Genomic DNA, 57,535 nt, shown 5'->3' on the forward strand with positions numbered 1-57,535 from the left:
TAAGCATCATTGCCGGGTGATATGCAGGTCTGCCTGTATTAGAAGTGGTTTCTAAGATAACTTCGTTAGGAATAGAATCAACGAATTCACTGATAACACTGGCAATGTGATTTGCAGGGATAGAAAAATCTAAATTTAATGATAAAGTAGTTTGTCCTGTGATATAATTTTGATACATGTTTAAGCCCACTTTCTATTGTTTTTTTGTGGTGATTAAATAATATCAAGGAATGGGTTTAAAGTATACAAAAAGAGCGATGACTTCTTATGAAGTTCATCGCTTTTTTCATGGCCTGGAAATTAGTTTTTTCCCAGACACTTTTTCTACCTAAAATCAAGTATTATCAGTAATTTTCTTAATTAATTTATACTCTATTTAATTGGAATATTGGTACGAATAGAGTTAGATTAGTCAAAATAGAAAATATTGTAATATTAGAAAGTGACACAAATAAACCTATGAGTATTGTAGTTTCTTCATAGGTTGCTATACTAAAGATGATTATTTGATTTCAACTAAAGTTTTTGGTTTTGAGTGGCTATGTTGTAGTCATATAATTGATTATGTTTTATTAAAGCAAATAGCGTGCGTATTAGTTTATGCACGGATGCAATGGCAATCTTTTTGTAGCCTCGGCTATGAGAAGATTGCTTTTTCTTATCGTAATAATCAGTAATATGACAAGGACAAGTGGTTTTTACTGTCTCCATTTGAGTAATAACGCGATACAGTATCTTTCTGGCTATGTGATTACCATGTTTGGTAATACCCAGACGACTGTCTTTGTCACCAGATTGAGAACGGCCTGGATCAATACCAACAAAGGCATCAATTTGAGCTGAAGTATTGAAACGTCTTAAGTCCCCAAGTTCTGCGATTAATCTTAAGGCAGTAGTTCTAGCAATTCCAGGGATACTTAAATAAATCGTTAACGCACGTGCATTAACAACCTTAGTCAGCTTTTCCATATAATTAATAACCTGATCTCTTTCATTGCTTAAAGACAACAGATTAGAGATAGTGCGTTGAATAGCTCTCACTGTAATGCCATTTTTTCTATCGTAAGGATAAGCTTGTCTAGCGAAAGCATATAGTCTAGCAGTAAGATACTGTGCTCTTTGACGACCAATACCTGATATAGACAATAATCTTTGCTTGACTTGATCTTCATTCATATCCAGGACATATTGAGCATGCGGAAACAAGCTAACAATGGTCCAGTAAATTTTTCCAGAAGGGTTGGACAGTATGTGCTCTATTTGAGGAAAAGTTGATTGCAAGTTGCGGTGAAGTTGATTCTTATTAACGATCAAAGCTCTGGTAAGCTCTTCATAATAACGACTAGCTGCTTGAAGTTCGTGATATTCTCTAGATTGAGGAGCTTGAAGTTTTTGTGGTGAGCTAAATTGAATCAAGGCTAAATGATAAGCATCAAGCTTGTCAGTTTTATTATGTCTTAGATTGTTATCCATTAGCTTCTTAGCCTTCAGAGGATTAAGTTTTAAATATTTTATGTGGTAATCTTCTAAAAATGCCTGTAAGCTCAGTGAATATACACCGGTAGCTTCAAAAACCACTAAAGGAGTTATTAAGTATTGATTCAAATGATCTAGTAAATCTTGATAGCCAAATGAATCATTAGTGATAGTAAAAGTATTGCCTTGCTTAATACAATCAATGACTACACAGACAGTAGACGATCTACTGCTAACATCAATACCAAAGATAATATTTTGATTCATAATTCTAACCTCCGAGTGAAGATAAACAGCTTTATCAACCCTATTTGATTCCAATTTTTCTACCTAAAATCAAGTATTATCAGTAATTTTCTTAATTAATTTATATTCTATTACGCGTGGTGCTAGTTAAATCGTTCTAGACAATAAGCCAAATTATAAGCTAAAATTGCAATTTCCAACCGGCTTTGAAAGCCTATCAGACTACGTGCTCGATTGTTCTCGGCATTGTAATAGGTCAGAAGCGAAAAGTCGCTTTCAATTGTTCTGCGAATAGCCATCAATTGATGATCATTGTGCTTTTTAGCTCCTGTCATATTTTTACGATATGGTGTCCAAAGTTCGTAACCCATTTGTTTTAGCTGTTGATGCAGTTCTTTGCCTAAATAGCCTTCGTCGCCAAGAAGATAGTAATTAGATGGATGGGTATTTCCCATCAGTTCAACTGTCTCCCTGGCATCATGAACTGATGCCTTTGTTACGACATAATCAAGAATGTAACCGTCATCGCTAACAATGGCATGAACTTTGAAACCATAGAAGTAAATTTTCTTGGTGTCCTTATAACCAATGTTGGCATAACCGCGAAAAATTTTAGCACGATAGTTGCGAATTGGTTGGCAAACAGGTACCGGAAAGCTGTCAATGATCAAGAACTGTCCATTCAGGTCAACCTTTTTATTCATTTCTTGCCGTATCTGATAAATCAATTGCAATAGCTGACGTGAACGCCGATTAAAACGTGAGTGTGATAAACAATTGAAACATTCACAGAATCTTCTTTGTGATTCAATTCCTGTCTTAGCTTGCCAGATAAGTAAAGCCAAAATCAGACTGTCCGTAGTTTTAATTTGATCAATATTTCGCCGATGAGTAAACTCAGCCGGTGCATACAAACGATACCAGTGCCGACAAATTATCACTAAATCTTTAAAACTAACTTGTAAATGGTGGCTAAAACGCTTAAGCTTAAGGCAGTTCAATCAGATCAGACTCTTTTATTTTTGATACTACAACTTGAGTCTAGTCCGATTGGACTTTTTTATTAACTAAAACGATTTAACTAGCACCACGCGTATTCTATTTAATAAAAAGATGGTGCGAATAAAGCTGAAAAGATTAAATAAAAGTTTAGTGCATATTTATTAGGTAACACAAAGAAGCCTATGAATTCTTGTAGTTTTTTCATAGGTTGTTATACTGAAAGTGATTATTTGATTTCAACTAAAGTCTTTGATTCCTAGTGGCTACGTTGTAATCATATAATTGATTCTTTGTAACCAGTGCATACATGGTTCGAATTAGTTTATGTACTGATGCAATGGCAATCTTCTTGAAGCCGCGGCTTTGAGAAGATTTTTTTCTATCATAATAGTCAGTAATATGACAGGGCTGGGTAGTCTTTACTGATTCCATTTGACCGATACTTAAATACATGATCTTTCTGGCAATTGAATTGCCGTGTTTGGTAATACTTAAATGACTGTCTAATTCACCAGACTGATAGATGCCAGGATCAATGCCGATAAAAGCATCAATTTGGTTAGGACTGTCAAATCGTCTTAAATCACCTAATTCAGCCAATAATCTTAAGGCTGTTGTTTTGGCAATACCAGGAATGCTTTGATAAATGGTTAATATACGGGTATCAGCCTGATTTTTACTGGCTAATTTATACAGGTAGGCCAGTGCTTCCTTTTTCTCCTGATCAAGAGAAAAAAGACTGGCAATATTTCTTTGAATAGCACGGATAACAATACTATCCTTATTGTCATAGGCACAAGTTAATCGAGCCAAAGAGATTAAGCGTTGCGTAAGGTATTCGGCTTTTTTCTGGCTTAATCCCGATATAGTTTCTAATTCGCCCAAAATATGTTCCTTGTTACTATCTAAAACAGCTTGTGCATGCGGAAATAAGGCAACTACTGACCAATAAATTTTACCTGTAGGATGACACATGAGATTTTCAATTTGTGGGAAAGTTGTCTGCAGATTACGATGAAGCTGATTCTTGGCAACAACCATAGCTTTATTCAATTCTTCATAGTATCTGCTTGCATTTTGCATTTCATGGTATGCCCGAGACTGAGGCTTAAGTAGCTTCTGTGGAGCATTAAACTGTATCAGAGCTAGACGATAAGCGTCAACTTGATCGGTCTTATTATGACGAAGGTTATTATCCATCAGCTTTTTAGCTTTCAAAGGATTAAGCTTTAGATATTGAATATGCTTCTTCTCTAAAAAAGCCTGCAAGCTCAAAGAATATACTCCTGTTGATTCAAAGACTATCAAAGGAATGACAGAGTAAGACGTAATCTTTTATAAAGCTGCTGGAAGCCGACCATGTCATTGCTTATTTTAAATGTCTTACCCTGCCTAACTTTATCCATTAGAACGCAGACAGTAGAGTCTTACTGCTAACATCAATGCAACAATCACTTTACAATTTCCATGATTGAACCTCCAAAGTTTAAAGATAAATACCTTATCGAACTATTTAATTCTTATTTCTAAACCGGCATCAAGTGCTGCATACTTCGAAGAGACTTCTAAATAGTCGTAAAGCAGCCTGTTTCTAAACGACATTTTTGCCTTAATTAGATATGACTTTATGCTTATCTTCACTTTATTTTAGATAAAATAAAGTATTTGATTAAAGTTCCGTCGAACTTCAACCCATACTTAGGTTAGTATGTTTCTAAACACGGCATCCAAGTGCCTACAGACTTCGAAAAGACTTGTAAATAGGTGGTAAAGCAGTCCGTTTGTGTTACGACATCAAGTGTCTAAAAAACGCAAGACTTTGTTTGCTTTATCTTCACTTTTTATTCTAAACAAAATAAAAAGTGCCAGATCATGAATCCGTCGATTCATGATCCAACACTAGGTTAGTATGTTTATTTTCTATTGGTTCAAAACTGATTGAATCTTTGTAGTTAACATATCGATTGCTACGTCGTTTTCTCCACCTTCAGGAACAATGATGTCGGCGTAACGCTTAGTTGGTTCGATAAATTGGTTGTACATCGGCTTAACTGTGCCCAAGTATTGGTTGATAACTGAATCAAGTGAACGACCACGTTCCTTCATGTCACGTTCAAGACGACGGATAAAACGAATGTCGTCATCAGTATCAACGTAAACCTTGATATCCATTAAGTTACGGATGTCTTCGTTAAATAAAACCAAGATACCTTCTAGAATAATAATGTCGGCAGGTTCAACGTGAATGGTTTCATCGCTTCTTGTGTGAGCAGTGAAATCATAAGTTGGCATTTCAATTGGCTTTCTGTGCATCAATTGACTAAGTTGTGCCTCAAGTAATGGCATATCAAAAGCGTCAGGGTGATCGTAGTTGATCTTCATTCTTTCTTCCATTGATACGCCGGTGTTGTCCTTGTAGTATGAATCCTGCGTCATGATCATGATACGGTCATGGTCGGTATCATTAATGTTGTCTGCAATCTCGTGGGCAATGGTAGTTTTGCCACTTCCTGAACCACCAGCAATTCCGATAATAACGGGTTTTTCAAGTTTTCCCATGACAAACTCCTTTATTTTTCTATACATCATTAAATATTTTAAAGCATTTTCCGAATATTAACAGCAAAATTTTGCATTAAAAACGGATTCATTCTCAAATAAGCAAATATTGCTTGCTTTTTTGAGCAAAATACTGTTAAATACATATAAAGAAATTAAAAAGCTATGAAAAAGAAGAGTAGGTAATTCATTCTTCCAGTGAATTGGCGTTAGTGCGAAGCCAGTAGACCCTGAATTATTGAATAACACTTTTAGCAGCTCACCGAACTAACAATTCTTATAGTAGGTTGAGACGTCTCCGGTACGTTACCACGCCGGTAAAGCATGATTGTGCTTTATGAGGAGGTCTATTTTGATAGACAATTTGGGTGGTACCGCGGAAAGCTTTCGTCCCTATTGCAGGGAATGAGGGTTTTTTTTATACTCAAAAGAGCCATAGTCATTTCTTGGAACAAATTCGTAAAAAGCTAAATTGAGATTGCTTTCACTTGACAAACAGAAAGAAATATTGCCTAAAAGCGAATAAAAAAAGCAAATTTTACCGTAAATGTATCATTTTAGCTTGAATATAGGTTTAGTTTTGCCTTAAAAAAAGGTAGAATAAGATTATTACAAAAAATGGAGGAAGGATAGAAACCATGACAGCAATTATTGAATTTAAGCATGTTGAAAAATACTACGGAAAACTTCATGCATTGAAAGATATTAACTTGAAAATTGATGAAGGCCAAGTGGTTTCAATTATTGGTCCATCAGGCTCTGGTAAGAGTACTTTAATTAGAACAATGAACGGCTTAGAACCAATCAACAGTGGGCAACTTATTGTGACTGGTCATGACTTAGCCGATAAAAAGACAGACATTAACAAGATTCGTAAGAATGTCGGCATGGTGTTCCAACACTTCAATCTTTACAACAACCACACTGTGCTTGAAAATGTTATGCTCGCTCCTAAGATCGTTTTGAAGCGTCCTGACGGCGAAAACCGTAAGATCGCCATGCAATACCTTGAAAGAGTTGGTATGGCTGACAAGATCAATTCTTACCCACGTCAATTGTCAGGTGGTCAACAACAACGTGTTGCCATCGCTAGATCACTTGCCATGGACCCAAAGGTTATTTTGTTCGACGAACCAACTAGTGCCTTGGACCCAGAAATGATCGAAGATGTTCTTGAAGTTATGCGCTATGTTGCTGAACAAGGTATCACTATGGTTGTGGTTACTCACGAAATGGGCTTTGCTAGAAAAGTAAGTAATCGTTTGATCTTCTTTGATCAAGGTCACATTTTGGAAGACCGTGATCCAGGTGAATTCTTCGATCATCCAAATACTGAACGTGCACGTCAATTCTTAAGTAAGATTATTTCTAAAGACTAAGGTGGCGCGCCATGAAAAAATTAAGAAAATATCTTTTCTTACCTTTACTAGTGCTGCTGGCTTTCACTTTATCAGCCTGTGGCCATAAGGATCAGAATGTTTACCAAAAGGTAGAAGCAAATAAGCATATTGTTTGGGGCGTTAGAGCAGATACCAGATTGTTTGGTTTGACCAACGTTAAGACCGGTAAGATTGAAGGTTTTGAAATGGACCTGGCTAAGGCTATAACTAAGCAAATGTTAGGTAAAAAGGGTACTGCAAGTTTTGTTACTACTACTGCCAACACTAGAATTCCACTTCTTAAAAACGGTAACGTGGACGCGGTTTTAGCAACTATGACCATTACGCCAGAGCGTGCTAAACAAGTAACCTTCAGTAAGCCATACTTCCCAGCTGGTTCATCTTTGCTTGTACCCAACAATAGCAAAATTACCAACGTTAAAGATTTAAATAATAAAACTGTACTTGCCGTAAAAGGAACTACTGCAGTTGATGATGTGCATAAGTCAGCACCAAAGGCATGTGTGCTTCAATATGATGACTATGGTCAAGCGATGTCAGCACTTAAGGCTAACCAAGGTGTAGCTTTGACTACTGATAACGGTCTTCTTGCTGGTATCGCCCAAGAAAACAAGGGCTACAAGTTAGTCGGCGGTGTTTATAGTGATGCTCCTTATGGTATCGCTGTTGACAAGGGTCAAACCGACATGGCAAATCACATTGACAAGGCTCTTAAGCAGCTTCAAGCAAATGGTACTTACAACCGTTTGATCAAGAAGTGGTTCGCAGGAATTCCTGGTTTTAGTCTTAAGGGGGTATTGAAATAATGTGGCAAATTATTACCAATAACTGGGGCAGCTTTTTGACAGGTTTTTGGAACACTATTTTGTGTAGTGTTATCGCTCTAGTATTCAGTTTGATTTTGGGCGTGTTTTTCGCACTGCTTGAAGTAGCTCCGCCAAAGTTTGGTCGCGTGATCGCTAAGATTTATATCGCAATTTTCCGTAACATTCCATTGCTGGTTATCGTTATGATCTTCTACTTGATCGTTCCACGTTACATCGTTAAGTTGTCAGGTTTCCAAGCCGGAACAATCGGTTTAACGCTTTATACTTCAGCCTTTATCGCTGAAACGGTGCGTGCCGGTATTAACTCAATCGGTGAAGGTCAAATGGAAGGTGCTCGTTCAAACGGGATGACTTATACGCAAGCAATGCGTTACGTTATTTTGCCTCAAGCCATGAAGATCGTGATCCCACCACTTGGCAACCAGTTCGTTAACTTGGTTAAGAACTCTTCAGTTTTAGCCTTCGTTGCTGGTTTTGACTTGATGTATCAAGCACAGCTGATCGCATTTTCAACCTTCCAAACTATTGATACATATATTGTTGTAGGTCTTTTCTACTTGATCTTGACTTTGCCACTCAGCTACTACATGCGTCACCTAGAAAAGAAATTGGCTAAATAGGAAGGGGATAGAAAATGGAAACTTTTATTCATGCATATTCATGGGTCGATATCCGCTTCTTATTACAAGGTCTTTGGGTAACGATTTATGTATCACTTATTTCAATTGCGCTTAGTTTTGTAGTGGGTTTGATCTTAGGTTTGATCCGCTATATGAAGATTAAATATTTTTCAGCAATCGTCGGCTTTATCATCGATATTATCCGTAACTTACCATTGCTGCTTATCATCTTCTTTACCTACTTTGGTTTGCCACAATTAGGTATTGTCACAAATCCAACGTCGGCTTCGATTACGGCCTTGGTAATCTTCGAAGGTGCGATGTTAGCCGAAATCGTTCGTTCAGGTATTGGCTCAGTTTATCCAGGTCAAATGGAAGGTGCCCGTTCAAACGGTATGTCATACAGCCAAGCAATGTATCACGTTGTTATGCCACAAGCTTTGCACAACATGATTCCTGCACTTTTGTCACAGTTCGTATCACTAGTTAAGGATACTTCACTTGCAACGATCATCGTGTTGCCAGAACTTCTTTACCACGCACAAATCATCTACAGTCAAAACACGACTTACTTGATTCCGATGTACGTGATCATCGCTGTAATGTACTTCATCATCTGCTTCTGCTTATCACAAGTGGCCAACTACTTACAAAAGAAGTACAACAATTAGTGGTTATAATCTTATTCAAAAAAACTAACTCATGCTACTATGGTGGTAAGGGTTAGTTTTTTTAGTAGGAAAAATATTATGGGCGTAAATGAACGATTAACCGACCGTGAACGGGTTGAATTAACTAAAAAATCTTATGAACATTTGCAACTAGGCGATAATATTACGATTGGTCCGTATGATATTGGTACAGTTTGCCGGGTTGAACACGCTAAAGATGGGATGAGTGCGTTTGTGATTAGTAGTCCCAGTGAAATCACGATTTTGTTTAAGGGATCTTACGGTATTAAAAAAGGTACATCGCAGACTTGGCGTGATGAATGGTTTAAAACGAATATCCCTATTTTGAGGGCGATGCTATCACAGGAAAGACGCATTCCGAGTCAGTTAAAGACGGCAAGCACGTTTTTGAACCACGTGATTAATCAATTTAGAGGAAGCAGATTCTATATTTATGGGCATTCCTTGGGTTCAATTAATGCGCAGTTTGCTTTGGCTAATTGCAGTCATACGGAGGCGATAGCGGCAGCTTATTTGTATGAAGGTACCAATATTTGGTTGCTTCTTACACCAAAGGAGAGAAGACGTGTAGCACAGATGCGTGAGCGGATTTTTAACTACGTGGATATTTATGATCCGGTGACTTTGGGTATTACGGAAACGCACCATATGGTTGGTAAATTATGCTATGTCGATAGTGAGCCAATGCAGCCGATTAAGCAGCACATGTGGGGCGGATACCAGTTTAATCCAGATGGCAGCTTGAAGTTGCGTAAGATTGACCAGGCGTTTTTGGCAGAAAGCCGTAGTGAGCATAAGCTGCTTAGCCGGTCGGGTGAATTGACGGACTTTATCGAAAAGATCAGTTCTAGTGATGAGATTAAGAAAATGGCAACGGAGAAGATAGATGAGCTGACTAAGCGTTATCCAGATCATAAGAGTTTGGTGAAGTTGGCTGAACTATTTAAGAATGAATTGTTAAAGGATGAAGATAAGTGAAACTAGATGAATTAGCAGCAAAGCAAGTAATTAATGATGAAGTGATTGATCATTTCGATGAAGATTTTTATGGCGACTTCTATGATTTCTTTGTGAACTTTATGAAGTTTAAGGAATTGACGGGGCAAATGAAGAAGAACCCTGATGAGGCGGAGTTTGTCTTTTATTTGAAGAACGATGATGATCATTATGGCTATAAGTTGGTTTTTGATCATGATTTACGGTTTTTGCCCGAGGAGTCTGATATTAGTGCTGCAGTGCTTGGAGCAGAGTCGGTGGAAGATTTTGAGAAGAGTAGGGATGCAGTGATTGAGGAGTTTGCGCGGAAGTTTAGTGCGGAGAATCAGCATGATTTGATTCAGAATTTTAATGTGGAGATTGGTAAGCTCTTTGATCAGTATGATTTGGGTAAGGATAATACTTGCTATGTGTTGAGGTAGAAAATATTTCCCAGTAGTGGGAATTTTGCAGACTAAATTGGGATTTAATGGTTTAATTTAAAGTGGGCTTTGAGTGAATAATTCAGAGTCCGACATTCTGACCACATAAAAAAGGGCATCCCTTCTTTCCTTTGGGGGATGTCCTTTTAATTATCTAAATTAGTCTATCTTTATTGCTTCCAAGAAGCGTCAAGCTTGGCCTTACCAGCCTTAATATCACTGGTCCAGTTTTGACCCTTGCTTGCCTTAGCTAAGATATTTTGCATATTTACATTAACTTGGTCATATGCAGTAATTGAGTTCTTAGTTACAGGTAAGAAGTAAAGCTTCTTTGAAGTTTTAGACAAAATTGCAGGGATCTTGCTGTTCTTAGCTTGTTGGTAAGCTGAGTCGTTCAAAGCAGCAGTGTTAACTGGCATGTAACCAGTTTGCTTTGCCCAGTAAAGTTGTGATGACTTAGAAGTTAAAAACTTAAGGTACTTGAATGCGACAGCCTTTTGCATTGCGCTAGCCTTCTTGAACATGTAGATGTCAGTACCTTGTTGTACGTTCATTTGACTTGGACGAGCAGCTACACCGTAAACGTAGCCCTTCTTAAGTCCTTGCTTAAGGTAAGCTTCGTTAGCAGTAGAACCGATGAACATGGCAACTTGACCATTGTTGAATGGAGTTGACATGTACTTTTGTGTACCAGCTTGCATGAAGTAACCAGCCTTAACGCCATTTGCGTAGTAGTTGATAGCCTTGACAGAATCCTTAGCTGCAAAGTTCAAGTTCTTGTTGAAGTCCTTGCCGTAAGTTTCCTTCATTTGCATCATGTAGTAGTTGTTAAGTGCGTCGAAGCCCATACCGCGTACCTTGTGGTGACTCTTACGGTAAATTTCAGCAGATGCACTAGCAAGTTGACTCATGTTGCTTGGTACCTTTACGCCATATTTATCAAGCAAAGTCTTGTTGTAGAAAAGTACTTCAACAGACTTGTTAAATGGTACACCGTATTGAGTACCGCCAATGTTGGCACCATCCCAAAGTGCCTTCTTAATCCCACTGTTCTTGTATGAGCCCCAGCCGACTGACTTGTTGTTAACGTATGGAGTTAAGTTAACAAGCATGTTGTTCTTAGCCGCATTGTAAAGCCAACCTGGGTAAGCTTGCGTAATAGTTGGCAAGTCCTTTGGTGATTGTAAACCTGACACAAGCTTTGCTTGCAAGTCAGAGTAGTTACCACCTTGGCTTTGCAACTTAATGGTGATGTTAGGGTTCTTCTTTTCAAAGTCCTTAGTTAACTTTTTTAAAGCACTTTGTGAAGTACCAGTTAATGAATACCAGAAGTTAACAGTAGTCTTCTTGCTGATTTTAGTAGGGATCTTTGCAGAAGAACTTGAACTAGAATTATTATTGTTTGAACATGCACTAAGGCCAACTAGGCCAAGTGCTGCTGCACTTACGAGTGCGAGTTTTTTGTAGAATTTCATTCTCTTTTTGCCTCTCAATATTTCTTTTCTTCAAGTAGAAGTTTAACATAATTATACGTACTATTCATAGACAAATTTAATATAATGTTCTTAAATTGATAATAGAGAAAATAGATATCAAGATGAGATTTAGTAGTTGGTTTAGCAGGTGAGAATTATGGATAAAAACCCTTTAGTTTATGAATATTCAATCGGTAAGCGTAAGCCTTATGACTACGACTACGGCAATCGTCAAGGTAACCAAAGCGCTGGCTGTCCCTTCTGTGATGTACGTCATTTAGTTAATATTTTCGATAAAGATGGTGACAAGATCTGGCTGAAAAACAAGTACCCAACTTTGAAGGATACCGATCAAACAATTTTAATTGAATCAAGCGACCACCAAGGTGATATTTCAACTTATACGCGTGAAGACAATAAAGAATTGATGAAGTTTGCCTTGAAATGTTTCCAAAAGATGTACAATTCAGGCAGATACAAGAGTGTGTTATGGTACAAGAACTTCGGCCCCAAATCCGACGGTTCTTTGACTCACCCACACATGCAGATCGTTGGGCTTTACCACAAAGATGGTTATAATGACATTGAGCCTGATAACTTTAAAGGCTTTGAGGTGGGCAAGTCCGGTTCAGTTGAAATGAATTTATCCGCTTATCCTGTGCAAGGCTACCAAGAAGTGAACATTTTGACAAAGGACAACACTAACTTGGATACCTGGGCTGACTTGATTCAAAAGGGTACGCAATATGTTCGTTCAGTTTTGTCACACGGTGTGGATTCCTACAACTTGTTCTTCTACCCAATCAATGACGGCGAAGGTACCTGCTGCAAGATTATTCCTCGTTTCTATGCTTCACCATATTTTGTTGGCTACAAGATTTCGCAAGTCGACGATTCCGATACTTTAAAGTGGGAAGCCGAACGTCTCAAGGGCTTTGTAAACGGCGGTATTTTACATTAGGATTTCAAAAAACGCATTCGAAATACTGAATGCGTTTTTTTGTTATAATTAGAAAGGATTAAATACATTTCTAAGAAGGGATGCTCATGAAGAAGATTGTAGTTATTGGATCAAGCAATGTTGATACCACATTGCATGTAAAGGATTTCCCAAAACCTGGTGAAACGATTAATGCCACAGATGTTACTACTGCTGGTGGTGGTAAGGGTGCTAACCAAGCCATTGCTGCAGCTAAGAGTGGCGCAGAGACTTACTTTATTAACCGTGTAGGTGAAGACAGCGATGGTGGCTACATTACCCACCAATTGAAGAGCTACGGTGTCGACACTACTTATGTTCAAACCACGATGGGTGCCAAGACTGGCCATGCTTACATTACTTTAAATGAAGCTGGTCAAAACGATATTATTATCGACCACGGTGCCAACTATGAATTGACCGTTGAAGATCTTAAGGCCGCTAGCGATTTGATTAATAATTGGGACTGCATTATTGCTCAATTTGAAACGCCAATTGATGTTACTACTTCAGTTTTCAAGATGGCTAAAAATGCAGGCAAGGTTACTATTTTGAATCCTGCTCCTGCAATTGATAAGATTCCAGCAGACTTATTGAAATATACTGATATCATCATGCCTAATGAAACTGAAAGTGCTAAGATCACAGGTATTCCAATTAAAGATAATTCTACTTTGGCTACTAACGCTGAAAAATTGCACTTGCTTGGCGTAAAGAACGTCATTATTACTTATGGTGATAAAGGTGCATATATTTCTACACCAGATGTTGAAACATTAGTACCGGCTTACAAGGTAGATGCTACCGATACTACTGGTGCCGGTGACACCTTTATCGGTTACTTTGCAAGTAACTTGAATGCCGATATGTCTAACTTTGAAGAAGCTGCTAAGATTGCTAGCCGTGCTTCATCAATTGCTGTGCAACGTTTGGGTGCACAACCATCAATTCCTACTGAACAAGAAGTAAAGCAAGCAATGGAGGATGAGGAATAATGGATAAGACTGAGCAAGATCGTTTGAAAAAAGAAGTTGCCGAAAAAGCAGCCGACATGGTAAAGAGCGGGATGATCTTAGGTGTTGGTACTGGATCTACTGTCGCATTTTTCATTGATGCTTTGGGCAAACGCAAGGATGAAGATGGCTTAAAACTTAAGGCCATTGTTACTACCAGTAACAGAAGTAAGAAGCAACTTGAAGGCTTAGGCTTTAAAGTTAGTGAACTTGCGGACATCGATCAAGCCGATTTGACTGTTGATGGCTCAGACCGTGTTGCCGACAACCTTGATGGTATCAAGGGCGGTGGCGGTGCTTTAACCCTTGAAAAGAACGTTGCCATCAACTCAAAGAAGATCGTTTGGATCGTTGATGAATCTAAGTTGGTTCACCGTTTGAGCGGATTCCCTCTTCCTGTTGAAGTATTACCAATCTCTTGTGAGCAAAACTTCAGACGCTTTGAACAAGAAGGCTTGAAGCCACAATGGCGTATGGATGGTGACAAGCGTTACATCACTCACTATGGCAACTACATCATTGATTTAGCAGTTGATCCAATTCCTGCCCCTCATGGTTTAGCAGACTACCTTGATCATACTGTTGGTGTAGTTGAACATGGTTTGTTCCTTGATATGTGTGATGAAGTAATTATTGCTCACAGCGATGGTACGATCGAAGATAAGAAAAGATAAATACTAAATAATCTTGAATAAAGAAAAAGTGGTTTGGATCGAACCACTTTTTTTATTGGTCGTTTTCTTGTATCATTAAGTTACTTACAACGCTTAGAAAGGGCAATTTTTATGACCAAAAAACCTTTAATTATTAGTACCGATCCAGGAATCGATGACATCGTAGCTATGACCATCAGTCTTTTTGCAGACGAACTCGATGTCAGAATGATCGTTCCCACTTGGGGCAACGTGGCGCTTGAATACACTTTGCAAAATGCACTCGATTTAGAAAAATTCTTGCACACTAAGGTTCCTGTCGTTGTCGGTGCTAATCAACCACTTGTGGCACCAAAGATTAGTGCGGCATCAGTTCATGGGAAAACTGGAATTGCCGGTTACGAATTTGAAAAGGCAGATAGAAGTTTGATCAAGCCAGGTCTTGCCGCAACTTTAATGGCTGAGGAAATTAAGAATAGTCCAGAAAAGGTAACTTTGCTCGGCATTGGACCTTTGACTGATTTTGCTTTGCTTTTTAAGCAATACCCTGAAGTAAAGGACAACGTTGAGCAAATCGTGATCATGGGTGGAAACATTGGCCGTGGTAATCACAGTCCACTTGCTGAATACAATATTGCGGGTGATCCAGAAGCTGCACAAGTGGTATTCCACAGCGGTTTGCCAATTAAGGTTGCCCCACTTGAAATTGGTAACAAGGCGCACCTTTTGCCAGATCAAATGGCCAAGGTGAAGGAATGCGGTGAAGTTGGCGATATGCTTTACGCACTCTTTTCACACATTCATGAACCAGATGGCGATCCCCGCATCAAGATTTATGACCCAACTGCAGTGGGCATTTTGCTTCATCCCGAAATGTTTACGATGAAAAAAGCCAACGTTGAAATTGAACTTCGCGGCCAATTTACTTACGGAGCAAGTGTTATTAACTTTATGGATCAAGAGCATGCAAATGCGGAAATTGCAACTGATGTTGATTTAGAGAAATTTGCAAAATGGTTTATCGATAGTATTGAAAAAGCTGATCAAGGAAGAGAATAATGGCGAATTACGTTTATCGGACAATAATGCAGGATATAAAACAGAATATTTTAAATAATAAATATGATGGGATGCGGATTCCCGATGAGCGTAGTTTAGCAGAACGCTATGGCGTTAGTCGGTCATCGATGAAGCGAGCCTTGGAACTTTTGGCTCAACAAGGAATCGTCTTTAAAAAGCGAGGCAGTGGTACCTTTATCAATCCGCTTTATTTAAAGAACCAAGCGATGTTCCGTTATGATGGTTCGAACTTGGGGATCACTGACAGTTTTAAGGTGCCTGGTAAAAAGCAACAGATTAAGTTGCTCGATTTTCATGTGATTAACGCGACCAAAGAAATTGCGGAAGATCTGTTTATCAATGAAAATGACTTTGTGTATGAATTCAAGCGTCTGCGTCTTTTAGATGAGCAGCCATTTTTGATAGAAACTGGCTATTTGCCAATCAAGATTATGCCGGAGCTGAAGCCAGAGACTTTGCAAAGTTCACTTTTTAATTATTTGGAAGATGAGCAAAATAAAACTGTTACTAAGGCATTTTTGAATATCACGGTTGAACCATCAAGTAAGACAGACCAAGAACAATTGCGTTTGAAGGCCACAGAGCCGGTGGGTGTGATGGAAGGTATCTTCTTTTTAGATGATGGTACGCCATTTGAAGTTTCAAATATGCGTGTTCATTACCACTACATGAATTTCAATACTTTTGTAAATTTGGGTAAATAAAAAAGTTGAGCAAAATTGCTCAACTTTTTTTAGTTATTCAAGTAATTATCAAGCACTTCCAAAACACCATCATCGTTGTTAGAAGGAGCTTCATATTTAGCGATCTTCTTAATTTCCGGATCACCGTTTGCCATTGCGTAGCTGTATCCAGCAAGTTTAAGCATTTCTGTATCGTTCAAGCCATCACCAAAGGCAATCAATTCGCTTGGCTTAGCGCCAAAGTAGCGTAAGAAGTATTGCAATGCGCTACCTTTGTTTACGCTGTAAGGCACGATATCGAGCAAGCCGAAACCACTTGAAGTACAGTGGACTTTTTCTGCGTGGTGCTTGTTAAATTCTCTTTCAAGTTCTGCCGAGAAGTCTTTTTTATAGCTCAAAGTAATCTTGGTAACTTGACCATTAGGCGAAACGGTTGAAAGTAGGTCATTAACTTCAACACATTCTGGATAGTAGAAGCTCATTTTTTGCTTAAAGTCAGGGGATGCATTAACTGTTGTGTATGAATTATCAACACCAGTAACAATAACTGAACTTTCTGGATAATGTTCTTGGATGAAGTGAATTAAATCAACTGTTGTCTTATAAGTAAGCAGATGAGTGCTGATAATGTTGTTGTCTTGCAATAAAAGCGAGCCATTATCTGCGATCATGTCGATTCTAGTTAAAAAGCTTGCGAAATCTTCACGCAGTCTGGTATAAGGACGACCACTTGAAACGATAAAGTGGCCACCTTGATCTCTTAACTGGTTTAGAATGCGGTCAAATCTTTTGTGATCAAAAGTTTGATTATCGCGCATGAAAGTACCGTCCATATCGACAGCAACAACTTTGAAGGGAAGTTTATTCATATATATTCGTCCTTTGTAAAAAATCTATATCTTTTGAATCTTATTATAAAGCAAAACTTTAGCTAATTCGATTTAAAAATTAAGCGCTATCAATTTCTAAAAGAAAAAATCTCGAAATTCACATAAGAACCTCGAGATTTTTTAGTCTGCCCGATCGTTTATTGGGGGATTCATCTTTTTGATCTAGGGCAGAGCTGATTTCTATAAATCTTAAACGAATTGCTCGGCAGAATCAATCGGACTTAAATAAACGTAAGAAAGATTTACATATTTTGTAGATTCCGTTAATTTTTTCATGATTGCTTCTTGTTCGCTGCTTAAACGCAAGTGACGTGAAGCAACTCTGGCTTGAATGTACATCACTAATTTGCCGGTGTATTCAAGCGGGTGATCGTTTTCGTCGAATTTATTAATTACGAGACCGATTACGTCTCTGATTTGACGATAGCGATCAATATTCATTTCATTATAAATATTGCTGAAAAAACTGTTGTAAAATTTCTTGAGTTCTTGATAAATTTCTTTTGTGTTGGGTTGGCTTGATTTAAAGAGACTGAACATAATAATTACTCCTTTAATACTGGTATGATTTGCGTTCTTGAATTGAAATGCTGCTTAACTTCATCAGATAAAGGCGTGTCGGTAATTAAGACATCGACCTTATCTAATGGAATTGACATGTACGGAGAAGTAGAATGATTCGTGAATTTGTACTTTTCAGCCACCAAGACGATTTGTTTTGCTCGACTAGCTGTTGCACGTACAATTTCGGCATCCGCCATTGATGATGTATAAACGCCATCGGCGTCAACTTTAGAACCACCAATAAAAGCAGTGTTGAAACGAATTTTTCTAATTGTCTCAAGGGCAGCCTCTGAATAAATGTAGCGCTGTTGTTTATTAATCACGCCGCCCAGAAGTCTAACGGATGGAAATTCACTAGTCAGTAAACTCAAAGCATTATCGATTGAATTGGTTACTACTTGGATATCCATCCCGTTAAGCATGGGACAAAGCTGCTTGAGCGTGGTAGAAGGACCGATAAAATCACATTGACCAGGATGGATGAACCTTTTTGCCATCTTGGCCATTTTTAATTTCACGGGAGATTGAACTTGATTTCTAGCTAGAAAATCAGGTACGTCATTTTGACTAATTTCCATCATCCCACCGTGGATTCTGACTGCTTGACCTGTAGTGGCTAAGTGAATTACATCTCGGCGAGCCGTATCAAAAGATACACCGAACTTTTTAGCGATTTCTTTAGTTGATACTTGGTGTTCTTTTTTGAGCATCTTTTTTATTTGAACTAATCTTTCTTCTTGAATCATTTCGTATCTCCATAAAGTAAGTTAACATGACTGACTAAAATTGTAATTGTTTAATCAGCATTTTATATTTGTTTATCAGCGTTTGTCAGCATTCAATAGCTGAAACACTTATATTAAATGATGAAAATGCTGCTATTGCAAGCTTTATGGCGTATTGATTTAAATCTAAAGACTTATTTAAAATGGTGGGGTCCAATTTGTAAATTAGTTGATATTTATTAGAAAATTGGTATTATGGAGATATAAAGAAAAAGATCAATCAAGAGTAATTTAATGTGCTCAAAGGAGATAAAATGACAGTTAATTATGATTCAAAAGATTACTTAAAGAGCGTCGACGCATACTGGCGCGCTGCCAATTATTTATCAGTTGGACAATTATTCTTAATGAAGAATCCACTACTTAAGAAACCTTTGACAGCTGAAGATGTTAAGCCAAAGCCAATTGGTCACTGGGGTACCATTGCTCCACAAAACTTTATTTATGCTCACTTAAACCGTGTCCTTAAGAAATACAATTTGGACATGTTCTACATTGAAGGTTCAGGTCACGGTGGCCAAGTAATGGTTTCTAACTCATACCTTGATGGTTCATACACTGAACGCTATCCAGAAATTACCCAAGATGAAAAGGGTATGGCTAAGTTGTTCAAGCGTTTCAGTTTTCCAGGTGGTGTAGCTTCTCACGCTGCTCCTGAAACTCCAGGATCAATCCACGAAGGTGGGGAATTAGGTTACTCACTTTCACACGGTGTCGGTGCTATTTTAGATAACCCAGATGTCATTGCTGCCGTTGAAATCGGTGATGGTGAAGCTGAAACTGGCCCACTTGCAGCAAGTTGGTTCAGTGACAAGTTCATCAACCCAATTAAAGATGGTGCTGTTTTACCGATCCTTCAAATCAATGGCTTCAAGATTTCTAACCCAACTATCGTTTCACGCATGAGTGATGAAGAATTAACCGAATACTTCCATGGTATGGGTTGGGATCCACACTTTGTTTCAGTATTTAAGGGTGGCCGTTTCGATGGTGAAAAGGATCCAATGCAAGTCCACGAAGAAATGGCTAAGACCATGGACGAAGTAATCGAAGAAATCAAGGCCATTCAAAAGCATGCTCGTGAAAATAACGATGCAAGTTTGCCACACTGGCCATTGATCATCTTCCAATGCCCAAAGGGTTGGACTGGTCCAAAGAAGGATCTTGATGGTAACCCAATTGAAAACTCATTTAGAGCACACCAAATTCCAATTCCTGTCTCACAAGGTGATATGAAGCATGCCGACATGTTGACTGATTGGCTTGAAAGCTACAAGCCTGAAGAATTATTCAACGAAGATGGCTCACCTAAGGAAATTGTTACTGAAAACACTGCTGAAGGCGACCACCGTATGGCAATGAACCCAATCACTAATGGTGGTAAGGATCCTAAGCGTTTGAACTTGCCAGACTACCGCGACTTTGCTCTTAAGTTTGACAAGCCAGGTTCAATGGAAGCTCAAGACATGGTTGAATGGGCTAAATACTTAGATAAAGTTGCTAAGCTTAACCCAACCACTTTCCGCGGCTTTGGTCCTGATGAATCTAAGTCAAACCGTTTGTTCCAACTTTTGGATAATCAAAAGCGTCAATGGGAACCAGAAATCCACGAACCAAATGATGAAAACTTGGCTCCAAGTGGTCGTGTGATCGATTCACAATTATCAGAACACCAAGATGAAGGCTTCCTTGAAGGCTACGTATTAACTGGTCGTCATGGCTTCTTCGCAACTTACGAAGCATTTGGTCGTGTAGTAGACTCAATGCTTACACAACACATGAAGTGGCTTAGAAAAGCTAAGGAACAATACTGGCGTCATGATTACCCATCACTTAACTTTGTTGCTACCTCAACTGTGTTCCAACAAGACCACAACGGTTACACTCACCAAGATCCAGGTATTTTGACTCACTTATACGAAAAGAATCGTCCAGATTTGATTCATGAATACTTGCCATCAGATACTAACACTTTGCTTGCTGTTGGTGACAAGGCCTTTAAGGATCGTGAATGCATCAACGTTTTGGTAACTTCAAAGCAACCTCGTCCACAATGGTTCTCAATTGAAGAAGCTCAAAAGTTGGTTGACAAGGGCTTAGGCTACATTGACTGGGCTTCAACTGATAAGGGTGCAAAGCCAGATGTTGTCTTTGCTTCAACTGAAACTGAACCAACTATCGAAACTTTGGCAGCCATTGACATTTTGCACGACAAGTTCCCAGATCTTAAGATCCGTTACATCAACGTTGTCGACGTGATGAAGTTAATGTCATCAAAGGACAACAAGAATGCTATTTCTGATGAAGAATTTGACCGCTTATTCCCAAAGGATGTTCCAGTAATCTTTGCATGGCATGGCTACAAGAGCATGATGCAATCAATCTGGTTCGACCGTAAGCGTTACAACGTTCACATCCACTGCTACGAAGAAAATGGTGACATTACCACTCCATTTGACATGCGTGTCTTGAATCACCTTGACAGATTCGACCTTGCAAAGGACGCTGTTGAAAGCGTTGCTAAGTTAAAGGGTAAGAACGCTGACTTCATTAGTCACATGGATAATTTACTTGAAAAGCACCACCAATACATTCGTGATAATGGTAAGGATATGCCAGAAGTTACCGAATGGAAATGGAAGGGCTTGAAGTAATTTCTAAATAAGAATAAATTAGACCTATGTTAGAAACATAGGTCTTTTTGTTTTTGGAAAGGAAAATATGGCAAGCGGATTGGTTCTAGAAGGTGGCGCAATGCGGGGACTTTTTACTGCAGGCGTGCTCGACGTGTTAATGGAAAATAACGTTACGTTTGACGCAGCGGTTGGCGTTTCAGCTGGTGCAGCTTTTGGCGTAAATATGAAGTCAAAGCAAATTGGAAGAGTATTGCGTTATAATCTGCGTTTTGCTGGCAAGCCTTATTATGCTAGCTGGAAGTCATGGCGCAGATCAGGCAATTTATATGCGGGAAATTTTTGTTTCCATATTATTCCTGATAAGTTGGATGTGTTTGATAAGAAAACTTTTGTTGAAAATCCAATGCAATTTTGGTGCGTGACAACGGATGCGGCAACGGGTGAGCCGGTTTACCATAAGTTGAGAGATGCTGGTTATGTTGACCTAGAGTGGATTAGAGCATCATCATCGATTCCATTTTTTGCTAATCCTGTTGCAATAGGCGGCCACTACTATTTTGATGGTGGTGTTTCGGATTCTGTTCCGTATGATTTTTTAATGAAAAATAATTTTGATAAAAAGGTAGTAATTACGACACAGCCTAAGGAATATCGCAAGAAGCAAAGCAAGCTGTTTCCGATTGAAAAGGTAGTTTTGCGTGAATATCCTGCTGTTTTGAAGAAATTGGCGACTAGAGCGGAGGACTATAACGCCGTTTTAGACGAGATACAGCGAGATGAGGATGATGGTCAGACTTTTGTAATTAGACCGCCATATCCGCTTAATATCGGTACTGTCGAGTCAGATAAGAGTGAGATCAAGCGGGTGTATGAAGTTGGGCGTGAAGAAGGAAAAAAGATTTTGCCAGGATTGGTGGAATATTTGAAAGATTAAAGGAGAATGTAGATTGATGGATATAAAAAAGTGGAATATCTGGCTAAGGAGTGAAATGGTTATCGTCATCCTATTTTTGTTAGGGATGGCGGCATATTATCAAACCAAGGCAAATATATCTGATCGCTATTCGGTCAATATCTTTATGGGCGTAGCAGCCAGAATTATTATTGCTGTCGTTTTATTAGTTAATTTTTTGAAAAACAGATCTCAGAGAATGACTACCATTAGTCGCTGGTTAGAGATTTTGATTATTCCGATGGCACTATCGCTAACTTGGGAAGGTTTATTTGGCATTTTACTAAATAGAACTGGGGCTAAGCCAATTCTTACTATTATTTTTGGCTTGGTATTATTAGTTCTTTATTTGCCGATAGCTGTGGTAGATGTAGGTCAAATTAAGAATGCAGTTGGCCGAATGATCGTCGCTTGCTTTTTCCCACTGATGATTATTGCTTCAGATGATGTAAATTTAAGAACAGGTCTATAGTGCGCTTTAGTAAATACCGGCTTCTTAGCTGCTGTTGCGATCTTCATTTGTGCAATTTTTATTTCTAAGGGCTGGGGATTTGGCGATAATCCTAATTTAAAATTTCGAAAATTAAATAAAGGTCAAACTATTTCATTAGTAGTTTTATTGGCGTTAATGATTTGGTTTGTCTTTTGGAATCAGTTCTGTGGTGATGGTAATAATTTGTGGCAAGTACTGTTTAAAGCAAATATCTCACCATTAGAGCTTACTTGGAATATCTGGTTTATGGCACTTGAAGCAGGAATTTTTGAGGAACCCTTTCGCTATTGATGATTATCACATTGATTGCCGGTTTAGCTAAAAATAAGTATCGGCTGGAATGGACAATTATTATTAGTTCGGTGATTTTGGGGTTGATGCATTTTACCAACTTAGGGATGCAAAAATTCGCTGCAACCTTATCTCAGGCAACTTATGCTGAGCTGCAGGATTATTGTTTGCTGTCTTATATTTGTATACTGGCAAAATCCGGGGGACCAATGTTGTTCCACTTTGCTAATGATTTCTTGAATTATGCTCAAGTTGGCGGCATGACGGCGCAAACTTGGAGAGGGGATGCAAACGACTGGCTCAATTTATTAGTTCAAGTGGTTGTTCCTATTGCCATAACTATTTGGATGCTAACAGGGCAAAGAAGATTGGTAATGGAACAAAATATTATGCGTTTGCTAGAAAATTAGTTAATTGAATAAATAAAGAAACGAGTGTGAAATTTTGCACTCGTTTCTTTTGTTTCAGATAAACCGAAATATTTTGCATTTATTTTTATGTGTATTGATAGCTTATATGAATAGCATATTTCTTGACAGACCAAAAGCGTATGTAAAGCAAAATGTTAAACATAGACCAGTAAAGGGCTGAAAGACCTTGAAATAATTGGTCTAGATGGGTTATGAGCATCGAAATAAATTTCAGTAAGTGAAATAATCCCGTAATGCTATGAAACACCAAGTCAGCATTTGTAAAAACGCTTACATAAGGAAGAAACTATGGTATAAATAAAATGTAAGCTAGCTACGAGAGATAGAGCAAGATCTAAATTTGATATCACTTAAGTTTCTATCTCGATCGATTTATTCGAGGAGTAATACTTATGAGCTATTTCATAAGTAGATGTTAGTTGTTCTTGAGCACCTTCCAACTAACTGGATTTAATGAAATAAGATATAGGTGTAAGCGTAAGAATCAGTTAATTTATTTAATTTCTTTCTTTGAGAGGTAAATTATTATGATGCAAAAGATTCAGCGGTTTGGGGCCGCTATGTTCGTCCCAGTTATGCTGTTCTCGTTTGCGGGTATTGTCGTAGCTTTAGGTAGTTTGTTCAATAACCCAACTCTGTTTGGCTCAATTGCCAACCCGGGAACTACATGGAACTCAGTTTGGGACACAATTTCAGCTGGTGGTTGGACAGTGTTCAACCAAGAAGGTATTTTGTTTACTGTAGGTTTGCCAATCGGTTTAGCCAACAAGGCTAGAGGTAGAGCAGCCATGGAAGCAGTTATTGCTTACTTGACTTACAACTACTTCATCGGTGCAATGCTTACCCACTGGGGTGCAGCATTTGGCATTCCTAACTTTGACAAGATTCAAATTGTTGCTAACGCTACTAACCACGGTTTAACTAACATTGCTGGTATCAAGACTCTTGACACTAGTATCTTAGGTGCCTTGGTTGTTGCTTTGATCGTTGTATGGTTACACAACAAGTACTTTGACAAGAAGTTGCCTGACTGGCTTGGTACTTTTCAAGGTTCAACTTATGTCTACGCTTTAGCATTCTTTGTAATGATTCCTTTAGCACTCATTACTTGCTGGGGCTGGCCAAAAGTTCAAATGGGTATCACCAGCATGCAACACTTCATCGTAGATAGTGGATTTATCGGTGTTTGGATTTACCAATTCTTGAACCGTGTATTGATTCCTACTGGTCTTCACCACTTGGTATACATTCCATTCCAATTTGGTCCAGCCGTTGTTGCCGGCGGTTTGCAACCATACTGGTTGAAACACCTTGCTGAATACGCTGCAAGTACTAAACCACTTTCACAAATCGCTTCAGTTGAAGGATTCCAACTTTACGGTAACGAAAAGGTATTCTTAGTACCATTTATCTGTCTTGCCTTCTACGCAACTGCTAAGAAGAACAAGAAGAAGCAAACTTCAGCTTTGCTTATCCCAGCTGCTTTAACCTCAGTATTAGCTGGTATTACTGAACCTATCGACTTTACTTACTTGTTCGCAGCTCCTGTACTTTGGGTAATTTACTCAGTATTGTCAGCTACTATGAACACTGTAATGTGGGCCTTCGGTTTAAGAGGTTTCATGTCAGACGGTGCCATTGGTATCGCATCAATGAACTGGTTGCCACTTTGGGAACACCACTGGCAAACATATGTAATGCAATTTATCGTTGGTATTATCTTCGGTATCATTACTTACTTCGTATTCAAGATCATGATTGAAAAGTTCAACTACATCACTCCAGGTCGTGAAGCTGATGACGAAGACGTTAAACTTATCAACAAGAAAGAATACAAGCAAAAGATGGCTGCTAAGGCAGCAGGTAAGGATGCAAACGACCCTTACATCGCAAGAGCTACTGCATACCTTGACTTATTAGGTGGTGCTTCAAACATTACTGAATTGTCATCATGTGCTACTAGATTACGTGTATCTGTTGCTGATCCAAGCAAGGTTGCTCCAGACTCACAATTTAAGGCTAACAAGGCCGTTAACGTTGTTCACCACGGTAAAGCATTACAAGTTATTGTGGGTCTTGACGTTCCTCAAGTTTTGGACGAAATGACTCAATTGATGCAACAAAGCGGTAGTGACGCTAAGGTTTCAACTGAACAAGATAATCCATACATTGAGAGAGCTACAGGTATCGTTGACCTTCTTGGTGGTAATGAAAACATTAGGGCCGTTATCGCTTGCTCAACTAGAGTAAGAACCCACGTCTTTGACACTAAGAAAGTGGCTCCAGATTCTGAATTCAAGAAGATCGCAGATTCATACGAAGTACAACGCAGAGACGACAACGAAATTGACATTGTTGTTGGATTGGATGCCGATCAAATTGTTGATCAGATGAAACAATTACTATAACTGTAAGCGCTTGTGGTATTATTAATATATAAATTATATATTGATAAGGACACAGCAATTATGGCAAATTTAAGATCAATGGTCTATGACAGTAATACTAAACTGAATGACTCTGAAAAACAGATCATTCAGTACGTATTGAATAATCCAAATGACTGTAGCAAATTAAGTCTAGCCAAGTTAGCTAAAAAGCTATATGTATCCGAATCAGCAATATTTCGTTTATGTAAAAAGCTTGGCTTGAGTGGTTACAGTGAACTGAAATTTGATTTAGTGGAACTCGCTGAATCAAATCAAAAGCCAATCAAAATTGAAAACAATTTTGCAAAAGAGCTTAGCAGGGTAAATATGGATGTCTTAAAGTATTTCAAACAACGAGACTTCAATAGTTTGTATCGTGATTTGGATAATGCAAGTACTATCTACATTTATTCTACTGGTTGGCAGCAAGAACTGATTGCACAATACCTAGCTCACGAACTCTTTGTGGTAGGTAAGAATGCAACAGTTTTGCCATCAGCTCTTGATGAGTTAAAAGCAGCAGCCCGTTTTGCTAAAAAAGGCGACGTCTTATTCATCATCTCTTTCACTGGTGATAACAACACCATCAATGAAGAGATTACGAAGTTAGAATTAATTAACGATAAGTTTAAATATGTTTCCTTCACTAACATGATGCAAAACAAATTAGCTTCGCTTGTTCAGCATAATATTTATTTTCCAACAATCGCTTTTACTGACGACGCTGATTTTAAGAGTGGCAAGGTTGCTTTTACTCCTGCTTACTATCTGATTGACTTGCTTATTAGTGAATATGTAGCTTGGCAACAAAACCAAGGAGAGGATGTTGAGATTAATGTGGGCAATTAGCAAACAAAAAGTGGAAAACTTTTTCGGCCGAATGACACAGAGCATGTATTTGGATGCCAAGAAAATTATTAATTGGTATTCTTACATACTTTTCATTGCTCCATTATTATTCTGGGCATTGATCGCGATGCGCAGTGGAGCTTCGAGAGAATCGATACAGTCGATTATTATGAAGCAGCCGGTCGTCGCAATTGGGACAATCATTGCGATTGTAGACTTTGTGTTAGGTTACTACTTACTGCTTAATAAAAAGAAGTTCATGGTTAACCGCCAGACTTATCGCTTCTTTATGGTGAGTCAGTTAATTGGACAGATTGTTGTCGGCAACTTGCTTTGTGCAATTTTAGCTGTCTTGGGAATGTACAAGGCAACTGCTTTGAAGAAGACGCAAGATAATGTAAATCCCGTGATTATAGCTATTTCAATCGCATCAGCTGTAATCCTTGTCGGATGTCTTGTGTTGATATTGTTACTTGAATTTTAGAAATCCAGAGGTTATGAATTATGTTTAATTTCTTTAAGAAAAAGAATAAAGGTTTAGAAGTAGATGCAGTAGTTGATGGTACAGTAATGCCAATTACTGATGTAAATGATGATGTCTTTTCAACAAAGATGTTAGGTGACGGTTTTGCAATTAAGCCTACTGATACTCAAATTTATGCACCAGTTGCTGGTACTATTTCAACGCTTTTCCCAACCAAACACGCCATTGGCATTAAGACTGACAAGGGATTGGAAATTCTGATCCACTTGGGTCTTGATACAGTAGAATTAAAAGGTGCTCCGTTTACAGTAGATGTTAAACAAGGCGATAAGGTGGAACAAGGCCAGCCTTTAGCAACCATGGATTTCAAGCAAATTACAGATAAGGGCTATGATGATAGCTGTATCGTTGTTTACACCAACATGGATATGGTTAAATCAGTTACTCCTGTTGAAAAGGGTACAGTTGAACATTCCCAAAAAGTACAAACTGTTGAATTTAATTAGTTGCTTTCCCCCTCTCTTATATAGAACTTTTTATAGTGCTAATTAAAAAAGATAGTTGAAAAGCTTAGCTTCTTAACGGAAGTTAAGCTTTTTTTTGGCAATTTTTGTTAAGATATAGGTAATATAGGAAGCGAGGGTTTAGCCGATGAAAAAATATCGTCCAAATACTAAGGCAATTATTGTAGGAATAATCTTTATGCTGGCAGGGATTGCTTGCTGGGTCATTAAGGCCTCATTTATACCCAATGGTGCCGTATTTTTATTTCCAGTAGGATTGCTATTAATTTGTATTGGCGGACTGACGATGACTATTACTGCTTTTGTTGCTATGCGTAAAAATGATCGGGCAATGAGTGCCTTTTTAAAGAAGCAAGAGCAAGAACGAAAAGAAGCAGAAAAAAAGTAAATACTGTCGAGTAATTTTTTAGAAGGATTTGGTGAAAAATGAATTTTAAAGAAGTTTTTCAAAATGAACATGTAACACGGAAATTTACCAACAGAAAAGTGCCTGAAAAAGCTATTGCTGAAATTGTTGAACAAGCACAACAATCTCCATCATTGCTTAACTCTCAGCCTTGGCGTGCATATGTCTTGATGGGGGATGCTTTAGCAGAGTTTAAAAAGGCCGTAATCGAAAATTCTGATAACAAGGTTAAGCCAAACGAAGATTTTGCTTCAATGCTTTCACTTGATTGGGATACTTTCCCAAGCAGCAATATGGCTACTATGGGTGCATCCCAAAGTTTCTTCTTTAGAAACAAGTTGAACTTGTTTACTGAAGCTAATAAGAACATGTTTAATGCACCAGCAATTATCTTTTTAACTATTCCAAGAAAATCACCAGCTTGGTCAGTTTTTGACTTAGGGATTTTTGCACAAAGCATTATGTTGTTAGCTGTTAACCGCGGTTTAGGTATTATGCCAGCTCACTCAATGGTGTCATATCCTGATTTGGTAAGAAAATATGCTGGTATTCCAGAAGATGAATACGTAGGAATGGCCATTGCCGTAGGCTACATCGATAAAAACGCGGAAATCAATGATCCAGTCTTTATTCCTAAGCGTGTACCATTTAATAAAATTTATAAAGTAAGTAATTAGAAATTATAAAAGCAAGCTCTGTAGAATGAACTTTTTTGGTCATAAATGGTAAAATATAGATTAGTTAATATTTGTAAATAATTTGTAAAAAAAGGTGAGAATGTTTTGAGTACAGCTCAAATAGTAACTAATTTAGTTGCAACTGTATTAATTTTTATAGTTGCTTCATTCTTTGTTGCTGCAGAATTTGCTTTAGTACAAACAAGACCAAGTCAGCTTGAAGATATGTTGGCTAAGGGGCAAGGCAATAAGAAAAAGCTGCAACGTGCACTTCATATGACGCACAACTTGAATGAATATTTGTCGACCACTCAGGTTGGTACTACTCTTGTTGGTGTAGTATTGGGTTGGTTCTCTGCAGATACGTTTGCAGTTATCTTGGAAGATTTATTCCATTTAACTCCAATGAGTGAGTCACTTATTAAGTCAGTAAGTGCCATTTTGGGTGTGATCTTGTTAACTTACTTGGAAGTTGTGTTAACAGAAGTCGTACCTAAGAATATTGCGATTGATAAGCCTGTGGGCATGATGATGATGATTGTAACGCCACTACATATCTTCCACACAATCGTTTATCCATTTGTTTGGCTGCTTAATACTAGTTCTAACGGTATTTTGAAGTTGATGGGTTTTGCCCCAGCCGATGAAGAAAACGAAGTATATTCTCAATCCGAAATCATCAAATTGTCACGTAACGCTGTGCATGGCGGCTCTCTTGATAAAGAAGACCTCACCTACATGGAAAGAGCCTTCGAGTTAAATGATAAGATCGCCAAGGATATCATGACAGACAGAACTAGATTGTCTGTTCTTGATTCCACTGATACGATTGCTTATGCTTTGAAGAAGTACCTAGAAGAAGGCTACAGCCGTTTTCCTGTTGTCCGCGACAATGATAAGGATGATGTTGTAGGTTACGTCTACGCTTACGATATCGTCCAACAAAGCCAAATTGATGCTAAGGTTCCCGTAACAAGAATCATCAGAACAATCATTACTGTGCCAGAATCAATGCCAATTCAAGATATCTTGCATTTAATGATTTCTAAGCACACGCCAGTCGTCTTGATTGTTGATGAATACGGTGGTACCAGTGGTATCGTAACGGATAAGGATATTTATGAAGAACTCTTTGGTTCTGTTAAAGATGAAATTGATGATGTTTCTGATGACTACATCATCAAGGATAAGGAAGGTAATGTTCACGTTTCTGGTAAAACTACCTTGTATGACTTTGAACGTTACTTCCACACTGATTTGAAGGCCTTCCAAGATAGCGACATCATTACTATCGGTGGTTATATGATGGAACATTATCCTAACTTAAAGAAGGGCGAATCAGTTGATCTTGAAGGCTACAAGTTCGTGCTTGACAGTATTGAGCAAGGATTCATGCGTTGGTTTATTGTGGAACCAATTAAGAAGAATAAGAAAGTCGATTCCGATCAATCCAAGACGGAAAAATAATGAATATTCAGTGAAAGCGTCGAATTTGACGCTTTTTTTGTATAAAAATGTTATAATTTCAATTATCAGAATAGTTAATTATATAGGATTGAAGGGCAGATTAAATGGTTAAAGGCGACAATATTAACGATATTATTGATCACAAGTTATTTTCTGAAGACGATATTCATGAAATGTGCGTGCGACTTGGCAAGCAATTAACTGAAGATTATGCTGGCAAGAAGCCATTAGTTGTCGGTGCACTTAAGGGCGCAATTTATTTCTTAACAGATTTAACCAGACAAATGGATGTTACTCACCAATTAGATTTCTTAGATGTATCTAGTTATGGTGATGGCTTTGAATCAACTGGTAAGATCAAGGTTGTTACAGACCTTGCAGCTGATGTAAAAGATCGTGATGTATTAATTATTGAAGATATTGTTGATACTGGTCTTACTTTAAAGTTCATGAAGGATCTGATTAAGGGCCGTGGCGCTAAGAGTGTTAAGTGCTGTGCTATGCTTAATAAGGAAGCTCGTAGAAACGTCGATGTAGACGTTGACTACTACGGCTCAAAGGTTGGTAACGAATTCGTAGTTGGTTACGGCTTGGACTTCTTGAATATGTATCGTAATCTTCCTTACGTTGGTGTATTGAAACCTGAAGTTATCCAAAAATACGTTAACAAGTAATTTTAAAGAGCAAAAAAATATCTATCGCAAATTTTGCGATAGATTTTTTTAATTGCGATTTTGTTTTTGTTTGTAGTAGTAAATTGGCAAACCTAGCAAAGTCAAACCAATACCAATAAGCGATAGGATGAACTGATTGATAATCGTGGAAACGACGATGAAGATACCACCTATAATTGAAATAAGTGGAATGATTGGATACCAAGGTACTTTAAATGGACGAGTAAGTTCTGGTTCACGCTTGCGCAAAATGATCACGGCAATTGAAAGCATGGTGTTGAAGATCCACATAACGAAGACCAACATGTCGGTTAAGACTGTGAAGTTGCCTAGCAGAATCATGATGATGGCAATTGCATCGACGATTAAAGCACCAAAGACTGGCACACCGGTATGAATATTGGCCTTACCGATTTTTTCAGAGAATGGCAATAAGTTGTCTTGAGCCAAAATGTAAGGTGTCCGCATCCCCGTGAGCATAAAGGCATTAACAGCCCCGTAAACCGAGATCAGAATTCCTACCGTTACCAATTTGCCGCCGAACTGACCAAACAATTTCATCGAAGCCTCAAAGGCCGCATTATTGTTGTTAACAAGTTCGTGGATTGGCAAGATCGTCAAGAAAGTATAGTTGATTAAAATATAAATCAATGTGATCGCAGACAGGCCCAAGATAATCGCTCTTGAAAGGTCACGTTCTGGATTTTTAACTTCGTTAGCTAAATTAGTAACGACGATCCAGCCTTCAAAAGCAAATAAAGCAGAAAGCAAACCTTGGCTGATTGCACCTGAGAATGATTTGCCGGCGCCAACTGTTAATGGCAAGAGCGGAGCGGCAATCTTATTTTGATTAAACATTCCCCAAATGATGATTAAAGCAATAGGGATGATCTTTAAAACAGTAATAACCGACTGCATTTTGCTTGAAAATCTAGTTCCAATTAGGTTGATGCCTAGTAAAAATAATACCAGTAAAATTGCGACTAGATTCGCATACTTGGCCTCAATGCCAAATAAGGAGACAAACTGTACGCCAAAGATTGAACTCAGCGCCCCGATTTGTGCAGGAAAGTAAACGATCATTTGCGCCCAGCCAAATAAGAAGCCCCAGACGCGGCCATAAGTATAATCTAAATACTTAATCGCACCATTAATTTTTAAACTCGCCGCAATTTCTGAAATGGTTAAGCCAGAAGCAATTGAAATAATCCCGGCTAGCACCCAAACAAAAATCGTCATGGAACTGCTGCCAGTTTGGGCCGTAATTACGCCGATCTTGAAGAAAACGCCGGCTCCAATTACGGATCCAACTACAGTTGCCAATGCTTGACCAAAAGAAATTTGTCTTTTCACATACTTCACCTTCGTAAAATAAATATCTAAATTATTTTAGCACATCCATGTTACAAGTATTGGTGTGACGATTAGGTTCGGGTAAAATAATAGCAGGGGGAAAAGAAATGAAAAGGTATCATCATAAATATACTTTGCCAGCAATTATAACTTTACTGTTATTAGCGATTGCATTTCTTTTAATTGGCTTTTTTAATTTTAAAAGACAAACCACTCTTCCGCCGAATTCTAACTCGAGTGCAATTGGGATTCAGCTTAACCAAGATGTTGACTATGTGGATTTGCATAAATTGCAGGCGAACGGTATTTCCTTCGTTTATTTAAAATCAACGCAAGGCAGATCATACTTTGATGAAAATTATCTATCCTATCGTGATCAGATTTTGGGAACCAAGCTTGCTTTTGGCAGTATGATTCTATATAGTAATGAATCGACGCCCTTGCAGCATTACCGCTACTTTTTTGAAAAAGTGGGCGATAACACGGGAAGCCTGCCAATCCTGCTTGAGCCGGCCGTAACTAGCCGCAGCAAGCGTTATTTAGAGTCGATGAGCCAGTTTGCCAGCATGCTTGAGCAGCGCAAAAAAGAGGTAATTGTTGACGTGGACTATAAGTATCATAAATACTTCACGCCACAAACAAAATTTATGTCAGTCGATGGAAAAACGCCGGATAAATTGAAGTATTCATTTTGGCGTTATACAACTAACGGACGCGTCAAGAACGTCAATGGTCTAGAAAAAGGCGTTACAATGTATGCGTATAACGGAACCGTTGGTCAATATAGACAGAAATATGGACAATTAACACAATAATGTATCAAGAAGAAACAAAACAAGTATTAATTAAGCAACATAAAGAAAAGCCGACTTTGATTCAAAAAGAAACTTATGATGCCATTAGAAATGGTGCTTCTTTAGTCGGTTTAGCTAAAACTGGAACGGGTAAGACTTTGGCCTATGCACTGCCTAGTTTGGAAAGAGCGCAAAAAGGCAACGCCAACAGTGTAGTCATTATCGCGCCAACAACTGAACTGGCCGTCCAGATTCGCCATGCCATCAATCCATTTGTGCACGCGTTAGGCTTAAAGGGTGCAAGTCTAGTTGGTGCCGGCAACCGTAAGCGCCAAGAAGACAACTTGAAGAAAAAGCATCCAGAAGTAATTGTGGCGACGCCAGGAAGATTTTTTGATTTCTTTTCTAGTGGCCGAATTAAGCTTGGTCAGATTAAGACTTTAATTATTGACGAAGCTGATGATATCTTGGAATTTACCAAACTAGAATTATTGTCTTCATTAGGACAAAACTTGGGTCCCGACAGCCAAGTATTATTGTTTGGAGCTACTGATTCTGAAATCACTAGGGATGCAGAAGAAATCTTTAACCGTCATTTTCTTTTAGTCGATGTCAGAAATGAACAAAAATCTACAACCAAGCATTATTTCTTGCAAGTTGATAACCAACACAAGATTGAATTTTTACAAAGAATGACCAAGCTTGATCAATTCAAGGGGATTTTGTTCTTTGATTCAAACAAGACAATGATGCGTTTTGCCGGAATCTTTGGTCATACTAAGACTCGATTTGAACTTTTATCAAACGAATTTGGTAAGCAAAAGCGTGAGCAAGCTTTGCAAGATTTAGCTACAGGTAAAACTAAATTGCTTTTGGCAACAGATTTGGCTGCACGTGGTTTGGATATTCCTGATCTTACTTATGTGATCAATTATGAAATTCCAAGTGAAACCAATACTTATTTGCACCGTGCCGGTCGTACTGGCCGTATGAATGCGGAAGGCTATGTCGTTACTTTAGGTGATGATCACGACTTCAGAGATTTAAAGAAGCTATTGGCAGATCAAATAAAATTGGAAAGAGTCTACTTTGCAGGCTACCATTTGACGACTACTAAGCAGAAGGATAAAAAGCAAAAAGACGAAGAAAAAGAAAAAGCAGCTAATGCTAACAAGGTAGTTAAGAATAAGAAAAAGAAGGGCAAAAAGAAGAGTAATAAGAATAAGGGTTATCACCCACATTATTTGAAGGTGAATAAATGAGTCGGTTAGTAAAGTGGCTAGAAGATTACGTGTTGCCGGTAGCTAACAGATTAGGCCAGGTAAGATGGTTAGTGGCATTAAGGGATGCCTTTATTTCTCTGATGCCAATTACAATTGCTGGCTCGCTGGCAGTCTTAATCAAAAGTTTAATCACGGCAGCTAAGGTTCATTTAGGCTGGAATACTTTTGCCTTTGCGATGCAGCCGCTAGTTTCAATTAGCGATTTAGTTTGGCGTGGTACCTTTTCACTGTATGCCTGCTTCTTTGCACTCGCATTAGGTTATCAACTAGCTAAAAACTTTGAAGGCAATCGGCTGGCTGCGGCAATTGTTTCACTGTCATCTTTTTCATTGAGCATTGCCAACTATGCCAAGGTTAAATTTCATGGTGAAAGCGTCGTAATTAAAAGCGCCTTTGATATCAGTCAATTTTCAACGACAGGTTTGTTTACGGCGATCTTGTTTGGCTCACTGGGGTTTGCTGTCTATTATGCCTGCTACAAGGCAAGGTTTATGTTGCATTTGTCCACCAATTTACCTCATGCGGAACAGGCTGCCTTTGATTCGTTGATTCCAGCGATGGTGTCTATTTTTAGTATCGGTGGAATTAATTATCTGTTCCAAGTGGCAACGGGCAACTATTTTGGCGATTGGCTATTAACTACCATCCAAATGCCATTAGTAAAATGGGGTCAAGGCTTCGGGACCGTATTATTAGTTACCTTGATGGTTCAAGTCTTTTGGTTCTTTGGTATCAATGGCTTGGGTGTGTTGTCACCAATTCTTGATTCTATTTGGCTGACAGCTCAAAACGGCAACATCACGGCTGCGACTAGTGGAAAAGTGCCACCTTACGTTTGGGTAAGAGGCTCGTTTGACGTATTTGCCTGGTTTGGTGGTGCCGGTGGTACCCTGATGTTGATTGTCGCCATTTTGGTATTTTCAAAGCGAAGCGATTATCGTACGATTGCTAAAATTACGTTAGCACCAGGTATCTTTAACATTGGTGAGCCGATCTTGCTGGGACTGCCCGTAGTGCTTAATCCGGTTTACTTAATTCCATTTTTGCTGACGCCGGTTGTAAACGTTGCTTTTTCATACTGGGTTAGTGTCATGGGCTTGGTCAATCCGGTACAAGTGGCGGTACCAAGCATCATGCCGCCGATTATTGGACCGTTTTTGGCATGTAATTATGACTGGCGTGCAATCGTTTTGAGTATTATTGATATGTTAATTGCGTTTGCTATTTGGAGTCCATTCGTAATTGCGGCTGATAAGATCGCAGATACCAACAATCCTAAGACTTTCTTTACTACACAATTTTAATTTAAGAAAAAAGATTAACTATTTACCTAATTTCTGGTAAAGTTAATCTTGTGTTTTGGCCCCGTAGTTCATCTGGATAGAACAATGGTCTCCTAAACCGTAGAGGTGAGTTCGAATCTCACCGGGGTCATCGAAAAAGCCATCTGATTTTTTCAGATGGCTTTTAATTCAGCCCATTGGATTGAGCATGATAAAAGTAATTAGTCCCCAAACAAGGAATACGCAAATTAATGCAGTGTAAAGCAGTCTTCTTCTTGTTCTAGGTAGCTTGGATTTATCTAAGCCGAAGACTAAACAGAAACAACCGATGATGATTACAAGTGCGGTTGTAATTAAAACTAATAAACCATTATTCATAAATATACCCGTCTTTCTCTAGTGACATATTCATTAAAGCATATTGTATAAATGGAGTGCAAGATAGTCCTAAATCAGTTATAGTAAGATTAGGTTTTCGGAGGATTTTTTTATGCAAAAAATTAAAGTAATGACTGTTTTTGGCACGCGTCCAGAAGCAATTAAGATGGCACCACTTGTTTTGAAATTAAAAAAAGACGACCGCTTTGAAGAAGTGACCGTTGTTAGTGCACAGCACCGTGAAATGCTTGATCAAGTGCTTGATATTTTTAAGATTAAACCTGATTATGACTTCAATATCATGCATAAGAATCAGACTTTGGAAGAAATTACTTCTAAGGTAATGATTGATTTATCTAAAGTGATTAAAGAGGAAAAGCCAGATATTGTTTTGGTTCACGGCGACACGACTACAAGTTTTGCGGCAGCTCTTGCGACATTTTACCAACAAACGACTTTGGGTCACGTGGAAGCAGGGCTGAGAACTTGGAATAAGTATTCGCCATATCCTGAAGAAATGAACCGTCAAATGACTGACGATTTAACTGACTTGTATTTTGCGCCAACCGAATTGTCCAAGAGTAATTTGCTTAAGGAAAATCATAAGGCTGACAATATTTTCGTAACTGGTAACACTGCAATTGATGCTTTGGAACAAACCGTGCAAAAAGATTACCACCATGCAGTAATGGATGATATTACTCCTGGCAATAAAGTAATCTTGGTTACTATGCACCGTCGTGAAAACCAAGGTGAGCCAATGCGTCGCGTCTTCAAAGTAATGCGTCAAGTAATCGATTCACATCCTGATGTGGAAATTATTTATCCAGTGCACTTGTCACCAAGAGTGCAACAAGTAGCTAACGAAGTTTTAGGCGGTGATCCTCGCATTCACTTGATTGAACCCCTTGACGTTGTTGACTTCCATAACTTGGCTAAACGCAGTTACTTTATCATGACTGATTCAGGCGGCGTACAAGAAGAAGCGCCTAGTCTTGGTAAGCCAGTGCTTGTATTGCGTGACACAACTGAACGTCCAGAAGGTGTGAAGGCTGGTACTTTGAAGCTGGTTGGGACTGAAGTAGATAAAGTAAGAGAAAGTATGCTTGAACTTCTTGAAAATAAAGAAGCATATGACAAGATGGCTAACGCCAAGAACCCATACGGTGATGGTTATGCTAGTGATCGCATCATGGATGACATTTACTACTACTTCCATAAAGACGAAGTAGCTAAGCCAGCAGATTTTGAATAGAAAAAAGAAGCAGTTTTTACTGCTTCTTTTTTGCTTTTTGTTCTTGAATGCGCCTTTTTGCACGTTCAATCATGGTATGTTCTTGTTTTTGAAAGACAGATCTAGTAGTTAGATAATTGAAAATTCCGACTAAAACTTGGTCAATAATTTTAACCAAGAGGGCATTTAAGTGAAGCCAGGACAAACCAACCAACATGATTAAGGTATCGGGAATTAAACTGATTACTCTGTAAGTAAAGAAAACAATTAGCTTGTGCCAGGTACTGTGTTCATGATCTACGTTGTTAATAAAAACGGCTTTTTGGTTAAAGTAAAACGAAGCCAAGTTGGAAATGATGAACGCAATGGTGTTGGAAATCACCATTACGTTGTGCCACCAAGAGTGTAGAACCATGAAGACTACAGTATTGATCAGCGCAGCTACAAAGCCAAAAATTGTGTAGACCCATAAATTACGGTGCCTTTTGATTAGCTTTTGTCCTAATTTGCGAATCTGAGCTTGATCACCAATAGTAACTTCTTTTTTATTTTTAGTCATTTAATTTATCGGCCATTTCTTTTGCAGCTTGATCGATTAAATCGATCGCATCATCGTCAGGTGCGTTTTCGATGGTAACAGGTTTGGTGATTTCTGTGGCATGACAAGCCTTGAATGCCTTTTCGAAGTCGAATACATTCTCACAGAAGTGTTTGCCATAAGTCTTGTCACCTGATCCCATCACTGCAAAGTACTTATCGGTAAGATCAAGCTTCTTTAATTCGTCGTAAAAGTCTGCAATTTCGTCGGTCATTACACCTTCACCGTAAGTGTAAGTGATGAAAATGCAAAGATCGCTATCTAAATAATCGCTTGCATCAGTGAAGCCTACATCGCTTGTTTCAACATCAACGCCATAATCTTGTAGATCTTCCTCTAAAATATCTGCCATATCTTCATCATTACCAGTCATACTGGCGTAGACAATTCTTGCTTTCATGATTTTTCATACCTTTCACTGCGTTATACGACACCTTATTATACATGAAACTAGGCGTTTTTAGCTAAACTTTTAAAAATCTTCAGTAAAACGTTATAATAGGAGAGAATATATTTTTTAAAGGAGAAATTATTTTGATTACAATTAAATCAATTCGTGAACTTAAAGGCATGCAAGCTTCAGGCCACCTTCTTGCCACAATGTTTGAAGGCTTGCGCGATGTTATCAAGCCAGGCATCTCAACCTGGGAAATCGAAGAATTCTGCCAAGACTTCGTTAAGAGCCGTGGCGGCCGTCTTTCAGAACAAGGTTTTGAAGGCTACAAATACGGTACTTGTATTTCAGTTAATGATGAAATTGCTCACCAAACTCCTAGAAAAGACCGCATTTTAAAGGAAGGCGACCTTGTTAAGGTCGATGTTACCTGCAACTTGAACGGTTATGAATCAGACTCATGTACTACTTACCCAGTAGGTAAAATTTCAGACGCTGATAAGAAGTTAATTGAAGTAACTAAGAAGGCTATGTATCTTGGTATCGATCAAGCCGTTTTAGGTAACAGAATTGGTGATATTGGTGCCGCAATTCAACACTGGGTTGAAGACGAAAACCATTACGGTGACGTTCGTGAATTAATCGGTCACGGTATTCAACCATCAATCCACGAAGATCCAGAAGTACCACACTGGGGCAAGGCTGGTCACGGTATCCGTCTTCGTGAAGGTATGACTATTACCTGTGAACCAATGGTTGAAGCAGGTGGCGATTGGCACATTGACCAAAGAACTGTTGATGATCCTAACGATGACTGGGTTTACTACGCAACTCCAGATAGTTCAAACGCAGCTCAATTTGAACACACCTTTGCCATTACCAAAGATGGTCCTAAGATTTTGACTTTACAACGTCCTTACGATGGTTTAGAAAAGTACATTCCTCACTTTGACGAAATGGACGATTAGGTTTTTGAATGAAAAATAAGAATCGACTCGATTCCAAGCTGGGCCAATTTTTTCTTACTTTACGTACCATTCTGTCTCAAGGTGAAATTCTCGATAGTTCGATCGTCATCGCCTACTATATTTTGTTTTCGATTTTTCCCATCATCATTATTATTGGGAACATTTTGCCGTTGTTTCACATTGATACGGCACCGATTGCTAATTATTTGGACTTTGTGTTTCCAGATCAGATATCAAAGTACATTATGCCGATTATTAATTCGCTGCTAAAAACGACTTCGACCGGATATATGTCTTTTGGTATTGTGTTGGCTGTTTGGTCGTTTTCCAGTTTGGTTAACGCGATTCGGTTAGGCGAAAATAGATTATATGGCGTCCGACAACTTGAACTTAAACTTTCCATAGTTAATTTCCTTTGGACTAGAATGATTACAATTGCATTTACGACGCTAATGATCATACTTTTTACAGGCGCTACTTTAGCATTAGTCTTTGGTCAGCAGCTATTGCATTTTTTGAGTCCAATTTTTCAATTGCCTGTAGAAGAAATCGACAAGATTTTTAGTTATCGTTATCCAGTTGTGCTTTTAATGATGATCTTGGCTGTTTACTATCTCAACTATGTATTGCCAAATATTAAGCTGAAGAAAAGAGTAATTTGGCCAGGGGTAATTGTAACTGTGATTGGCTGGCTAGCACTGTCGTTTTTATTTAGCTTTTATTTGCATCACTTCCCGATTACCTGGGAAAATTACGGCATCATTGGTACTTTTATTATCTTTATGCTGTGGCTAAATATAGCGGCAATCTTATTCCTGCTTGGCGTAGGCGTAAATGCGACAATCGTGCGCAATCGCGAAGGAGAGTTAGAATATTCTGCTGGTAGGGTAGCAAGTTATATTCAAGATAGAAGAAAACAAAAGTAGCTGAAGATTAATAAATTTGCTATGATTATTTCATAAGATAGAAAAAAGAAAGTGTATTTGCATCAATGAAAGTAAGAAAAGCTATTATTCCTGCAGCCGGCTTAGGTACTCGATTTTTACCTGCTACTAAGGCTTTACCTAAGGAAATGCTGCCAATCGTTGATAAACCAACTATTCAATTTATCGTTGAAGAAGCTAAGAAGTCTGGTATCGAAGATATTTTGATCGTTATCGGCAAAAACAAGCGCCCAATTGAAGATCACTTTGATTCTAACCCAGAACTTGAACAAGACTTAGCTGAAAAGGGCAAGAACGAACTTTTGAAATTAACTCAAGGCATTACTAATCTTGGCGTTAATTTATACTACACTAGACAACCACATCCAGCTGGCTTAGGTGACGCTATTTACCGTGCTCGTAGTTTCGTAGGGGATGAACCATTTGTCGTTATGTTAGGTGACGACTTGATGGACGATGAAACGCCACTTACTAAGCAATTGATTGATCGCTACAACAAGACTCATGCATCAACCATTGCCGTTATGCCAGTACCACATAAGGATGTTTCAAAATACGGTGTAATTGAACCAGAAAACGAAATTATGCCAGGTTTGATCAACGTTAAGTCATTCGTTGAAAAGCCAGACATTGATAAGGCACCTAGTGATTACGCAATTATTGGTCGCTACCTCCTTACACCAGAAATTTTTGATATTTTAGCTCATCAAAAACCTGGTCGTGGTGGTGAAATTCAATTGACTGATGCCATTGATACGATGAACAAGACGCAAAGAGTTTTTGCTCATGTATTTAAGGGTGAACGTCACGATGTTGGTAACAAGGAAGGCTACCTTGAAACTTCAATTGAATATGGTTTGAAGCACCCTGAAATTAAGGAACAACTTCGTGCTTATATTCAACGCTTAGGCAAGCAATTTGAAGCTGAAGATAAAGCCAAAAAGTAAATGATCTTTAAAGATTCTGACAGACTACACGAAAGCGTAGTCTTTTTTATGTATTCTTAATAATTTTTTGTTATGATCATATTTATCGAATTTTACATGATGGAGAGAATAAATAAGTGAAGGATATATATATTGTTGCAGCCAAAAGAACACCTTTTGGCAAGTATCGTGGCTTTTTTAAGGATACTTCCGCAATTGAGTTGGGAGTAATGGCATTAAAGGGGACTTTGAAAGCGGAAAATATTAATCCGCAAGATGTTCAAGCTCTTTTTATGGGTAATGTTTTAGGTACAGGTCTTGGTGAAAATATGGCCCGTCAAGTTGCTCTTAATTCAGGGATGAAGCAAGAGTCAGCTGCAGTGACAATCAATGAAGTTTGTGGTTCAAGTTTAAAGGCTGTTCGTTTGGCCCAAGGTCAAATGGAAATGGGCGACTTGGATTTGGTAGCTGTTGGTGGTAGTGAAAACATGACGCGCGCACCATACTTTGTTAAAAAAGAATACAAGGCTGATCCAGCAGATCACTTAACCAGTACGATGATCAACGATGCCTTAGTGGATGCTTTTTCTGGCAAACACATGGGAATTACAGCTGAAAACGTTGCTGAGAGATATCATGTTTCGCGCAAAGAAATGGACGAATTCAGTTTACGTTCACACCAACTTGCAACAAAAGCAACTAAATCTGGCTTTTTCAAAAATGAAATTTTAAAGGTTGAACTTAACGGTCAAACTTTGGATCATGATGAATCAATTCGTCCTGATACTAGTCTTGAAGCCTTGAGCAACTTAAAGCCCGTCTTTAAGGAAGATGGTCAAGTAACAGCTGGCAATTCATCCCCATTGAATGATGGTGCCAGCATGTTAGTACTTGCTACTAAAGAAAAGATGGAAGAATTGCATTTAACTCCAATTGCTAAGTTAGGTGCATTTGCGGAAGCCGGTTTTGATCCAGCTTACATGGGCTATACTCCTTACTATGCCGTTAAGAAGTTGTTAGCTAAGACTGGCCGCAAAATTGATGATTACGACATCATCGAATTAAACGAAGCTTTTGCTGCTCAAGGCGTTGCAGTGGCAAGAGACTTGCACATTCCAATGGATAAATTGAATATTATGGGCGGCGCCATTGCATTAGGTCACCCATTAGGTGCAACAGGTACGCGTTTAGTAACTTCCGCAATTAGTGGATTAAAGAATAGAAATGGCAAGAGAGCTTTGGTTACCTTGTGTATCGGTGGCGGCCAAGCGGTTGCTTATGAAATCGAGATGCCAAATGAAGTTTTATCAATTACAGCCTGAGCAAAGAAGAAAACTTTTACAAGACGAAGGCCTTGAATTAGAAGATATTGATGACCAGGTATTAAAACGTTTGGATGAATTGAGCGAAAACGTGATTGGTCAACTGCGTTTGCCATTAGGTGTAGTTCAAAACTTGATTATCGATGGACAAAAATACATGGTGCCAATGGCAACCGAGGAACCATCTGTAGTCGCTGCTGCAAATCACGGTGCCAGTATTTTTGCCAAAAACGGTGGCGTAAGTACTGTCAGCCATAGGGATGGGATCTATGGTCAAATTGTTTTAAAGGTTGATGAACAATTTTCTTTGGTAGACTTGAAAGATGAATTTTCTAATTTAGTTGATTTGGCTAATCAAAAATTTGCCAGCTTGGTTGGTCATGGTGGTGGTACTCGCTCTATTTCGGCTAGACAACAAGGTAATTTAGTTTATCTTAAAGTTTTAGTAGATCCAGCCGAAGCTATGGGAGCTAATAAGACTAATTCAATTCTTGAATTTTTGAGTGCAAAATTAGGACAGTTGGATCATGTTGAAGAAAAACTTTTCGCCATTTTGTCTAACTATCCGAGTCAATTGACCAAGGCTGAAGTAAAAATTGATCCAGCGACTATCGGTGGCGAAAAAGTGGTTGAACGGATTGTTTTGCTTAGTCAAATTGGCTATGAAGATCCGTATCGTGCGGTAACCAATAACAAGGGGATCATGAATGGTGTCGACGCTGTTTTAATAGCGACCGGCAATGACTACCGAGCAATTGAAAATGCTACTGCCGTTCTAGCAAATCAAGACGGACAATATCGCAGTTTGTCAAAATGGACAATGAAGGATGGCAAGTTGGTGGGTGAATTAACCTTACCGATGGCAATTGGTGTTGTGGGTGGTTCAATCAAGGCTCGCCGCGATGTCCAACAAAGCTTTGCCATTTTAGGTAAAGATATCACCAGCAAAGTTTTGGGTGAAATTATCACCAGTATTGGGTTAGCCAATAATTTGGCTGCTTTGTTAGCTATTTCAACAGTGGGCATTCAAGCAGGCCATATGAAATTGCAGGCTCGCAACGTAGTAGCTGAGCTGAAAGCGACTAAAGAAGAGAAAAAGACTGTTTTAAATAGGATGATTCAAGAAAAGAATTATTCAGAAAGTCATGCAAAGGATATTTTGGAGAAATTAAGAGAGGAAAAATAATGCAAGTAGGTATTGATAAGATTGGATTTTTTACGCCAAATAAGTATGTCGATATGGTTGATTTGGCACATGCAAGAAACCAAGATCCTAGCAAATTCTTGATTGGAATTGGTCAAAATGAAATGAGTGTTGCTGACCAAACTCAAGATGCAGTTTCAATGGGGATCAACGCCACCATGCGTTATATTAACCGCATCGACAAGGATAAGGTTGGTCTGTTGGTCTTTGGTACAGAAAGTAGCGTTGACCAATCTAAGTCTGCTTCTTTATTTGTCAAAACCGCTTTGAAGTTAAAACCAGAAGTTAGAACTTTTGAAGTTAAGGAAGCTTGCTTTGGTTTAACTGCCGCCTTGATGATTGCGCGTGACTTTGTTAGAGTTCATCCTCATCAAACCGCTATCGTAATCGGTAGTGATATTGCGCGTTATGGTGTAGGTACTCCGGGTGAAGTTACGCAAGGTGCCGGCAGTATCAGTATGTTGATCAAGGCTGATCCAAGCATTGTTGCTTTAAACGATGGTCACAGTGCTTACAGCGAAGATATCAATGACTTCTGGCGACCAAACTTCTCACGTGTAGCGATGGTTGAAGGAAAATATTCAACTCAAGTTTACTTGGACTTCTTTACTAAGACTTTCAATGCCTACAAAAAGCAAAAGAATATTAAGACTAGTGATTTTGATGCGATTACTTATCACATGCCATTTACTAAGATGGCGCTTAAGGCAAACAGAATTGCGGTAGAAGGTCAAGATGAAGAGACGACTAAGAAACTAGAAAATAGTTTTGAAGCTGCCAAGCAATTATCACGCCGCGTTGGTAATGTTTATACTGCATCATTATATTTGAGTTTGCTTAGTCTGCTTGAAAATGCCAACTTGGCCGCAGGTTCATTAGTTGGGCTATTTTCATATGGCTCAGGTGCGATGGGTGAATTCTACAGTGGCAACTTGGTCACAGACTATGAAAATGAAATTGATCAGGTCAAGGATATGGCACTACTCGACCGTCGTAAGAAGTTGACTATTCCTGAATATGAAGATTTCTTCAATGCTGCCTTAGAAGATCCAGAAGATGGTCAGGAATTAGATAGTGATGATGAAAAGGGTACTTGGTATTTCGCAGGTACTAAGGACCATGTACGTCAATACAAAGAAAGGTAGCATAAAGATAGAAAAAATAAAACGTTTGGCTTAGCCAAACGTTTTATTAGAGCAAGATTGCTTTGCGTTCATCTTCAACTATTTGCAGGCCAAAAAGAGGATATTCTTTTTCGGCTACTACGGCGATAAGAGGGATGCCGCGGCCATGCATTTTGCCCACTAATTTTACTATTTTCTTTTTGGTTAAAGCTTTTTGTCCTGGATAAAGCAGACATTTTTCTCCTGCTAAAGTTAATTTGCCCCAGGGCATAGTTTTACCAGCTATTTTTAAATAAAAACTTGTATTGAGATTAAGATCATCAATTAATTGTAATAAGTCCGTTAAGCGCATTTTTCTCGTATAATTAAAGTAAAAATATTCAATATTCTTTTAATAATTATAAAATAAAACAGCTTAATTTATTTAGAAAGTGCACGCATATGAAGAAAAAGCTATTATTAACATCACTTCTAGTAGCAGGTACTGGTTTTGCGATTGCTAGTGACTATTTCTTTAAGATGGCATTGACGCCATTTAATAAAAAGCCGGATTCAAAAAAGTTATCAGGTAAAGATTCGCTTTATCGCAATAAAGTTTGGTTTAGAGATTTTCCAAAAGAAAAATGGAGTCTTGAAACTAAAAGTGGCTTGACGCTATTTGCCCGATATTTAAATCATGATTCAGATAAAACGGCTATTTTGCTACATGGTTTTATGAGTGATAGCGATAGCATGGGCGGTTTTGCCAAAATGTTCTATGATTTTGGTTATAATGTGCTTTTGCCTGATGCTCGTGCGCAAGGCAGAAGTGCTGGTAAATATATCGGCTATGGCTGGGTTGAAAAAGAAGATATTCGCAATTGGATTAGGCAAGTGATTGCCAAAAATGGTCAAGATAGCAAGATTATTGTGATGGGCCAAAGTATGGGCGGTGCTAACACAATGATGGTCAGCGGTATGAAATTGCCTAGCCAGGTTAAGGCATTTATCGAAGATTGCGGCTATTCAAGCGTTAAAGAGGAGATCATGTATCAAGCCGGTAATTTGTGCAACTTAAATAAGATTGCTCGTATGCCTTTGGTTGAAGCTGTCAGCGGAATCAATAAAGTTAAGAATGGCTTTTTCTTGGGACAGGCTTCATCGGTTAAGCAGTTAAAGAAGAATACCAGACCATTCTTGTTTATTCACGGTGGTAAGGATCATTTTGTGCCGACCAAAATGGTTTATCAAAATTATGCTGCAACTGATGCGCCAAAGGAAATCTGGATTGCGCCTTTAGCAGGACATGCCTTGTCTTATCCAATGTATAAAAAGGAATATCAAAAGACAGTTAAGGCTTTTTTGGATAAATATAAGCTCTAATTATTGCAAGCGGTTACACAACAGGATATAATTAATGGTGTGGAAGAGGTAGAAATAAAGTTAACAAATGTAAAATGAACAATAAGTTTTTATCTCCAGAATTGTATTATTGGAAACTTGAAAGATTCTATATATGTAGAGGTGTCAGCCATAAATCACTTAATTAAATGCTATTTATTAACTGTCAGTGGCTGTTCGCAGAAAACTCCAATTCATTAAAAAGTTACGTTTTATGTAAAGACCCGAACAAGTGAATGTTAATATTGGTTGCGATAGCCATTGTTTTAACACAAATCAAACAACTGAAAATCGTGACTATCAATTGATGAGCTGCCTCATCCACTTGAAATTGCGGCTGCAAAGAGACAGGATTCTCCGGCAGCTGCTTTTTTTATGGCACAAAAAAAGCCTAGTCGTTTGACTAGGCTTATTATTGTTATTATTTACGTAAAACTAATTTAGCAATAGCTTCACAACGAGGTGTTTGTGGCAACATATCGACATTTTGGATTAAGCGAACGTCGTATGCTTCGCTAAGTAAAACTAAATCTTGAGCTAAAGTTGAAGGATTACATGAAATGTAGACAAAGGTTTCTGGTTTAACGCGTAAGATTGTCTTGATCAAACTCTTTGCTAAACCAGTTCTTGGTGGGTCCACGATCAAAGCGTCGATTGATACGCCGCTGTTTTGCAATTCAGGCAATACCTTTTCGGTAGCACCTTGAATGTAATCAGCGTTTTTAATGTGGTTCAATTCAACGTTGTGTTGCGCATCCTTAACTGCTTCAGGAATAGTTTCAATACCGATAACTTGCTTAACGCGATCAGCTGCTAAAATGCCGAGTGTACCTACACCACTATAGGCATCGATTAAAGTTTGATCTGGAGTTAAGTCAAGGTATTTTAAGGCTTCTGAATAAAGGTTAATGGTTTGAACAGGGTTGAGTTGGAAGAAAGCACGTGGAGACAAAGCGAATTTCTTGCCCAAAATTTCTTCGACGATTTGATTTTTGCCCAATAACTTTTCAGTCTTGTTGCCCCAAACTTGTGGGTTTTGCCATTCAGTTTCGTTTTGATAAACGCTGACTACATGATCGAGCTTCATGATTTCTTTTGCAAGTGGGATCAAGTTCTTGAGTTTGTGGTCGATAGTAATTAAGGTAACTTGAATTTCTTTAGTAGCTTCTGATTGACGAACAACCACTGTCTTAATACCTGGCAAGTGACTACGATAGTTTGCGACTGGAACGTGCAATTTTTCGATTAATTCCTTAATTTCACGTTCTGTTTTTTGGGTGTCTTCACTTTGGGTTGGCATCTTAGGCAAGTCGATTAGACGGTGAGAATTTGGTGCAAAAAGACCCAACTTGGTTTTGCCATGGACGCTTTCAATTTGATATTGTGCCTTGTTGCGGTAGTGCCATGGATCTGGAGCAGGAATAGTCTTTTTAACCTTGTATTTAGCGTAGCCACGTGGGTGATATTTCTTAAGTGACTCAAGCATATTGTTGCGCTTGAATTCAAGTTGCTTGTCGTAGGACAAATGAGCTAGCTCTAAACCGCCGATTTCTGGATCAACGCCTTCAGGGAAGTCCACACGATCAGGGCTTTTTTCTTTAATGCGTACTAATTCGCCTTCAATGTAATGAGGGTAGCTCTTCACGATTTTGGCTACGACTACTTCATCTGGCAAAGCACCAGGGATGAAGATGATCTTCTTTTTGTAATAACCGATGCCTTCCCCATTGATGCCTAAGCGTTTAATGGTAATGATGACATCTTTTTCGCGTTGTTTATTCTTGGAAAATTTTCTATTCATTATTCTTATTCTTTCTACTAAAAACTAAATTACATTGCTACTAATTGTACTACCTAAAAAAAGTTCTTAGCAAGCATTACAAAAATTTGTTAGCATGTAATTTAGAATATTGCGAGGTGAAAACAAGTGTTGATAACCAAAGTAAGTGCACAACGGCGCCCAGGACGTTATAATATTTTTTTGGATGGCAAGTATGCTTTTTCTGCTAGTGAAAAGACTGTAGCTGAATTTGTTTTACTAAAAGGAAAAGAACTAAATGATGATCAAATTGAACAAGTTCGTCAATTTGATGCAGATGCTAAAGCCAGTGATTTAGCCGCTCATTTTTTGAGTTATGAGCCTCGAACCGTGTTTGAAGTTTTACAGTATTTGAAAAAGCACGAGATTTCCGATGAAACAGCCAATAGCGCTGTTAGTCAGTTAAATGAATTGGGCTATTTGGATGACCGACAATATGTTAGACTTTTTATCAAAAATGACCTTCGTGTTGGTTCCGATGGTCCTAAGAGCCTGCTCCGCAAATTAACGCAAAAAGGTGTTGATCCCGAAATTAGTCAGGTAGAGCTTGATGAAATAGATGATGAGGATTGGATTGACGTCGGCCAGAGAGTGATTAAGTCAATGGTGCATCAAGTGGGCAAAATCTCACAAAGAGAAATTGAACGCAAGATGAGAAGCAAACTGCTGGCTCATGGTTTTGATGGTGGCATTAGCAGCGAAATCATTTCTTCTTTGGATTTGGCAGATGATGAAGATATGCAAATGGAAGCTTTAAAAAAGCAGGGCATTAAGGCATATAAGAGATTCCGTCGTTTTGATGAAACAGAGCGCAAATTTAAGATCAAAAAGTATTTATTCAGTCATGGCTTTTCATCAGGAGAAATTGATGCTTTCTTAAATGGCGAAGTAATTGATTTAAGTGAATTAGCTGAATATTAGTTGAGGAGAAAAAATGAAGAAAACTATCGATGAAAAAATATTTGTAGGTCGTCCTTTTCCATCTAGCTTGATGAATGCACAAAAGAGTTTCATGGAAGCTAACCAACAAATGGAAAATGATGAAACTTTTCAAAAGTTTTTAGCTGACAACGACTTAGAAAATAAACGTACTGCATTGATCGTCTCAGGAGAAGATAATTTCATATACTGGTACGGCGTGATCGCTAATGCAGATAGCAAAGTGCCAACTGGCTTGATGAAATTTGACTTGCCTAAAGCTGAAGTTGATGAAGAAGTTCAAGAAAATCAAAACCTTGTTTTCTTCAATTTGCCTTTAACTAGCACTGTTTCTACTTTTGTTAAAAAAGTAATGGACAACGGTGTTAAGGTTTACCAAAACTTAGGTGACAGCGATACGCCATACATGGTTTGGGATCTTGATCTGGATACAAAAAGACTGACCCAAGATTTCTACTTAAAGGTCAGTGAATAAATAAAAATTAATGTTGTTGCGGATCGATTGATAAGTTGTCGTATTCGACGTAAGCTCCAAGACAAGTTGAAACGAACATAATCAACAACACGAATCCGATTGAATTGCCTACGATTTGGTCTAGGGTCATAATTGAACGGACTAGATATGTTGATGCAAAGCATAAAATGAAGTCTAGAACAATATTAGCGAACAGCAAGAAGTAGCGTCGTCTAATACTGAAGAAACGCAAAAGTTGTTTTAACAAGTCATCATTGGTTTGAACGGCTAATAAATCAACTGGACGTTGAATTGTTGCCTTAACAGCAAACATGATGATTGAGCCAACTAAAGCTCCGATGATCGTACGGCAGATCTCTGCTGAGTGCAGTACCAATGCATTATAGCCAATACCAATAATTGCTAGACTGCAAATATATGGGATAAGCAATAAAAATGTGAAAACAAGCAAGACGTGGCTTTTTTTCATTGTATCCAACCTCCTTAGTCTTATGTGCTATTTTAACATAATGACACTTGCTGTATGCTATAATATCTTTATTTAGATGACTTTTTAAGAAAGAGAGTATACAAATGAGTAGTGATCCTGGAGCGGATAATTTTTTTGACCGCCTGAAAAATAAACTATCAGGCGATAAAAAAGAAGAAACTAAAGATCATTTAGAAAAAGAAATCGTTAATTTACATGATAGTCATAAAATTGACGACAAAGAATTTTCAATGCTTGAAGGAATCCTTGAATTTCAGGGTAAAACGGCCCGTGAAGTAATGGTGCCAAGAACGGATGCATTCATGATTGATGCGGAAGTGAGCCTTCAGGATAATTTGGATGAGATTTTACGTGAGCCTTATTCACGTGTCCCAGTTTATAAACGAGATAAAGATAAGATCGTCGGCGTCATTCATATCAGAAGCGTTTTGCGCATGGCTAAGCAAAAAGGCTTTGAAAATCTCGATTATGAAGACGTAATGACCGAACCATTATTTGCACCTGAAACAGCTGAATTAGGAGACTTGCTGATGGAAATGCAGCAGACACAAAGGCAGCTGGCTATTTTGATGGACGAATATGGCGGTGTTACTGGTCTAGCAACAATTGAAGACTTGGTTGAAGAGATCGTCGGTGATATCGATGATGAAGTCGATCATACAGAAGTTTTGTATAATCAAATTGCACCTCATAAATACATTATTTACGGCAAGATGCCACTTGATGAATTTAACGAGCAATTTGGTACGCATCTTAAAATGGAAGATGTCGATACAGTAGCTGGGTACGTTATCAATACTCTAAAGGTAATTCCAGCAAAAGGGGAAAAGTTGACAGTTGATATTGGAGATGGCAAGACACTTACCACCAGAAGAATGAAGGGCTCGAGATTGTTGACAGTATTGCTGTCAGAAGATGGACTAAAAAAGGAAGAAGATAAAAAGGACTAATGGATAAAGAGTTAGCAGATAAAGTAAATAAAAGAAGAACCTTTGCGATTATTTCACACCCTGACGCAGGTAAAACGACTATTACTGAACAAATGCTGCTTTTTGGTGGGGTAATTCGTAAGGCGGGTACCGTTAAGGCACGTAAGACAGGTAACTACGCAACTAGTGACTGGATGGAAATCGAAAAAAAGCGTGGTATTTCTGTTACTAGTTCAGTTATGCAGTTTGAATATAAGGGCAAGCGGATCAATATTTTGGATACGCCAGGTCACCAAGACTTCTCTGAAGATACTTACCGTACATTGATGGCCGTTGACTCAGCAGTCATGGTAATTGACTCAGCTAAGGGTATCGAACCTCAAACTAAGAAATTGTTTAAGGTTGTTAAAAAACGTGGTATTCCAATTTTTACCTTTATGAACAAGCTTGACCGTGATGGTCGTCCACCACTAGATTTGATTGCTGAACTAGAAGATTTGCTTGGCATCGAAGGTGTGGCAATGAACTGGCCAATTGGTTCAGGTCAAACCTTGAAGGGTCTTTACGATATTGCTAGCAAACGCGTTGAACTTTACCGTAAAGATGGTCAAGATCGTTTCTTACCATTGAATGATGAAGGTACTTTGCATGATAGTGAACCACTTAGTCAAGATCCACAATTTAAGGATACCCTTGATGAAATCGACTTGATTAAGGAAGCTGGTAACAAGTTTGACCGTGAAAAGATTGCGATGGGTGATCAAACTCCTGTCTTCTTTGGTTCAGCTTTGACCAACTTTGGTGTAGAAACATTCTTGAATAGCTTCGTTGATTTGGCTCCAGCTCCAGAAAGCCATACTGTAAATGGGGATGAAGAATTGAGCCCAGAAGATCCTGAATTTTCAGGCTTTGTCTTTAAGATTCAGGCTAACATGAACCCGCACCACCGTGACCGTATTGCCTTTGTTCGTATTGGTAGTGGTGAATTTAAGAAGGGTTTGGATGTAACCTTAGCTAGAACTGATAAGCCAATCCGTTTGAATAATGCAACAGAGTTCATGTCTAGTGAACGTGTGCAAGTTTCAGATGCGGTTGCAGGTGATATCGTTGGTTTATATGATACTGGTAATTTCCAAATTGGTGACAGTATTTATGCTGGCAAGCGTAAGATTGTTTATCCACCACTTCCAGAATTTACCCCTGAATTGTTCATGCGTGTAACTGCTAAGAACGTGATGAAGCAGAAGTCATTCCATAAGGGGATGAACCAGTTGGTTCAAGAAGGTGCCATTCAGCTTTACCGCAATTACCAAACTGATGAATACATTTTAGGTGCTGTTGGTCAATTGCAATTTGAAGTATTCCAATTCAGAATGAAGAACGAATATAATTCAGAAGTTGAAATGAACAGTATCGGTCACCGTGTGGCTCGTTGGATTGATCCAGATCAACTTGATCCAAGAATGTCTAACAGCCGTAACTTGCTGGTTAAGGACCGCTATGGCAATCCATTATTCTTATTTGAAAATGAATTTGCAGAACGTTTCTTCCACGAAAAATATCCAGATGTTAAATTAACTGAAAAGTTATAATAGACGTAAAAAAGGAGAACTACAAACGTAGTTCTCCTTTTGTTATCTTTAAATTCTGTAATTATTTGTCAACGTGAATTTCAATTACGTGACGGCTCTTATCAACAGTTAAAGTGTATGAAGAATCATAATTCTCGAGCAAACGTTTAATAATGAATTCAACTTCATCTTCACGAACGCGGCGATTGTGGTTTTCAAGTGCAATACCGATCGCATTTTTGCTTTCAGTATAAATGACTGAAGTATTGCCTAAAGAATATACCTTAACGTAGTTGGCATCAGTAGTGTTAAGCTGACTTTGAACCAAATCAGAATAGTTATTGGTTACATCGATTAAATGCATGGATTTCACCTGTCTCTCTTAGCTTTTTCTCTTAATTTTAGTATACCGCAAAACAAGATACATATATTTATTTTTACTTATAAAACTTGTATTAATTTTAGTAATTAACAAAAAAGGTTCTAAGATATTAATCTCGGAATCTTTTTGCGTATAACTTGAATGAGTTTGTTTATTTGTTTGTTAATTATTCTTCGCTAATTACGATCTCGCCATCTTTGACATCAGCCTTTAAGTTCTTGCTGTCAGTGTGGTCGAGCTTGTAGTCAGCAACCTTATCTTCGATTTCTTCTTGAATGGTACGACGAAGTGGACGTGCACCTAAAGCAGGGTTGAAGCCTTCGTCAACTAATTTTTCTTTAGCTGCGTCGGTAACATCAATGTGCAAACCTTGATCCTTAACCATGTTGTTGGTGTTAGCAAGCATCAAGTCAACAATCTTAAGTAGGTCAGGTTTAGTCAATTCGTTGAATTCAATGACGTCATCAAGACGGTTAAGGAATTCAGGCTTGAAGAATTGACTCATGTTGTTTCTAGCTGATTCATTACTTTCGTCTTCATTTTCAGCAGCGAAACCAACGCTAGCATTCTTGATGCCTTGACCTGCGTTAGAAGTCATGATGATGATTGTATCTTTGAATGAAACAGTTCTACCTTGTGAATCAGTCAAACGACCATCATCTAAGATTTGCAAGAAGAGGTTCAAAACGTCTGGGTGAGCTTTTTCAATTTCGTCAAGCAAAATCAAGCTGTATGGGTTGTGACGAACTTGTTCAGTCAATTGACCAGCTTCTTCGTAGCCAACGTAACCAGGAGCTGAACCAATCAACTTAGATACAGAATATTGTTCCATGTATTCAGACATATCGAAACGTATCATTGCATCTTTTGAACCAAACATTTGTTTAGCAAGTTGTTTAGCAAGTTCAGTCTTACCAACACCAGTAGGTCCTACGAATAAGAAGGAACCAATTGGACGACCAGACTTGTTGAAACCGATTCTGTTACGACGAATAGCACGAGCAACTTTGTCAACAGCCTTGTCTTGACCGATAACGTGAGCTTTCAAATCACTAGCCAAATTTTGCAATTGATTTTCTTCTTGTTTTTGAATATCGCCGACAGGGATGCCAGTCTTTTCTTCAACAATCTTGTTCATGATCTTGCTGGTAATAACTGGGGATTTGTCAGGGTCAACTTTTTGATCCTTTACCTTTTCGTATTTATCAATTTGATCACGGTAGTAAGCAGCCTTTTCGTAGTCTTCTTTCTTCAAGGCTTCTTCCTTTAATTGTTCAGCTGCATTGATTCTTTCTTGCATCTTATCCTTATCAATATAAGGAATAGTTAAGTTCATTCTTGAACCAGCTTCATCAAGTAAGTCAATGGCCTTGTCAGGCAAGAATCTATCTTGAATGTAGCGAGCAGAAAGCTTAGCAGCAGATTCAATAGCATCGTCTGTGTAGTGAACGTGGTGGTAATCTTCGTAACGCTTTTGAATACCCTTTAAAATACGGGTAGTTTCATCAATTGAAGGTTCCTTAACTTCAACAGGTTGGAATCTTCTTGCTAAAGCTGAATCCTTTTCAATATTGCGGTATTCCTTAATAGTAGTAGCACCTACTAATTGCAGTTCGCCACGAGCTAGGGCAGGCTTAATAATGTTGCCGGCGTCCATACCGCCTTCAGCATTTCCGGCACCAACAATTTCGTGAATCTCATCAATAAATAGGATGATATCGTCATTTTGTTGTAATTCCTTGATCAATTGTTCCATTCTTTGTTCGAATTGACCACGGATACCAGTACCTTGAACAAGTGATACTACATTTAAGGAAATGATACGCTTGTTTTGCAGTTTAGCTGGAACAGAACCGTCAACGATTTCTTGAGCAAGTCCTTCAACTACAGCAGTCTTACCAACACCAGCTTCACCAATTAAAACTGGGTTGTTTTTAGTTCTTCTGTTTAAAATTTCAATGACACGGGTGATTTCTTTATCACGGCCGATTACTGGGTCGATTTTGCCTTTCTTAGCAAGGGCGGTTAAATCTGTACCATATTGATCAAGCAAGCTTCTGCCGCCTTGACCACCGTTTCCGTTGCCACCACCCATTTGCATTCTTGGGTCGTTGTTTCCCATATTATTGTTGTTTGCGGCATTGTTGTTATTTCCGTTTAATGCGTTGAATAAATCATCAAAGTCGCCAAAAAATTCGTTATTGTAGTTATTCATATTTTCTAGATTTCCTTGTTGATTTCTTAATTCTTGATAACAGTGTTGACATAAATTAATCTCTCGGCTTTGGCCATTCACCTTGGTAAAAAGATGAATAGAGGCAGGCCGTTCATGACAATTTTGGCAAAGCAAATATTCTTACCGCCTTTCATTTAAACTGTACCAAAATTATATTATTAGCACTCGCCTTAGTCAAGTGCTAAGCACTAATGAACTTATTTTTTGTAAGAATAGACAAAATATTAATATTTTTGAAAATTTAGTATAAAGAGTAGAATAAAGAGTAAAAAAATTATAAAATTTAAAAAGTGTGGTGATGTTTTTGGATTATCAAAAAATTTTGGACCAATTGGTTTCAGGCGAAATCAAAGAGTATGAGGTCAAACCTGAAGATGCCTTTGAGCTTCAAAAGACTATAAGGAATTATGGCAAGCGACAGTATATTACTGGTAGGGCTAAAAGAGGCGGTTCTATTGTTTATACCGCGACGAATACTGGTAAGTAAATGATGTAAACTATTACATTATTGTTGTCTTAACCGTAAAAACATGATAATCTAGTACTCGAATGGGTATTTATTGCCAGTTTAATTTTTTAATTTTAAAGGAGATATTCATAATGGAAAAACGCGATTTTCATATTATTGCAGAAACAGGTATTCATGCACGTCCAGCTACTCTTTTAGTACAAGCTGCTTCAAAGTTCGGTTCAGATGTTAACTTGGAATACAACGGCAAGTCAGTAAACTTGAAGTCAATCATGGGCGTTATGTCACTTGGTGTTGGCAAAAACGCAGACGTTACTATCACTGCTGAAGGTGACGACGAAAAGGACGCATTAGACGCAATTGCTGACACTATGAAAAAAGAAGGTTTAGCTGAATAATGACCAAGACTTTAAAGGGAATTGCTGCAAGTGATGGTATTGCCATTGCTCCAGCATATCTTCTTGTAGAGCCTGATCTTTCATTCTCAAAATCTTCAATCAGTGATGTTGATTCAGAAGTATCACGCTACAAGGATGCTATTAAGGAATCAACTACTGAAGTTGAAAAGATTCGTGATACAGCTAAGAAGAGCTTGGGTGAAGAAGAAGCCCAAGTTTTTGAAGCTCACTTAATGATTTTGAATGACCCAGAATTCACTGGTGCTATTGAGAATGAAATTAAGGACTCCAAGATTAATGCAGAAGCTGCTCTTGATGAAACTGCACAAAAGTTCATCTCAATTTTTGAGGGCATGACTGATAATCCTTACATGCAAGAACGTGCAGCCGACGTACGTGACGTTTCAAAGCGTATCATGGCTCACCTTCTTGGCAAGGAATTACCAAACCCAGCTTCAATCGATCATGAAGTTATCGTTGTAGCTCACGACTTAACTCCTAGTGACACTGCTCAACTTAACAAGAAGTACGTTAAAGGCTTTGTTACTGATGTTGGTGGTCGTACTGCTCACTCAGCAATTATGGCTCGTTCACTTGAATTACCAGCCGTAGTTGGTACTGATTCAATTACTAAAGACGTTAAGAACGGCGATATGTTAATTGATGACGGTCTTGATGGGACTGCAATCATTGCTCCAAGCGATGACCAAGTTGCAGACTACAAGAAGAAGGGTGAAGACTTCCTTAAGCAAAAGGCTGAATGGAAGAAATTGAAGGATGAACCTTCAGTTACTGCTGATGGCAAGAAGTTTACCATTGCTGCTAATATTGGTACTCCTAATGACATGCCAGGTATATATGAAAATGGTGCTGAAGCCATTGGTTTGTACAGAACTGAATTCTTGTACATGGATTCTTCAGACTTCCCAACAGAAGATGATCAATTCGAAGCTTACAAGAAAGTTATCGAAGGCATGAACGGCAAACAAGTCATCATCAGAACTATGGATATTGGTGGTGACAAGCACCTAGATTACTGGGACTTGCCAGAAGAAATGAACCCATTCTTAGGTGTACGTGCTATTCGTCTTTCACTTAAGAACGAAAAGATCTTCCGTACCCAATTAAGAGCTTTGCTTCGTGCTTCAGCATACGGTAAGCTTGGTATTATGTTCCCAATGATTGGTACATTGGCTGAACTTCGTCAAGCTAAGGCCATTTTGAATGACGAAAAGCAAAAGTTAATCGAAAAGGGCGTTAAGGTCGGCGATGACTTACAAGTTGGTATGATGATCGAAGTTCCTGCAGCTGCTGTTTTGGCTGATCAATTCGCTAAGGAAGTTGACTTCTTCTCAATCGGTACTAACGACTTGATCCAATACACTATGGCTGCTGACCGTGGTAACGACAACGTATCATACTTGTACCAACCATATAACCCATCAGTACTTCGTTTGATCAAGCATACTATTGATGCTGCTCACGAAAACGGTATTTGGTGTGGTATGTGTGGTGAAGCTGCCGGTGATAACACCATGTTCCCAATCTTACTTTCAATGGGACTTGATGAATACTCAATGAGTGCAACTTCAATCTTACGTATCAGAAGCTTAATGAAGAAGTTTGATACTAAGGATCTTAAGAAATTGGCTAATGAAGCATGCTTCGTTTCACAAACTGCTGAAGAAAATGAAAAATTAGTCGAAGACTTAATGAAGAAGATTAACAAGTAATTTTCATATTAAATCAAAAAAGGAGACCAGTTTTGGTCTCTTTTTTGGGTCTATTTGTTAATTTTTAAATAAAACAAATAAATTCTTCACAAATAATTCACGCTTTTTCTTTAGGATATACTAGGAAATTGATATAAAAGATAAAATAGACACTTACAAAAAAGAAGTTAGTGTGTTATACTGGTTATAAGTTAAAGAACGTATACAATTATTTGTTCTGAGGAGCGTGATTTT

General features: G+C 38.4%; 58 protein-coding genes, 1 tRNA gene, 1 pseudogene and 1 other annotated feature (1 of these 61 running past the window's edge). Of the genes and pseudogenes, 42 read left to right on the forward strand and 18 right to left on the reverse strand.

Annotation, left to right across the window (positions count from 1 at the left end; translation table 11 throughout):
* From LA20531_RS08610 to udk, 5 genes and pseudogenes are all read right to left on the reverse strand, one after another.
* On the reverse strand, positions 1-178 hold the 5' portion of the coding sequence (locus LA20531_RS08610) for an IS1182 family transposase (protein WP_099202338.1). The gene continues 1,592 nt to the left of window position 1, outside the view; only the first 178 of its 1,770 coding nucleotides appear in the window; the start codon lies at positions 176-178; the stop codon falls past the left edge of the window.
* A gap of 338 nt (positions 179-516) precedes the next feature.
* Positions 517-1,746 carry an IS110 family RNA-guided transposase gene (locus LA20531_RS08615; RefSeq protein ID WP_082588993.1) on the reverse strand — a complete coding sequence of 410 codons (1,230 nt, stop codon included), beginning with the start codon at positions 1,744-1,746 and terminating at the stop codon, positions 517-519.
* 119 nt (positions 1,747-1,865) lie between these two features.
* On the reverse strand, positions 1,866-2,723 hold the full coding sequence (locus LA20531_RS08620) for an IS982 family transposase (RefSeq protein ID WP_099202228.1): 858 nt from the start codon (positions 2,721-2,723) through the stop codon (positions 1,866-1,868).
* Positions 2,724-2,964: 241 nt separating this feature from the next.
* Positions 2,965-4,168 (reverse strand): annotated as a pseudogene (locus tag LA20531_RS08625) (IS110 family RNA-guided transposase).
* A gap of 476 nt (positions 4,169-4,644) precedes the next feature.
* Positions 4,645-5,310 carry a uridine kinase gene (udk, locus tag LA20531_RS08630; RefSeq protein WP_375711699.1) on the reverse strand — a complete coding sequence of 222 codons (666 nt, stop codon included), beginning with the start codon at positions 5,308-5,310 and terminating at the stop codon, positions 4,645-4,647.
* Between the two features lie 129 nt (positions 5,311-5,439).
* Positions 5,440-5,681 (forward strand) — a binding site (T-box leader).
* Positions 5,682-5,921: 240 nt separating this feature from the next.
* On the opposite strand from udk, the gene LA20531_RS08635 reads away from it, so the two are divergent.
* The 6 genes from LA20531_RS08635 (at position 5,922) to LA20531_RS08660 (ending at position 10,240) form a co-directional block, all read left to right on the forward strand.
* On the forward strand, positions 5,922-6,662 hold the full coding sequence (locus LA20531_RS08635; protein WP_056939417.1) for an amino acid ABC transporter ATP-binding protein: 741 nt from the start codon (positions 5,922-5,924) through the stop codon (positions 6,660-6,662).
* Positions 6,663-6,673: 11 nt separating this feature from the next.
* Positions 6,674-7,489, forward strand: coding sequence for a transporter substrate-binding domain-containing protein (locus LA20531_RS08640; protein ID WP_056939418.1), 816 nt, complete (start codon positions 6,674-6,676; stop codon positions 7,487-7,489).
* Entirely contained in the window at positions 7,489-8,130 is a 642-nt protein-coding gene (locus tag LA20531_RS08645; protein WP_056939419.1) for an amino acid ABC transporter permease, read from the forward strand. The genes LA20531_RS08640 and LA20531_RS08645 overlap by 1 nt, the downstream gene beginning before the upstream one ends.
* Positions 8,131-8,144: 14 nt before the next feature.
* Positions 8,145-8,801, forward strand: a complete 657-nt coding sequence (locus LA20531_RS08650; RefSeq protein WP_056939420.1) for an amino acid ABC transporter permease — start codon at positions 8,145-8,147, stop codon at positions 8,799-8,801.
* A 78-nt stretch (positions 8,802-8,879) separates the two neighbouring features.
* Positions 8,880-9,800: a DUF2974 domain-containing protein gene (locus LA20531_RS08655; RefSeq protein WP_056939421.1), complete on the forward strand. Its 921-nt coding sequence runs from the start codon at positions 8,880-8,882 to the stop codon at positions 9,798-9,800.
* Positions 9,797-10,240 (forward strand): hypothetical protein, encoded by a 444-nt coding sequence (locus LA20531_RS08660; RefSeq protein WP_056939422.1) that lies wholly within the window; start codon positions 9,797-9,799, stop codon positions 10,238-10,240. Before LA20531_RS08655 ends, LA20531_RS08660 begins: the two co-directional genes overlap by 4 nt.
* Positions 10,241-10,410: 170 nt before the next feature.
* Here the strand turns inward: LA20531_RS08660 and LA20531_RS08665 are convergent, their stop codons facing one another.
* A complete protein-coding gene (locus LA20531_RS08665) occupies positions 10,411-11,715 on the reverse strand; it encodes an extracellular solute-binding protein (RefSeq protein WP_056939423.1) in 1,305 nt (434 codons plus the stop codon).
* 157 nt (positions 11,716-11,872) lie between these two features.
* Here LA20531_RS08665 and LA20531_RS08670 point away from each other — a divergent pair, with 157 nt between their 5' ends.
* The 5 genes from LA20531_RS08670 to LA20531_RS08690 all read left to right on the forward strand — a co-directional run bounded on the left by LA20531_RS08670 (position 11,873) and on the right by LA20531_RS08690 (position 16,144).
* Complete coding sequence (locus tag LA20531_RS08670) at positions 11,873-12,676, forward strand: DUF4931 domain-containing protein (protein ID WP_056939424.1); 804 nt, start codon at positions 11,873-11,875, stop codon at positions 12,674-12,676.
* A gap of 86 nt (positions 12,677-12,762) precedes the next feature.
* On the forward strand, positions 12,763-13,689 hold the full coding sequence (rbsK, locus tag LA20531_RS08675) for a ribokinase (protein ID WP_056939425.1): 927 nt from the start codon (positions 12,763-12,765) through the stop codon (positions 13,687-13,689).
* The gene (rpiA, locus tag LA20531_RS08680) at positions 13,689-14,381 is read left to right on the forward strand and encodes a ribose-5-phosphate isomerase RpiA (RefSeq protein WP_056939426.1); all 693 of its coding nucleotides are present in this window, start codon (positions 13,689-13,691) and stop codon (positions 14,379-14,381) included. The genes rbsK and rpiA overlap by 1 nt, the downstream gene beginning before the upstream one ends.
* A 111-nt stretch (positions 14,382-14,492) precedes the next feature.
* On the forward strand, positions 14,493-15,419 hold the full coding sequence (locus tag LA20531_RS08685) for a nucleoside hydrolase (protein WP_056939427.1): 927 nt from the start codon (positions 14,493-14,495) through the stop codon (positions 15,417-15,419).
* The gene (locus tag LA20531_RS08690; RefSeq protein ID WP_056939428.1) at positions 15,419-16,144 is read left to right on the forward strand and encodes a GntR family transcriptional regulator; all 726 of its coding nucleotides are present in this window, start codon (positions 15,419-15,421) and stop codon (positions 16,142-16,144) included. The genes LA20531_RS08685 and LA20531_RS08690 overlap by 1 nt, the downstream gene beginning before the upstream one ends.
* A 29-nt stretch (positions 16,145-16,173) precedes the next feature.
* Here LA20531_RS08690 and LA20531_RS08695 read toward each other — a convergent pair whose 3' ends face one another.
* From LA20531_RS08695 to LA20531_RS08705, 3 genes are all read right to left on the reverse strand, one after another.
* Positions 16,174-16,992, reverse strand: coding sequence for a Cof-type HAD-IIB family hydrolase (locus LA20531_RS08695; protein ID WP_056939429.1), 819 nt, complete (start codon positions 16,990-16,992; stop codon positions 16,174-16,176).
* Between the two features lie 210 nt (positions 16,993-17,202).
* Positions 17,203-17,553, reverse strand: coding sequence for a bacteriocin immunity protein (locus tag LA20531_RS08700; protein WP_056939430.1), 351 nt, complete (start codon positions 17,551-17,553; stop codon positions 17,203-17,205).
* Positions 17,554-17,558: 5 nt separating this feature from the next.
* Complete coding sequence (locus tag LA20531_RS08705) at positions 17,559-18,323, reverse strand: DeoR/GlpR family DNA-binding transcription regulator (protein ID WP_056939431.1); 765 nt, start codon at positions 18,321-18,323, stop codon at positions 17,559-17,561.
* Between the two features lie 293 nt (positions 18,324-18,616).
* On the opposite strand from LA20531_RS08705, the gene LA20531_RS08710 reads away from it, so the two are divergent.
* The 12 genes from LA20531_RS08710 to hpt all read left to right on the forward strand — a co-directional run bounded on the left by LA20531_RS08710 (position 18,617) and on the right by hpt (position 30,675).
* A complete protein-coding gene (locus LA20531_RS08710) occupies positions 18,617-21,016 on the forward strand; it encodes a phosphoketolase family protein (protein WP_056939432.1) in 2,400 nt (799 codons plus the stop codon).
* 67 nt (positions 21,017-21,083) lie between these two features.
* Entirely contained in the window at positions 21,084-21,932 is an 849-nt protein-coding gene (locus LA20531_RS08715; RefSeq protein WP_022087395.1) for a patatin-like phospholipase family protein, read from the forward strand.
* A gap of 16 nt (positions 21,933-21,948) precedes the next feature.
* Positions 21,949-22,422, forward strand: a complete 474-nt coding sequence (locus tag LA20531_RS08720; protein WP_056939433.1) for a hypothetical protein — start codon at positions 21,949-21,951, stop codon at positions 22,420-22,422.
* Positions 22,423-22,733: 311 nt separating this feature from the next.
* A complete protein-coding gene (locus LA20531_RS11665) occupies positions 22,734-23,144 on the forward strand; it encodes a hypothetical protein (RefSeq protein WP_236704128.1) in 411 nt (136 codons plus the stop codon).
* A gap of 548 nt (positions 23,145-23,692) precedes the next feature.
* Positions 23,693-25,573 carry a PTS sugar transporter subunit IIBC gene (locus LA20531_RS08730; protein ID WP_056939434.1) on the forward strand — a complete coding sequence of 627 codons (1,881 nt, stop codon included), beginning with the start codon at positions 23,693-23,695 and terminating at the stop codon, positions 25,571-25,573.
* A gap of 60 nt (positions 25,574-25,633) precedes the next feature.
* The gene (locus LA20531_RS08735; RefSeq protein WP_056939435.1) at positions 25,634-26,443 is read left to right on the forward strand and encodes a MurR/RpiR family transcriptional regulator; all 810 of its coding nucleotides are present in this window, start codon (positions 25,634-25,636) and stop codon (positions 26,441-26,443) included.
* Positions 26,430-26,927, forward strand: a complete 498-nt coding sequence (locus tag LA20531_RS08740) for a hypothetical protein (protein WP_056939436.1) — start codon at positions 26,430-26,432, stop codon at positions 26,925-26,927. Before LA20531_RS08735 ends, LA20531_RS08740 begins: the two co-directional genes overlap by 14 nt.
* Before the next feature lie 20 nt (positions 26,928-26,947).
* Entirely contained in the window at positions 26,948-27,433 is a 486-nt protein-coding gene (locus LA20531_RS08745) for a PTS sugar transporter subunit IIA (protein WP_056939437.1), read from the forward strand.
* 145 nt (positions 27,434-27,578) lie between these two features.
* Positions 27,579-27,839 carry a hypothetical protein gene (locus LA20531_RS08750; protein ID WP_013641631.1) on the forward strand — a complete coding sequence of 87 codons (261 nt, stop codon included), beginning with the start codon at positions 27,579-27,581 and terminating at the stop codon, positions 27,837-27,839.
* 38 nt (positions 27,840-27,877) lie between these two features.
* Positions 27,878-28,534, forward strand: a complete 657-nt coding sequence (locus tag LA20531_RS08755) for a nitroreductase (protein WP_056939438.1) — start codon at positions 27,878-27,880, stop codon at positions 28,532-28,534.
* A 105-nt stretch (positions 28,535-28,639) separates the two neighbouring features.
* Entirely contained in the window at positions 28,640-30,001 is a 1,362-nt protein-coding gene (locus tag LA20531_RS08760; protein ID WP_056939439.1) for a hemolysin family protein, read from the forward strand.
* 104 nt (positions 30,002-30,105) lie between these two features.
* Positions 30,106-30,675 carry a hypoxanthine phosphoribosyltransferase gene (hpt, locus tag LA20531_RS08765; RefSeq protein ID WP_056939440.1) on the forward strand — a complete coding sequence of 190 codons (570 nt, stop codon included), beginning with the start codon at positions 30,106-30,108 and terminating at the stop codon, positions 30,673-30,675.
* Between the two features lie 48 nt (positions 30,676-30,723).
* On the opposite strand, the gene LA20531_RS08770 is transcribed toward hpt, so the two are convergent.
* A complete protein-coding gene (locus tag LA20531_RS08770; RefSeq protein WP_056939441.1) occupies positions 30,724-32,028 on the reverse strand; it encodes an APC family permease in 1,305 nt (434 codons plus the stop codon).
* Between the two features lie 107 nt (positions 32,029-32,135).
* On the opposite strand from LA20531_RS08770, the gene LA20531_RS08775 reads away from it, so the two are divergent.
* The 4 genes from LA20531_RS08775 to LA20531_RS08790 all read left to right on the forward strand — a co-directional run bounded on the left by LA20531_RS08775 (position 32,136) and on the right by LA20531_RS08790 (position 35,539).
* The gene (locus LA20531_RS08775; RefSeq protein WP_013437422.1) at positions 32,136-32,843 is read left to right on the forward strand and encodes a GH25 family lysozyme; all 708 of its coding nucleotides are present in this window, start codon (positions 32,136-32,138) and stop codon (positions 32,841-32,843) included.
* Positions 32,843-34,084: a DEAD/DEAH box helicase gene (locus tag LA20531_RS08780; RefSeq protein WP_056939442.1), complete on the forward strand. Its 1,242-nt coding sequence runs from the start codon at positions 32,843-32,845 to the stop codon at positions 34,082-34,084. The genes LA20531_RS08775 and LA20531_RS08780 overlap by 1 nt, the downstream gene beginning before the upstream one ends.
* Complete coding sequence (locus LA20531_RS08785) at positions 34,081-35,409, forward strand: PTS sugar transporter subunit IIC (protein WP_056939443.1); 1,329 nt, start codon at positions 34,081-34,083, stop codon at positions 35,407-35,409. Before LA20531_RS08780 ends, LA20531_RS08785 begins: the two co-directional genes overlap by 4 nt.
* A 57-nt stretch (positions 35,410-35,466) precedes the next feature.
* A tRNA-Arg gene (locus LA20531_RS08790) sits at positions 35,467-35,539 on the forward strand.
* Positions 35,540-35,577: 38 nt separating this feature from the next.
* Here LA20531_RS08790 and LA20531_RS08795 read toward each other — a convergent pair.
* Positions 35,578-35,766, reverse strand: a complete 189-nt coding sequence (locus tag LA20531_RS08795) for a hypothetical protein (RefSeq protein WP_013437425.1) — start codon at positions 35,764-35,766, stop codon at positions 35,578-35,580.
* 112 nt (positions 35,767-35,878) lie between these two features.
* On the opposite strand from LA20531_RS08795, the gene wecB reads away from it, so the two are divergent.
* The gene (wecB, locus tag LA20531_RS08800) at positions 35,879-37,021 is read left to right on the forward strand and encodes a non-hydrolyzing UDP-N-acetylglucosamine 2-epimerase (RefSeq protein WP_056939444.1); all 1,143 of its coding nucleotides are present in this window, start codon (positions 35,879-35,881) and stop codon (positions 37,019-37,021) included.
* Between the two features lie 16 nt (positions 37,022-37,037).
* On the opposite strand, the gene LA20531_RS08805 is transcribed toward wecB, so the two are convergent.
* A complete protein-coding gene (locus LA20531_RS08805) occupies positions 37,038-37,559 on the reverse strand; it encodes a GtrA family protein (protein WP_013437427.1) in 522 nt (173 codons plus the stop codon).
* The gene (locus tag LA20531_RS08810; protein WP_056939445.1) at positions 37,552-37,998 is read right to left on the reverse strand and encodes a flavodoxin domain-containing protein; all 447 of its coding nucleotides are present in this window, start codon (positions 37,996-37,998) and stop codon (positions 37,552-37,554) included. The genes LA20531_RS08805 and LA20531_RS08810 overlap by 8 nt, the downstream gene beginning before the upstream one ends.
* Positions 37,999-38,132: 134 nt before the next feature.
* Between LA20531_RS08810 and map the strand changes: the two genes are divergently transcribed.
* From map to LA20531_RS08840, 6 genes are all read left to right on the forward strand, one after another.
* Positions 38,133-38,960: a type I methionyl aminopeptidase gene (gene map / locus LA20531_RS08815; RefSeq protein ID WP_056939446.1), complete on the forward strand. Its 828-nt coding sequence runs from the start codon at positions 38,133-38,135 to the stop codon at positions 38,958-38,960.
* An 8-nt stretch (positions 38,961-38,968) separates the two neighbouring features.
* Positions 38,969-39,886: a YihY/virulence factor BrkB family protein gene (locus LA20531_RS08820; protein WP_056939447.1), complete on the forward strand. Its 918-nt coding sequence runs from the start codon at positions 38,969-38,971 to the stop codon at positions 39,884-39,886.
* Between the two features lie 65 nt (positions 39,887-39,951).
* Positions 39,952-40,851 carry a UTP--glucose-1-phosphate uridylyltransferase GalU gene (gene galU, locus LA20531_RS08825; protein WP_056939448.1) on the forward strand — a complete coding sequence of 300 codons (900 nt, stop codon included), beginning with the start codon at positions 39,952-39,954 and terminating at the stop codon, positions 40,849-40,851.
* A 116-nt stretch (positions 40,852-40,967) separates the two neighbouring features.
* Entirely contained in the window at positions 40,968-42,152 is a 1,185-nt protein-coding gene (locus LA20531_RS08830; RefSeq protein ID WP_056939449.1) for a thiolase family protein, read from the forward strand.
* Positions 42,127-43,338 (forward strand): hydroxymethylglutaryl-CoA reductase, degradative, encoded by a 1,212-nt coding sequence (locus tag LA20531_RS08835; RefSeq protein ID WP_056939450.1) that lies wholly within the window; start codon positions 42,127-42,129, stop codon positions 43,336-43,338. Before LA20531_RS08830 ends, LA20531_RS08835 begins: the two co-directional genes overlap by 26 nt.
* Positions 43,338-44,501, forward strand: coding sequence for a hydroxymethylglutaryl-CoA synthase (locus LA20531_RS08840; RefSeq protein ID WP_056939451.1), 1,164 nt, complete (start codon positions 43,338-43,340; stop codon positions 44,499-44,501). The genes LA20531_RS08835 and LA20531_RS08840 overlap by 1 nt, the downstream gene beginning before the upstream one ends.
* A gap of 46 nt (positions 44,502-44,547) precedes the next feature.
* On the opposite strand, the gene LA20531_RS08845 is transcribed toward LA20531_RS08840, so the two are convergent.
* Positions 44,548-44,832 (reverse strand): hypothetical protein, encoded by a 285-nt coding sequence (locus LA20531_RS08845; protein ID WP_013437435.1) that lies wholly within the window; start codon positions 44,830-44,832, stop codon positions 44,548-44,550.
* Positions 44,833-44,921: 89 nt separating this feature from the next.
* On the opposite strand from LA20531_RS08845, the gene LA20531_RS08850 reads away from it, so the two are divergent.
* Positions 44,922-45,842: an alpha/beta hydrolase gene (locus LA20531_RS08850; RefSeq protein ID WP_056939452.1), complete on the forward strand. Its 921-nt coding sequence runs from the start codon at positions 44,922-44,924 to the stop codon at positions 45,840-45,842.
* Between the two features lie 439 nt (positions 45,843-46,281).
* On the opposite strand, the gene rlmD is transcribed toward LA20531_RS08850, so the two are convergent.
* Positions 46,282-47,661, reverse strand: a complete 1,380-nt coding sequence (rlmD, locus tag LA20531_RS08855) for a 23S rRNA (uracil(1939)-C(5))-methyltransferase RlmD (protein ID WP_056939453.1) — start codon at positions 47,659-47,661, stop codon at positions 46,282-46,284.
* Positions 47,662-47,787: 126 nt separating this feature from the next.
* On the opposite strand from rlmD, the gene recX reads away from it, so the two are divergent.
* Positions 47,788-48,600: a recombination regulator RecX gene (recX, locus tag LA20531_RS08860; protein WP_056939454.1), complete on the forward strand. Its 813-nt coding sequence runs from the start codon at positions 47,788-47,790 to the stop codon at positions 48,598-48,600.
* 13 nt (positions 48,601-48,613) lie between these two features.
* Positions 48,614-49,093: a hypothetical protein gene (locus tag LA20531_RS08865; RefSeq protein ID WP_056939455.1), complete on the forward strand. Its 480-nt coding sequence runs from the start codon at positions 48,614-48,616 to the stop codon at positions 49,091-49,093.
* Between the two features lie 7 nt (positions 49,094-49,100).
* On the opposite strand, the gene LA20531_RS08870 is transcribed toward LA20531_RS08865, so the two are convergent.
* Complete coding sequence (locus LA20531_RS08870; protein ID WP_056939456.1) at positions 49,101-49,562, reverse strand: hypothetical protein; 462 nt, start codon at positions 49,560-49,562, stop codon at positions 49,101-49,103.
* A gap of 104 nt (positions 49,563-49,666) precedes the next feature.
* On the opposite strand from LA20531_RS08870, the gene LA20531_RS08875 reads away from it, so the two are divergent.
* Positions 49,667-50,533: a hemolysin family protein gene (locus tag LA20531_RS08875; RefSeq protein WP_056939457.1), complete on the forward strand. Its 867-nt coding sequence runs from the start codon at positions 49,667-49,669 to the stop codon at positions 50,531-50,533.
* Positions 50,533-52,104 (forward strand): peptide chain release factor 3, encoded by a 1,572-nt coding sequence (locus tag LA20531_RS08880; RefSeq protein ID WP_056939458.1) that lies wholly within the window; start codon positions 50,533-50,535, stop codon positions 52,102-52,104. The genes LA20531_RS08875 and LA20531_RS08880 overlap by 1 nt, the downstream gene beginning before the upstream one ends.
* 61 nt (positions 52,105-52,165) lie before the next feature.
* On the opposite strand, the gene LA20531_RS08885 is transcribed toward LA20531_RS08880, so the two are convergent.
* Complete coding sequence (locus LA20531_RS08885; RefSeq protein ID WP_014565666.1) at positions 52,166-52,447, reverse strand: DUF1827 family protein; 282 nt, start codon at positions 52,445-52,447, stop codon at positions 52,166-52,168.
* 184 nt (positions 52,448-52,631) lie between these two features.
* A complete protein-coding gene (locus LA20531_RS08890) occupies positions 52,632-54,815 on the reverse strand; it encodes an ATP-dependent Clp protease ATP-binding subunit (RefSeq protein ID WP_056939459.1) in 2,184 nt (727 codons plus the stop codon).
* Positions 54,816-54,999: 184 nt separating this feature from the next.
* Between LA20531_RS08890 and LA20531_RS08895 the strand changes: the two genes are divergently transcribed.
* The 3 genes from LA20531_RS08895 to ptsP all read left to right on the forward strand — a co-directional run bounded on the left by LA20531_RS08895 (position 55,000) and on the right by ptsP (position 57,301).
* Positions 55,000-55,188, forward strand: a complete 189-nt coding sequence (locus LA20531_RS08895) for a hypothetical protein (protein WP_013437446.1) — start codon at positions 55,000-55,002, stop codon at positions 55,186-55,188.
* A 113-nt stretch (positions 55,189-55,301) separates the two neighbouring features.
* Positions 55,302-55,568 (forward strand): phosphocarrier protein HPr, encoded by a 267-nt coding sequence (locus LA20531_RS08900; RefSeq protein WP_056939460.1) that lies wholly within the window; start codon positions 55,302-55,304, stop codon positions 55,566-55,568.
* Complete coding sequence (gene ptsP, locus LA20531_RS08905) at positions 55,568-57,301, forward strand: phosphoenolpyruvate--protein phosphotransferase (RefSeq protein WP_056939461.1); 1,734 nt, start codon at positions 55,568-55,570, stop codon at positions 57,299-57,301. The genes LA20531_RS08900 and ptsP overlap by 1 nt, the downstream gene beginning before the upstream one ends.
* Positions 57,302-57,535: the final 234 nt, after the last annotated feature.

The sequence above is a fragment of the Lactobacillus amylovorus DSM 20531 genome (genome assembly GCF_002706375.1).
In the GTDB taxonomy this organism is placed as follows: domain Bacteria; phylum Bacillota; class Bacilli; order Lactobacillales; family Lactobacillaceae; genus Lactobacillus; species Lactobacillus amylovorus.

What these genes read in the sequence shown, in the direction of transcription:
- udk (WP_375711699.1), bottom strand. Translation starts at nt 5,310, where the DNA reads ATGTATAGAAAAATAAAGGAGTTTGTCATGGGAAAACTTGAAAAACCC.
- LA20531_RS08635 (WP_056939417.1), top strand. Translation starts at nt 5,922, where the DNA reads ATGACAGCAATTATTGAATTTAAGCATGTTGAAAAATACTACGGAAAA.
- LA20531_RS08640 (WP_056939418.1), top strand. Translation starts at nt 6,674, where the DNA reads ATGAAAAAATTAAGAAAATATCTTTTCTTACCTTTACTAGTGCTGCTG.
- LA20531_RS08645 (WP_056939419.1), top strand. Translation starts at nt 7,489, where the DNA reads ATGTGGCAAATTATTACCAATAACTGGGGCAGCTTTTTGACAGGTTTT.
- LA20531_RS08650 (WP_056939420.1), top strand. Translation starts at nt 8,145, where the DNA reads ATGGAAACTTTTATTCATGCATATTCATGGGTCGATATCCGCTTCTTA.
- LA20531_RS08655 (WP_056939421.1), top strand. Translation starts at nt 8,880, where the DNA reads ATGGGCGTAAATGAACGATTAACCGACCGTGAACGGGTTGAATTAACT.
- LA20531_RS08665 (WP_056939423.1), bottom strand. Translation starts at nt 11,715, where the DNA reads ATGAAATTCTACAAAAAACTCGCACTCGTAAGTGCAGCAGCACTTGGC.
- LA20531_RS08670 (WP_056939424.1), top strand. Translation starts at nt 11,873, where the DNA reads ATGGATAAAAACCCTTTAGTTTATGAATATTCAATCGGTAAGCGTAAG.
- rbsK (WP_056939425.1), top strand. Translation starts at nt 12,763, where the DNA reads ATGAAGAAGATTGTAGTTATTGGATCAAGCAATGTTGATACCACATTG.
- rpiA (WP_056939426.1), top strand. Translation starts at nt 13,689, where the DNA reads ATGGATAAGACTGAGCAAGATCGTTTGAAAAAAGAAGTTGCCGAAAAA.
- LA20531_RS08685 (WP_056939427.1), top strand. Translation starts at nt 14,493, where the DNA reads ATGACCAAAAAACCTTTAATTATTAGTACCGATCCAGGAATCGATGAC.
- LA20531_RS08690 (WP_056939428.1), top strand. Translation starts at nt 15,419, where the DNA reads ATGGCGAATTACGTTTATCGGACAATAATGCAGGATATAAAACAGAAT.
- LA20531_RS08695 (WP_056939429.1), bottom strand. Translation starts at nt 16,992, where the DNA reads ATGAATAAACTTCCCTTCAAAGTTGTTGCTGTCGATATGGACGGTACT.
- LA20531_RS08700 (WP_056939430.1), bottom strand. Translation starts at nt 17,553, where the DNA reads ATGTTCAGTCTCTTTAAATCAAGCCAACCCAACACAAAAGAAATTTAT.
- LA20531_RS08705 (WP_056939431.1), bottom strand. Translation starts at nt 18,323, where the DNA reads ATGATTCAAGAAGAAAGATTAGTTCAAATAAAAAAGATGCTCAAAAAA.
- LA20531_RS08710 (WP_056939432.1), top strand. Translation starts at nt 18,617, where the DNA reads ATGACAGTTAATTATGATTCAAAAGATTACTTAAAGAGCGTCGACGCA.
- LA20531_RS08715 (WP_022087395.1), top strand. Translation starts at nt 21,084, where the DNA reads ATGGCAAGCGGATTGGTTCTAGAAGGTGGCGCAATGCGGGGACTTTTT.
- LA20531_RS08720 (WP_056939433.1), top strand. Translation starts at nt 21,949, where the DNA reads ATGGATATAAAAAAGTGGAATATCTGGCTAAGGAGTGAAATGGTTATC.
- LA20531_RS11665 (WP_236704128.1), top strand. Translation starts at nt 22,734, where the DNA reads ATGATTATCACATTGATTGCCGGTTTAGCTAAAAATAAGTATCGGCTG.
- LA20531_RS08730 (WP_056939434.1), top strand. Translation starts at nt 23,693, where the DNA reads ATGATGCAAAAGATTCAGCGGTTTGGGGCCGCTATGTTCGTCCCAGTT.
- LA20531_RS08735 (WP_056939435.1), top strand. Translation starts at nt 25,634, where the DNA reads ATGGCAAATTTAAGATCAATGGTCTATGACAGTAATACTAAACTGAAT.
- LA20531_RS08740 (WP_056939436.1), top strand. Translation starts at nt 26,430, where the DNA reads ATGTGGGCAATTAGCAAACAAAAAGTGGAAAACTTTTTCGGCCGAATG.
- LA20531_RS08745 (WP_056939437.1), top strand. Translation starts at nt 26,948, where the DNA reads ATGTTTAATTTCTTTAAGAAAAAGAATAAAGGTTTAGAAGTAGATGCA.
- LA20531_RS08750 (WP_013641631.1), top strand. Translation starts at nt 27,579, where the DNA reads ATGAAAAAATATCGTCCAAATACTAAGGCAATTATTGTAGGAATAATC.
- LA20531_RS08755 (WP_056939438.1), top strand. Translation starts at nt 27,878, where the DNA reads ATGAATTTTAAAGAAGTTTTTCAAAATGAACATGTAACACGGAAATTT.
- hpt (WP_056939440.1), top strand. Translation starts at nt 30,106, where the DNA reads ATGGTTAAAGGCGACAATATTAACGATATTATTGATCACAAGTTATTT.
- LA20531_RS08775 (WP_013437422.1), top strand. Translation starts at nt 32,136, where the DNA reads ATGAAAAGGTATCATCATAAATATACTTTGCCAGCAATTATAACTTTA.
- LA20531_RS08780 (WP_056939442.1), top strand. Translation starts at nt 32,843, where the DNA reads ATGTATCAAGAAGAAACAAAACAAGTATTAATTAAGCAACATAAAGAA.
- LA20531_RS08785 (WP_056939443.1), top strand. Translation starts at nt 34,081, where the DNA reads ATGAGTCGGTTAGTAAAGTGGCTAGAAGATTACGTGTTGCCGGTAGCT.
- LA20531_RS08795 (WP_013437425.1), bottom strand. Translation starts at nt 35,766, where the DNA reads ATGAATAATGGTTTATTAGTTTTAATTACAACCGCACTTGTAATCATC.
- wecB (WP_056939444.1), top strand. Translation starts at nt 35,879, where the DNA reads ATGCAAAAAATTAAAGTAATGACTGTTTTTGGCACGCGTCCAGAAGCA.
- LA20531_RS08805 (WP_013437427.1), bottom strand. Translation starts at nt 37,559, where the DNA reads ATGACTAAAAATAAAAAAGAAGTTACTATTGGTGATCAAGCTCAGATT.
- LA20531_RS08810 (WP_056939445.1), bottom strand. Translation starts at nt 37,998, where the DNA reads ATGAAAGCAAGAATTGTCTACGCCAGTATGACTGGTAATGATGAAGAT.
- LA20531_RS08820 (WP_056939447.1), top strand. Translation starts at nt 38,969, where the DNA reads ATGAAAAATAAGAATCGACTCGATTCCAAGCTGGGCCAATTTTTTCTT.
- galU (WP_056939448.1), top strand. Translation starts at nt 39,952, where the DNA reads ATGAAAGTAAGAAAAGCTATTATTCCTGCAGCCGGCTTAGGTACTCGA.
- LA20531_RS08835 (WP_056939450.1), top strand. Translation starts at nt 42,127, where the DNA reads ATGAAGTTTTATCAATTACAGCCTGAGCAAAGAAGAAAACTTTTACAA.
- LA20531_RS08840 (WP_056939451.1), top strand. Translation starts at nt 43,338, where the DNA reads ATGCAAGTAGGTATTGATAAGATTGGATTTTTTACGCCAAATAAGTAT.
- LA20531_RS08845 (WP_013437435.1), bottom strand. Translation starts at nt 44,832, where the DNA reads ATGCGCTTAACGGACTTATTACAATTAATTGATGATCTTAATCTCAAT.
- LA20531_RS08850 (WP_056939452.1), top strand. Translation starts at nt 44,922, where the DNA reads ATGAAGAAAAAGCTATTATTAACATCACTTCTAGTAGCAGGTACTGGT.
- rlmD (WP_056939453.1), bottom strand. Translation starts at nt 47,661, where the DNA reads ATGAATAGAAAATTTTCCAAGAATAAACAACGCGAAAAAGATGTCATC.
- LA20531_RS08865 (WP_056939455.1), top strand. Translation starts at nt 48,614, where the DNA reads ATGAAGAAAACTATCGATGAAAAAATATTTGTAGGTCGTCCTTTTCCA.
- LA20531_RS08870 (WP_056939456.1), bottom strand. Translation starts at nt 49,562, where the DNA reads ATGAAAAAAAGCCACGTCTTGCTTGTTTTCACATTTTTATTGCTTATC.
- LA20531_RS08875 (WP_056939457.1), top strand. Translation starts at nt 49,667, where the DNA reads ATGAGTAGTGATCCTGGAGCGGATAATTTTTTTGACCGCCTGAAAAAT.
- LA20531_RS08880 (WP_056939458.1), top strand. Translation starts at nt 50,533, where the DNA reads ATGGATAAAGAGTTAGCAGATAAAGTAAATAAAAGAAGAACCTTTGCG.
- LA20531_RS08885 (WP_014565666.1), bottom strand. Translation starts at nt 52,447, where the DNA reads ATGCATTTAATCGATGTAACCAATAACTATTCTGATTTGGTTCAAAGT.
- LA20531_RS08895 (WP_013437446.1), top strand. Translation starts at nt 55,000, where the DNA reads ATGTTTTTGGATTATCAAAAAATTTTGGACCAATTGGTTTCAGGCGAA.
- LA20531_RS08900 (WP_056939460.1), top strand. Translation starts at nt 55,302, where the DNA reads ATGGAAAAACGCGATTTTCATATTATTGCAGAAACAGGTATTCATGCA.
- ptsP (WP_056939461.1), top strand. Translation starts at nt 55,568, where the DNA reads ATGACCAAGACTTTAAAGGGAATTGCTGCAAGTGATGGTATTGCCATT.